The sequence below is a fragment of the uncultured Sphingomonas sp. genome (assembly GCF_964244235.1).
Taxonomy (GTDB): Bacteria; Pseudomonadota; Alphaproteobacteria; order Sphingomonadales; family Sphingomonadaceae; genus Sphingomonas.
In genome coordinates, this window is record NZ_CAXTII010000002.1 from 1 (window position 1) to 54,667 (window position 54,667).

Annotated in this window: 57 protein-coding genes and 1 tRNA gene (1 of these 58 cut by a window edge); 22 read left to right on the forward strand and 36 right to left on the reverse strand. The window is 66.1% G+C overall.

Translation table 11 applies throughout. The features are described 5' to 3' along the window. Positions 1 to 234: 234 nt before the first annotated feature. On the reverse strand, positions 235 to 966 hold the full coding sequence (locus tag ACFE7D_RS00495; RefSeq protein WP_375393470.1) for a LysR family transcriptional regulator: 732 nt from the start codon (positions 964 to 966) through the stop codon (positions 235 to 237). Positions 967 to 1,054: 88 nt separating this feature from the next. On the opposite strand from ACFE7D_RS00495, the gene ACFE7D_RS00500 reads away from it, so the two are divergent. Then, positions 1,055 to 1,816 (forward strand): SDR family NAD(P)-dependent oxidoreductase, encoded by a 762-nt coding sequence (locus ACFE7D_RS00500; RefSeq protein WP_375393471.1) that lies wholly within the window; start codon positions 1,055 to 1,057, stop codon positions 1,814 to 1,816. Between the two features lie 307 nt (positions 1,817 to 2,123). Here ACFE7D_RS00500 and ACFE7D_RS00505 read toward each other — a convergent pair whose 3' ends face one another. The 3 genes from ACFE7D_RS00505 to ACFE7D_RS00515 form a co-directional block, all read right to left on the reverse strand. Further along, complete coding sequence (locus tag ACFE7D_RS00505) at positions 2,124 to 3,710, reverse strand: cisplatin damage response ATP-dependent DNA ligase (RefSeq protein WP_375393472.1); 1,587 nt, start codon at positions 3,708 to 3,710, stop codon at positions 2,124 to 2,126. 74 nt (positions 3,711 to 3,784) lie between these two features. Continuing rightward, positions 3,785 to 4,351 (reverse strand): TMEM165/GDT1 family protein, encoded by a 567-nt coding sequence (locus ACFE7D_RS00510; RefSeq protein WP_375393473.1) that lies wholly within the window; start codon positions 4,349 to 4,351, stop codon positions 3,785 to 3,787. 7 nt (positions 4,352 to 4,358) lie between these two features. Continuing rightward, positions 4,359 to 4,691, reverse strand: coding sequence for a hypothetical protein (locus tag ACFE7D_RS00515; RefSeq protein ID WP_375393474.1), 333 nt, complete (start codon positions 4,689 to 4,691; stop codon positions 4,359 to 4,361). Between the two features lie 171 nt (positions 4,692 to 4,862). Between ACFE7D_RS00515 and rpmG the strand changes: the two genes are divergently transcribed. Next, entirely contained in the window at positions 4,863 to 5,030 is a 168-nt protein-coding gene (rpmG, locus tag ACFE7D_RS00520; RefSeq protein WP_017977469.1) for a 50S ribosomal protein L33, read from the forward strand. A gap of 109 nt (positions 5,031 to 5,139) precedes the next feature. On the opposite strand, the gene ACFE7D_RS00525 is transcribed toward rpmG, so the two are convergent. Further along, positions 5,140 to 5,502, reverse strand: a complete 363-nt coding sequence (locus tag ACFE7D_RS00525) for a response regulator (protein WP_375393475.1) — start codon at positions 5,500 to 5,502, stop codon at positions 5,140 to 5,142. A 45-nt stretch (positions 5,503 to 5,547) separates the two neighbouring features. On the opposite strand from ACFE7D_RS00525, the gene ACFE7D_RS00530 reads away from it, so the two are divergent. The 4 genes from ACFE7D_RS00530 to ACFE7D_RS00545 are packed head-to-tail and all read left to right on the forward strand — an operon-like array spanning position 5,548 to position 8,140. After that, the gene (locus ACFE7D_RS00530; protein ID WP_375393476.1) at positions 5,548 to 5,835 is read left to right on the forward strand and encodes a DUF3572 family protein; all 288 of its coding nucleotides are present in this window, start codon (positions 5,548 to 5,550) and stop codon (positions 5,833 to 5,835) included. Beyond that, positions 5,832 to 6,461: an HAD family hydrolase gene (locus tag ACFE7D_RS00535; protein WP_375393477.1), complete on the forward strand. Its 630-nt coding sequence runs from the start codon at positions 5,832 to 5,834 to the stop codon at positions 6,459 to 6,461. The genes ACFE7D_RS00530 and ACFE7D_RS00535 overlap by 4 nt, the downstream gene beginning before the upstream one ends. A 32-nt stretch (positions 6,462 to 6,493) precedes the next feature. Beyond that, on the forward strand, positions 6,494 to 6,970 hold the full coding sequence (locus ACFE7D_RS00540; protein WP_375393478.1) for a RidA family protein: 477 nt from the start codon (positions 6,494 to 6,496) through the stop codon (positions 6,968 to 6,970). A gap of 33 nt (positions 6,971 to 7,003) precedes the next feature. Continuing rightward, positions 7,004 to 8,140, forward strand: a complete 1,137-nt coding sequence (locus tag ACFE7D_RS00545; RefSeq protein ID WP_375393479.1) for a GNAT family N-acetyltransferase — start codon at positions 7,004 to 7,006, stop codon at positions 8,138 to 8,140. Here the strand turns inward: ACFE7D_RS00545 and ACFE7D_RS00550 are convergent. The 6 genes from ACFE7D_RS00550 to ACFE7D_RS00575 all read right to left on the reverse strand — a co-directional run bounded on the left by ACFE7D_RS00550 (position 8,101) and on the right by ACFE7D_RS00575 (position 17,838). Beyond that, on the reverse strand, positions 8,101 to 9,690 hold the full coding sequence (locus ACFE7D_RS00550) for a hypothetical protein (RefSeq protein WP_375393480.1): 1,590 nt from the start codon (positions 9,688 to 9,690) through the stop codon (positions 8,101 to 8,103). The two genes, ACFE7D_RS00545 and ACFE7D_RS00550, sit on opposite strands and share 40 nt — an antisense overlap. Positions 9,691 to 9,758: 68 nt before the next feature. Then, a complete protein-coding gene (locus ACFE7D_RS00555; protein WP_375393481.1) occupies positions 9,759 to 11,384 on the reverse strand; it encodes a hypothetical protein in 1,626 nt (541 codons plus the stop codon). Between the two features lie 272 nt (positions 11,385 to 11,656). Further along, positions 11,657 to 13,609 carry a hypothetical protein gene (locus tag ACFE7D_RS00560; RefSeq protein ID WP_375393482.1) on the reverse strand — a complete coding sequence of 651 codons (1,953 nt, stop codon included), beginning with the start codon at positions 13,607 to 13,609 and terminating at the stop codon, positions 11,657 to 11,659. After that, positions 13,602 to 14,660: an AAA family ATPase gene (locus ACFE7D_RS00565; protein WP_375393483.1), complete on the reverse strand. Its 1,059-nt coding sequence runs from the start codon at positions 14,658 to 14,660 to the stop codon at positions 13,602 to 13,604. Before ACFE7D_RS00565 ends, ACFE7D_RS00560 begins: the two co-directional genes overlap by 8 nt. After that, entirely contained in the window at positions 14,657 to 16,945 is a 2,289-nt protein-coding gene (locus ACFE7D_RS00570) for a hypothetical protein (RefSeq protein WP_375393484.1), read from the reverse strand. The genes ACFE7D_RS00565 and ACFE7D_RS00570 overlap by 4 nt, the downstream gene beginning before the upstream one ends. Continuing rightward, entirely contained in the window at positions 16,942 to 17,838 is an 897-nt protein-coding gene (locus tag ACFE7D_RS00575; RefSeq protein WP_375393485.1) for a hypothetical protein, read from the reverse strand. The genes ACFE7D_RS00570 and ACFE7D_RS00575 overlap by 4 nt, the downstream gene beginning before the upstream one ends. 418 nt (positions 17,839 to 18,256) lie before the next feature. On the opposite strand from ACFE7D_RS00575, the gene ACFE7D_RS00580 reads away from it, so the two are divergent. Next, positions 18,257 to 19,339, forward strand: coding sequence for a hypothetical protein (locus ACFE7D_RS00580; protein ID WP_375393486.1), 1,083 nt, complete (start codon positions 18,257 to 18,259; stop codon positions 19,337 to 19,339). On the opposite strand, the gene ACFE7D_RS00585 is transcribed toward ACFE7D_RS00580, so the two are convergent. Further along, positions 19,327 to 20,391 (reverse strand): hypothetical protein, encoded by a 1,065-nt coding sequence (locus tag ACFE7D_RS00585; protein WP_375393487.1) that lies wholly within the window; start codon positions 20,389 to 20,391, stop codon positions 19,327 to 19,329. The genes ACFE7D_RS00580 and ACFE7D_RS00585 overlap by 13 nt on opposite strands. A 225-nt stretch (positions 20,392 to 20,616) precedes the next feature. Here ACFE7D_RS00585 and ACFE7D_RS00590 point away from each other — a divergent pair, with 225 nt between their 5' ends. Continuing rightward, on the forward strand, positions 20,617 to 21,261 hold the full coding sequence (locus ACFE7D_RS00590) for a hypothetical protein (protein ID WP_375393488.1): 645 nt from the start codon (positions 20,617 to 20,619) through the stop codon (positions 21,259 to 21,261). Between the two features lie 31 nt (positions 21,262 to 21,292). Here ACFE7D_RS00590 and ACFE7D_RS00595 read toward each other — a convergent pair whose 3' ends face one another. The 9 genes from ACFE7D_RS00595 to ACFE7D_RS00635 all read right to left on the reverse strand — a co-directional run bounded on the left by ACFE7D_RS00595 (position 21,293) and on the right by ACFE7D_RS00635 (position 31,705). Beyond that, positions 21,293 to 22,747 (reverse strand): hypothetical protein, encoded by a 1,455-nt coding sequence (locus ACFE7D_RS00595; RefSeq protein WP_375393558.1) that lies wholly within the window; start codon positions 22,745 to 22,747, stop codon positions 21,293 to 21,295. Between the two features lie 2 nt (positions 22,748 to 22,749). Continuing rightward, entirely contained in the window at positions 22,750 to 24,084 is a 1,335-nt protein-coding gene (locus tag ACFE7D_RS00600; protein ID WP_375393489.1) for a DUF4365 domain-containing protein, read from the reverse strand. Between the two features lie 82 nt (positions 24,085 to 24,166). Continuing rightward, complete coding sequence (locus tag ACFE7D_RS00605; RefSeq protein WP_375393490.1) at positions 24,167 to 24,892, reverse strand: hypothetical protein; 726 nt, start codon at positions 24,890 to 24,892, stop codon at positions 24,167 to 24,169. Further along, entirely contained in the window at positions 24,889 to 26,268 is a 1,380-nt protein-coding gene (locus ACFE7D_RS00610; protein ID WP_375393491.1) for a hypothetical protein, read from the reverse strand. The genes ACFE7D_RS00605 and ACFE7D_RS00610 overlap by 4 nt, the downstream gene beginning before the upstream one ends. A 52-nt stretch (positions 26,269 to 26,320) precedes the next feature. Then, the gene (locus ACFE7D_RS00615; RefSeq protein WP_375393492.1) at positions 26,321 to 27,631 is read right to left on the reverse strand and encodes an LlaJI family restriction endonuclease; all 1,311 of its coding nucleotides are present in this window, start codon (positions 27,629 to 27,631) and stop codon (positions 26,321 to 26,323) included. Positions 27,632 to 27,638: 7 nt separating this feature from the next. Further along, on the reverse strand, positions 27,639 to 29,249 hold the full coding sequence (locus tag ACFE7D_RS00620) for an AAA family ATPase (protein WP_375393493.1): 1,611 nt from the start codon (positions 29,247 to 29,249) through the stop codon (positions 27,639 to 27,641). Positions 29,250 to 29,258: 9 nt separating this feature from the next. Beyond that, positions 29,259 to 30,275, reverse strand: a complete 1,017-nt coding sequence (locus tag ACFE7D_RS00625) for a DNA cytosine methyltransferase (RefSeq protein ID WP_375393494.1) — start codon at positions 30,273 to 30,275, stop codon at positions 29,259 to 29,261. A 258-nt stretch (positions 30,276 to 30,533) separates the two neighbouring features. Then, entirely contained in the window at positions 30,534 to 31,391 is an 858-nt protein-coding gene (locus ACFE7D_RS00630) for an ImmA/IrrE family metallo-endopeptidase (protein ID WP_375393495.1), read from the reverse strand. After that, positions 31,391 to 31,705 (reverse strand): helix-turn-helix domain-containing protein, encoded by a 315-nt coding sequence (locus ACFE7D_RS00635; RefSeq protein ID WP_375393496.1) that lies wholly within the window; start codon positions 31,703 to 31,705, stop codon positions 31,391 to 31,393. Before ACFE7D_RS00635 ends, ACFE7D_RS00630 begins: the two co-directional genes overlap by 1 nt. Positions 31,706 to 31,822: 117 nt before the next feature. On the opposite strand from ACFE7D_RS00635, the gene ACFE7D_RS00640 reads away from it, so the two are divergent. From ACFE7D_RS00640 to ACFE7D_RS00660, 5 genes are all read left to right on the forward strand, one after another. Next, positions 31,823 to 32,854: a CBASS cGAMP-activated phospholipase gene (locus ACFE7D_RS00640; RefSeq protein WP_375393497.1), complete on the forward strand. Its 1,032-nt coding sequence runs from the start codon at positions 31,823 to 31,825 to the stop codon at positions 32,852 to 32,854. Between the two features lies 1 nt (position 32,855). Next, on the forward strand, positions 32,856 to 34,007 hold the full coding sequence (locus ACFE7D_RS00645) for a nucleotidyltransferase (RefSeq protein WP_375393498.1): 1,152 nt from the start codon (positions 32,856 to 32,858) through the stop codon (positions 34,005 to 34,007). Further along, positions 34,004 to 34,642: a hypothetical protein gene (locus ACFE7D_RS00650; protein WP_375393499.1), complete on the forward strand. Its 639-nt coding sequence runs from the start codon at positions 34,004 to 34,006 to the stop codon at positions 34,640 to 34,642. The genes ACFE7D_RS00645 and ACFE7D_RS00650 overlap by 4 nt, the downstream gene beginning before the upstream one ends. Before the next feature lie 235 nt (positions 34,643 to 34,877). Continuing rightward, the gene (locus ACFE7D_RS00655) at positions 34,878 to 35,180 is read left to right on the forward strand and encodes a type II toxin-antitoxin system RelB/DinJ family antitoxin (protein ID WP_375393500.1); all 303 of its coding nucleotides are present in this window, start codon (positions 34,878 to 34,880) and stop codon (positions 35,178 to 35,180) included. Positions 35,181 to 35,213: 33 nt separating this feature from the next. After that, entirely contained in the window at positions 35,214 to 35,633 is a 420-nt protein-coding gene (locus tag ACFE7D_RS00660) for a hypothetical protein (protein WP_375393501.1), read from the forward strand. A gap of 123 nt (positions 35,634 to 35,756) precedes the next feature. Here the strand turns inward: ACFE7D_RS00660 and ACFE7D_RS00665 are convergent, their stop codons facing one another. Beyond that, entirely contained in the window at positions 35,757 to 36,047 is a 291-nt protein-coding gene (locus ACFE7D_RS00665) for an ArsR/SmtB family transcription factor (protein WP_375393502.1), read from the reverse strand. 229 nt (positions 36,048 to 36,276) lie between these two features. On the opposite strand from ACFE7D_RS00665, the gene ACFE7D_RS00670 reads away from it, so the two are divergent. The 6 genes from ACFE7D_RS00670 to ACFE7D_RS00695 all read left to right on the forward strand — a co-directional run bounded on the left by ACFE7D_RS00670 (position 36,277) and on the right by ACFE7D_RS00695 (position 40,252). Further along, positions 36,277 to 37,038: a hypothetical protein gene (locus tag ACFE7D_RS00670; protein ID WP_375393503.1), complete on the forward strand. Its 762-nt coding sequence runs from the start codon at positions 36,277 to 36,279 to the stop codon at positions 37,036 to 37,038. 86 nt (positions 37,039 to 37,124) lie between these two features. After that, positions 37,125 to 38,042, forward strand: a complete 918-nt coding sequence (locus tag ACFE7D_RS00675) for a 3'-5' exonuclease (protein WP_375393504.1) — start codon at positions 37,125 to 37,127, stop codon at positions 38,040 to 38,042. A 23-nt stretch (positions 38,043 to 38,065) separates the two neighbouring features. Beyond that, positions 38,066 to 38,758 (forward strand): hypothetical protein, encoded by a 693-nt coding sequence (locus ACFE7D_RS00680; RefSeq protein WP_375393505.1) that lies wholly within the window; start codon positions 38,066 to 38,068, stop codon positions 38,756 to 38,758. Continuing rightward, positions 38,755 to 39,066 (forward strand): hypothetical protein, encoded by a 312-nt coding sequence (locus ACFE7D_RS00685; protein WP_375393506.1) that lies wholly within the window; start codon positions 38,755 to 38,757, stop codon positions 39,064 to 39,066. Before ACFE7D_RS00680 ends, ACFE7D_RS00685 begins: the two co-directional genes overlap by 4 nt. Positions 39,067 to 39,161: 95 nt before the next feature. Next, positions 39,162 to 39,569 (forward strand): hypothetical protein, encoded by a 408-nt coding sequence (locus ACFE7D_RS00690; protein WP_375393507.1) that lies wholly within the window; start codon positions 39,162 to 39,164, stop codon positions 39,567 to 39,569. 62 nt (positions 39,570 to 39,631) lie between these two features. Further along, positions 39,632 to 40,252: a hypothetical protein gene (locus tag ACFE7D_RS00695; RefSeq protein WP_375393508.1), complete on the forward strand. Its 621-nt coding sequence runs from the start codon at positions 39,632 to 39,634 to the stop codon at positions 40,250 to 40,252. 241 nt (positions 40,253 to 40,493) lie between these two features. Here the strand turns inward: ACFE7D_RS00695 and ACFE7D_RS00700 are convergent. Further along, positions 40,494 to 40,569 (reverse strand) — tRNA-Lys (locus ACFE7D_RS00700). A gap of 19 nt (positions 40,570 to 40,588) precedes the next feature. Further along, complete coding sequence (folK, locus tag ACFE7D_RS00705) at positions 40,589 to 41,089, reverse strand: 2-amino-4-hydroxy-6-hydroxymethyldihydropteridine diphosphokinase (RefSeq protein WP_375393509.1); 501 nt, start codon at positions 41,087 to 41,089, stop codon at positions 40,589 to 40,591. On the opposite strand from folK, the gene ACFE7D_RS00710 reads away from it, so the two are divergent. Next, a complete protein-coding gene (locus ACFE7D_RS00710) occupies positions 41,088 to 41,759 on the forward strand; it encodes a uracil-DNA glycosylase (RefSeq protein ID WP_375393510.1) in 672 nt (223 codons plus the stop codon). The genes folK and ACFE7D_RS00710 overlap by 2 nt on opposite strands. A gap of 40 nt (positions 41,760 to 41,799) precedes the next feature. On the opposite strand, the gene ACFE7D_RS00715 is transcribed toward ACFE7D_RS00710, so the two are convergent. Next, the gene (locus ACFE7D_RS00715; RefSeq protein WP_375393511.1) at positions 41,800 to 43,761 is read right to left on the reverse strand and encodes a potassium transporter Kup; all 1,962 of its coding nucleotides are present in this window, start codon (positions 43,759 to 43,761) and stop codon (positions 41,800 to 41,802) included. Positions 43,762 to 43,864: 103 nt separating this feature from the next. On the opposite strand from ACFE7D_RS00715, the gene pdeM reads away from it, so the two are divergent. Next, positions 43,865 to 44,554 (forward strand): ligase-associated DNA damage response endonuclease PdeM, encoded by a 690-nt coding sequence (gene pdeM, locus ACFE7D_RS00720; RefSeq protein ID WP_375393512.1) that lies wholly within the window; start codon positions 43,865 to 43,867, stop codon positions 44,552 to 44,554. Here pdeM and msrA read toward each other — a convergent pair. Beyond that, on the reverse strand, positions 44,524 to 45,195 hold the full coding sequence (msrA, locus tag ACFE7D_RS00725; RefSeq protein WP_375393513.1) for a peptide-methionine (S)-S-oxide reductase MsrA: 672 nt from the start codon (positions 45,193 to 45,195) through the stop codon (positions 44,524 to 44,526). The two genes, pdeM and msrA, sit on opposite strands and share 31 nt — an antisense overlap. A 249-nt stretch (positions 45,196 to 45,444) precedes the next feature. On the opposite strand from msrA, the gene ACFE7D_RS00730 reads away from it, so the two are divergent. Next, entirely contained in the window at positions 45,445 to 45,936 is a 492-nt protein-coding gene (locus ACFE7D_RS00730) for a MucR family transcriptional regulator (RefSeq protein WP_375393559.1), read from the forward strand. 56 nt (positions 45,937 to 45,992) lie between these two features. Here ACFE7D_RS00730 and ACFE7D_RS00735 read toward each other — a convergent pair whose 3' ends face one another. The 10 genes from ACFE7D_RS00735 to ACFE7D_RS00780 form a co-directional block, all read right to left on the reverse strand. Next, positions 45,993 to 46,898, reverse strand: coding sequence for a flagellar motor protein MotB (locus tag ACFE7D_RS00735; RefSeq protein ID WP_375393514.1), 906 nt, complete (start codon positions 46,896 to 46,898; stop codon positions 45,993 to 45,995). Positions 46,899 to 46,901: 3 nt separating this feature from the next. Next, complete coding sequence (gene motA, locus ACFE7D_RS00740) at positions 46,902 to 47,765, reverse strand: flagellar motor stator protein MotA (RefSeq protein WP_375393515.1); 864 nt, start codon at positions 47,763 to 47,765, stop codon at positions 46,902 to 46,904. A gap of 119 nt (positions 47,766 to 47,884) precedes the next feature. After that, positions 47,885 to 48,781, reverse strand: a complete 897-nt coding sequence (locus tag ACFE7D_RS00745) for a flagellin (protein ID WP_375393516.1) — start codon at positions 48,779 to 48,781, stop codon at positions 47,885 to 47,887. After that, the gene (gene flgK / locus ACFE7D_RS00750; RefSeq protein ID WP_375393517.1) at positions 48,781 to 50,136 is read right to left on the reverse strand and encodes a flagellar hook-associated protein FlgK; all 1,356 of its coding nucleotides are present in this window, start codon (positions 50,134 to 50,136) and stop codon (positions 48,781 to 48,783) included. The genes ACFE7D_RS00745 and flgK overlap by 1 nt, the downstream gene beginning before the upstream one ends. Continuing rightward, complete coding sequence (locus ACFE7D_RS00755) at positions 50,133 to 50,483, reverse strand: rod-binding protein (RefSeq protein ID WP_375393518.1); 351 nt, start codon at positions 50,481 to 50,483, stop codon at positions 50,133 to 50,135. The genes flgK and ACFE7D_RS00755 overlap by 4 nt, the downstream gene beginning before the upstream one ends. Next, entirely contained in the window at positions 50,480 to 51,607 is a 1,128-nt protein-coding gene (locus ACFE7D_RS00760; protein WP_375393519.1) for a flagellar basal body P-ring protein FlgI, read from the reverse strand. Before ACFE7D_RS00760 ends, ACFE7D_RS00755 begins: the two co-directional genes overlap by 4 nt. A 65-nt stretch (positions 51,608 to 51,672) precedes the next feature. Further along, positions 51,673 to 52,401 (reverse strand): flagellar basal body L-ring protein FlgH, encoded by a 729-nt coding sequence (locus tag ACFE7D_RS00765; RefSeq protein ID WP_375393520.1) that lies wholly within the window; start codon positions 52,399 to 52,401, stop codon positions 51,673 to 51,675. 1 nt (position 52,402) lies between these two features. Beyond that, the gene (gene flgG / locus ACFE7D_RS00770) at positions 52,403 to 53,191 is read right to left on the reverse strand and encodes a flagellar basal-body rod protein FlgG (RefSeq protein ID WP_375393521.1); all 789 of its coding nucleotides are present in this window, start codon (positions 53,189 to 53,191) and stop codon (positions 52,403 to 52,405) included. A gap of 11 nt (positions 53,192 to 53,202) precedes the next feature. Then, positions 53,203 to 53,955 carry a flagellar basal body rod protein FlgF gene (locus ACFE7D_RS00775; RefSeq protein WP_375393522.1) on the reverse strand — a complete coding sequence of 251 codons (753 nt, stop codon included), beginning with the start codon at positions 53,953 to 53,955 and terminating at the stop codon, positions 53,203 to 53,205. Positions 53,956 to 53,983: 28 nt separating this feature from the next. Continuing rightward, positions 53,984 to 54,667, reverse strand: the 3' portion of a protein-coding gene (locus ACFE7D_RS00780) for a flagellar hook protein FlgE (RefSeq protein WP_375393523.1). The gene runs 573 nt beyond the window's last position; only the last 684 of its 1,257 coding nucleotides appear in the window; its start codon lies off the right edge, out of view; the stop codon is at positions 53,984 to 53,986.

A 54,667-nucleotide genomic window follows, 5' to 3' on the forward strand; every position in this document is an offset into this window, starting at 1 on the left:
TCAAGTCGTGGGCATCAGCCAACGGCTAGTTTCCGCACAGTCTGGACCGAGTTTTAGGAATGCCGCTTACCACCGGTGCCTCTGCACGTAGCCGATGAATGCTTTCAGCGGCGCAGGCACATGATCTCGCCCATGGTAATAAAGGAACGGCCCGCTGAAGCTCTGCCACCATGGCTCCAGCATCGGTTCCAGCGTTCCGTCATCGAGCGCCGGCCTCAACCAATCCTCGAATAGCTACACGACGCCGCATCCGTCGACCGCGGCCGAGACGGCAAGGTCGATCGCGTTCACGTCAACCATCAGGGGTCCCGTCGGCTCGATCCTTACAATTTCGCCGTCACGCTCGAACTCCCATCTGGCAACCGCTCTGCCGCCAAACCGGCTCGGTAAGCAGGCGTGATCAAGCAGATCATTAGGATGCCTGGGCCGTTCGTGTCGCGCCAGGTAGGCTGGCGAGGCGGCGGTCGCAAAGCGCTGTCTGGCAGGCCCGATCGGCACCGCGACCATGTTTTTGGTCAGCCGCTCGTCGTAGCGAATGCCGGCATCGCAGCCTGCCGCAAGGATGTCCACGAAAGCGTGTTCGGCGACAACTTCGACACGAATGCCGGGAAAGGCCTTTACGAAGCCGGGCAGAATCCGCGGCAACACGAGGCGCGCCGCGTTGACCGGCACATTAAGGCGGATCGTTCCGCTGGGTGTCTCGCGATAGTCGCTTGCACGGTCGAGAGCAGCCTCCACGCCCGCCATCGCCGCCTGCAATCGCTCCAGCACATGGCCGCCCGCCTCGGTCGTGACGACGCTACGGGTCGTTCGGTTAAGCAGGCGGACACCCAATTGGCTCTCGAGCCGCTTCACGGCACCGCTGAGGCTCGAAGCGCTGATGCCGGTCGCGTCTGCGGCGCCGCGAAATCCGCCGGCGGTTGCCACTGCGACGAAGGCGCGGGCAGCGGACAGGTCAGCAACCATTGTTCATAAATCCGTACAGCATGTAATTTGATTGCTATATTATCCGAGCTGAACGAGCTCCTATGTCTCCTTGAGAAGGAGATCAATCATGGCAGATACGAAGCGCATCGCGATCATCACCGGTGGTAGCAGAGGCATGGGCCGTGACACCGCCATGCGCCTGGCCGAGCGGGGCGTATCGTCCATCATCACCTACAACGCCCGGCACGACGAGGCAGACAAGGTCGTCACAGCCGTTCGGGAGGCTGGCGCCGCTGCGATGGCACTGCATCTCGACGTAGGCAAAGCGGCTACCTTCGACGGGTTCGTAAGTCGGGTTCGCGATGCGCTCGTCACACTTGGTACTGAGCGGTTCGACTATCTCGTCAACAACGCCGGCACCTCCTCGACGGCGACGGTGGCAGACGGCACGGAAGCGGAATTGGATGCGCAGTTCGCAGTCCACTTCAAGGGGCCGTTCCTGCTGACGCAGAAACTCCTGCCGCTGATGAACGACGGCGGGCGGATCGTGAACATCTCTTCCGGGCTCGCGCGGTTCTCCTATCCAGGGCGAGCGATCTACGGACCCATGAAGGCGGCTGTCGAGGCACTGACCCGCTACATGGCGCTGGAGCTGGGGCCGCGCCGCATTGCCGTGAACGTCGTCGCCCCGGGTGCCATCGCCACCGACTTCAGCGGCGGGATCGTGCGCGACAACCCGGAGGTTGCTAAAACGCTGGCCTCGCATACGGCGCTTGGCCGTGTCGGGGGTCCAGAGGATGTCGGCCCGGTTATCGCCGGCCTGCTCTCCGACGACTTCGGTTGGGTCAACGCCCAGCGGATCGAGGTCGCCGGCGGCATCCAGATTTGATTGTCTCCCGGCGCGTCGGGTCGGGCTTACTGCCAAGCCGGGCCAGCGATGGCGGGCGGAAGGGTTCGCCTTACCGAACAGGAAGGTGCAGCGGAACGCGCTCTCGAAAACGCGCTTTGCCAGCTGCCGGACCATGCTTTCCCGAAACCCGTTCCCGATCGCGTTTCCTGAAACGGCCTGTCGGACATGGGGAAACGGGAATGCAGCACGCGGTCTGAATGACCGGATTCGGGGCGACAACCATGCGCACGCGCCACCGGCCCGGAGCCTGTTGCCGCTCGACCGTCCGGTCCGACAGGGGACGCGCTCACGTCGCCATCTGCCGCAATGTACCGATCAGGTCCGCCTCGACCGCAGGCTTGTCCGTCCGGATGCGTGCGATGCGGGGGAAGCGCATCGCGACGCCGGATTTGTGCCGCTTCGACGCATGGATCGAATCGAACGCGATCTCCAGCACGAGCGTCTTCTCGACCTCGCGCACCGGGCCGAACCGCGCGGTCGTGTGGTTGCGGACGAACGAATCGAGCATCTTCAGCTCCTCGTCGGTGATGCCGGAATAGGCCTTGCCGACCGGCAGCAGCTCGCCGCCTTCCTCCGGCGGCGCGGTCCAGCAGCCGAAGCTGTAATCGCTGTACCAGCTCGACCGGCGGCCGTTGCCGCGCTGCGCGTACATCATGACGCAGTCCGCGGTCAGCGGGTCGCGTTTCCATTTGTACCACAGCCCGGCGCGCCGCCCGGCGACGTAGGGCGAATCGCGACGCTTGAGCATTACCCCCTCGATCGCGGCGTCGCGCGCGCCGCCGCGGATCGCCTCCAGCGCGGTGAAGTCCGATGCCTCGATCACCTGGCTGAGGTCGAACCGGTCGGGGTCGAGCGCGTCGGCGAACGTCTCCAGCCGCCCGCGCCGCTCGGTCCAGGGGAGCGCGCGGCAATCCTCCTGCCCGTCGAACAGGATGTCGTAGAGGCGAACGAAGGCGGGATAATCGGTAAGCATCTTCGCGGAGACGGTCTTGCGCCCCAGCCGCTGCTGCAGTGCGTTGAAGCTCGCGGCCGCCCCGCCCTGGAATTCGCCCTTCACCAGCAATTCGCCGTCGACGACCCCCGGGGTCGCAAACGCCGCGGCGACGTCGGGGAAGCTGCCCGTCACATCGTCGCCGGTCCGGCTGTAAAGCCGGGTGACGTCGGCGACATGGACGATCTGGACCCTGATGCCGTCCCATTTCCATTCGGCGGCATAGTCGGCGAGATCGACGCGGTTGTCCTCCAGCGGATGCGCGAGCATGAAGGGGCGGAACACGGGCACGTCGGCCGCGGCCGGCTGCACGCTACGCCCCTCCGCCCAGGCGAAGAGCGAGGTATAGGGCGGGATCAGCCCGTGCCAGACCTCCTCGACCGCATCGACCGCGATCCCGAACGCGGTCGCGAGCGCGGTCTTGGCGAGGCGCGCGGAGACGCCGATCCGCAAGCCGCCGGTCGCCATCTTCAGCAGCGCATACCGCTCCTCCGCGTCGCAGCGATCGAGCATCGCCGCGAGCGCGCCGGGCGCGTCGGATCGCGACAGCGTCATCAGCCGGTCGACGACCGCCGCGACCGACAGGGGTTCGGGATCGAGCGGCACCGGCGGCATCGGCCATAGCAGCGCGACCGTCTCCGCGGTGTCGCCGACATAGTCACGGCTCATGCGGAACAGCACCGGATCGGTCCGCGCTTCGATCAGTGCGCGGATCGCGGCCGGCTTGACGCCGGGCAGGTCGAGATCGCCGGTCAGCGCCGCCATCGCCCAGCCGCGATCCGGATCGGGCGTCGCGATCAGGTAATCGCCGATCAGCTTCAGCTTCGCGTTGCGCGACCGCGTGTAGACCAGCGAATCGATCAGCGCGGCAAAGGCATGCATTGCCGTATGGCTCCCCCCGACGAAGATATGGCCCGGCGGGAACGTACAAGCGGACGATCCGCTCCGCCAGAGCGCTAGAGCAGCCCCACCGCCGTCAGGCCGATCGCCGCGCCGGCCAGCAGGAACAGCGCACCCGCGCCCACGCGCACCCATCGCCAAGGCACGCGCGCCCAAGCCGCCTCGCCGAGGATCGCCGCCGGCACGACGACCGCAAGCGATCCCGTCGTGGCACCGATGGCGGCGAGCACGGGAAACGGGGTCCGTGCAGCAAGCGTCACGACGGTGAACTGCACGCCGTCGCCGAACGCGAGGATGAAGAGCCCGGCGAGCGTCGTCAGCACCGCCCCCAGCCGCCACCCCGCCAGCCGCCCGGGCATTTTCACCGGAAAGAATGCGCCGCCGCCTTGCAGCACCAGCGCCATCCCGAGAAACAATTGCTTCGCCTCCGGCGTGATCCGCGGCGCGATGAATGCCCCGCCCGCCGCCGCGATGCCGCTCGCCGCGAGGAGCGCGACCGCCGCGGCGGCGATGACGCGACCGGGGGCGCGGTAGCGATCGGCGAGGATCGCGACGAGCCACGCGGTCTTGTCGCCGAGTTGCCCGAGCGCCGCGGCAACGATTGCCGCCATCAGCGCGTCCATGCGCCCGTCAGCCGGCGAGCCGGACCGAGCAGGCGGCGGCGAAGATATTGCACGCCGTCAGATCCTGCCGGTCGCTGCGTACCGCGTCGCTCGGCATCGACAGCCAGCCATGCACCAGTGCGCCATGCTCACCGCGCGACAGCGCCGAATCGAGCAAATGCGTGACGGTGACCGCGGGGTGCAGGCCGTTGCGATGTGCGATGATCCGGATCGCATCGACATCGGGTGCCAGTTCGCACGCGCGCGCATAGGGCGCGCGGACATCGATCGCGGCGATCCGCGCGGCGAGTTCGGCCTTGATCGCGGCGATGTCGATGCCGGACCCCATCATCGACGCCATGTTCCGCGCTCCCCCTTCACCATCGCTCGCACGCTGCGCTTGCAGCGGTAAAGATCGCGTGAACCCATCGCTGCAGTTGACTTGGGGAGCGTCATGCGTCATGCGCCGCGGATGATCGGGCGGCGGCCGTCGTCGCGTGCCCTTAGCTTTTACCCGCAGGATTTTGGGCTCATGGCCAAGCCGACCACCGTCAAGATCAAGCTCGTCTCGACCGCCGATACCGGTTTCTTCTACGTTACCAAGAAGAACCCGCGGACGAAGACCGAGAAGCTGTCGTTCAGCAAATATGACCCCGTCGTGCGCAAGCATGTCGAGTTCAAGGAAGCCAAGATCAAGTGAGCGCACGGGTGGCGTAAGCTGCAATTAGGCCATCCCGGCAATCCAGGGTCGCAGGCGCAGACGTTTGCGGCCCTTTCGCGTTATTCCTCTCGGCCTTGGCAGGGATGAATTAGAGCAATGCCCCGACAGCGTCCATGAACCGCACCAGGCTGATCGGCTTCGATACATACGCATCCGCCCCCGCCGCGCGGATCCGGTCCTCGTCGTCGCGGCCGGCATAGGCGGTCACCGCCATGACCGGGATGGTCGCCAGCGCTTCGTCGGCCTTCATCTCCAGGATCAGGTCGTAGCCGGTCACATGCGGCATCTGGATATCCATGATGACGAGATCGGGCAGGAAGTCGCGCGCACGCGCCACCGCCTCGCGACCGTCGCGGACCGGCTCCACCGCGAACTCGTGCGCGCGCAGGAGATCGCAGAACAGCTTCAGGTTCAGTTCGTTGTCCTCGACAACGAGCACCCTTTTTGCCACGCGCAACGCATCCCTCGATCCCGACCGGAGGCCCGACGATAGGCAATGGACGCGCACGACACAAATGAAGAGCGATCGGGCGAAGAGGACGCACAGGCTCTCGGCCTGCGTGCGCTGGTCTGGACGTTGGTCGTCCCCGATCGTGCGATGCGGCTGCTGGCGGTGACGGGGCTGGAACCCCATGACCTGCGTGCGCGTGCCGGCGACCCCGCGGTCATCGCGGCCGCGCTCGGCTTCCTGGAGGCGCACGAGCCCGACCTCATCGAATGCGCCGCCGAACTTGGCGTGAAACCCGCCGCGCTGGTGGCGGCACGCGCGAGGCTGGAGGCATGAGCCGGCCGTTGCTCATCACCGATTGCGACGAGGTGCTGCTTCACATGGTCCGCCATTTCGGCAACTGGCTGGGCGAGGCGAAGGACATCGATTTCGCGGTGGCGAACGGCGATTTCGCGAACGCGATGACCAGGCGCGACGGCGGGCTGCGGCCGACCCAGGCGGAGATGTGGGCGATGCTCGGCGAGTTCTTCCCGGCCGAGATGAGCCGCCAGACGCTGGTGCCGCATGCGCGCGAGGCGCTCGGCCGCCTCGCCGAGATCGCCGACATCGTCGTTCTCACCAATCTGCAGGACGAATGCCGGCAGCCGCGGATCGAACAGCTCTCCGCGTTCGGGATCGACCACCGGGTCGACTGCAACCAGGGCGGCAAGGGTGGTCCGGTGGCGAGGCTGGTCGCCGAACATGGCGATCCGGTGACCGTGTTCGTCGACGATCTGGCGGTGCATCACGCATCGGTCGCGAAGGCCGCGCCGGGGGTGCACCGGCTTCACATGATCGCCGAACCGGCGCTTGCCGCTACGATGCCCCCCGCCCCCGCGGCGCATGCGCGGATCGACGACTGGGCGGATGCCGAGCACTGGATCGCGGCACGCTTCGCCGCGGGCGTGCCCGCCGACGCTTGACCGCGGGAACGCGAACTGTTGAGGACAGCCGTATGACCAACCGCATCGACCGCAAGCTCGCCGAACTGGGCCTCTCGCTTCCCGAGGCGGCAGCGCCCGTCGCCTCCTATGTCCCCGTGGTCGAGGCGGGCGGGTTGCTCCATCTGTCGGGGCAACTGCCGTTCGTCGACGGTACGCTCGTCACCGGCCGGCTTGGCGACGGCGTATCGCTGGAGGATGGACAGGCGGCGGCGCGCGCGTGCGGGCTGATGATCGTCGCGCAGCTGAAGAAATATCTCGGCGACCTGGCACGCGTCGAACGGATCGTGAAGCTTGGCGTGTTCGTGAACGCCGCCGCCGACTTCACCGATCAGCCAAGGGTCGCGAACGGCGCGTCGGACCTGATGGTCGCGTTGTTCGGCGATGCCGGCAAACATGCGCGCTCCGCGGTCGGCGTGCCGACCTTGCCGCTGGGTGCCGCGGTGGAAATCGATGCGATCGTGCAGGTTTCCGCTTCGGCTCTGGGTTGAGCCTGCGCCCGTCCGGGCCCATCTAGGCGGCGCATGACCGACGCCGTAACCGCCCGCCTCGCCGACGGCGTATCGCAGCTTTCGGCGGCGGACTGGGATGCGTGCGTCGGTTCCGGCAACCCGTTCGTCGGCCACGCCTTCCTCACCGCGCTGGAGGAATCGGGTAGCGTCGGCGGTCGGTCGGGCTGGCAGCCGCTGCCGATCGTCATCGACGATGCGGACGGCACGCCGGCCGCAATCGCCCCGGCCTATGCCAAGAGCCACAGCCAGGGCGAATATGTCTTCGATCACGCCTGGGCGGATGCGTGGGAACGCGCAGGGGGGCGCTATTACCCGAAGCTGCAGATCGCCGCGCCCTTTTCCCCCGTCCCTGGCCCCCGCCTGCTGCTGCGCGACGGGCATCTCGCGCCCGCGCTGATCGGCGCGATCGAGGCGGTGACGGATCGCAGCGAATTGTCCTCCGCGCACGCGACCTTCGTCGCGCCGGATCAGGTGCCGTTGTTCGAGGCGGCGGGCTGGCTGATCCGGCAGGGCACGCAGTTCCATTGGCAGAACCAGCGCTATGCCGGGTTCGACGATTTCCTGGCCGTGCTGTCCAGCCGCAAGCGCAAGGCGATCCGCAAGGAACGCGCCGCCGCTGTCGAGGGGCTGACGATCCGCCACGTCACCGGACCTGCGATCACTGCGGCGGACTGGGCGGCGTTCTGGACCTTCTACCAGGATACCGGCGCGCGCAAATGGGGACAGCCCTATCTCACCCGCCCCTTCTTCCTGCGGATCGGCGAGACGATGGCGGACCGGGTTCTGCTGATCCTGGCGGAGCGCGACGGCCGGCCGATCGCGGGCGCGCTGAACGTCATCGGCGACGATACGCTGTACGGCCGCTATTGGGGTGCGACCGAGGAAGTGCCGTTCCTCCATTTCGAACTATGCTATTACCAGGCGATCGACGCCGCCATCGCGCGCGGGCTGACGACCGTCGAGGCGGGCGCGCAGGGCGAGCACAAGCTGGCGCGCGGCTATGCGCCGGTGCCGACCTGGTCGGCGCATTATATCCCGGACAAGGGCTTCCGCCGGGCAATTTCGGATTTCCTGGTCCGCGAGCGCGAGGCGGTGGCGGCGGACCGGGATTATCTTGAGGGGCTGACCCCGTTCAAGCGCGGCGGCTGAACCCCGTGGTCGATGCGGTAGAGGATGCTTTCTCCATTGGCCCAGACCGGCACCATGCCCCGGGCCAGACGCGGATCGAACCGCGGCGGCTCGATCATCCAGACATAGTCGAATGCCGGGCGCGGAAAAAGGGTCAGCGCCTTGTCGACCGGCCGCCACCATTCGCCGTGACATTTGCGGTCGGTCACCACCTGCGACGGATCATGCGCGAAACGGCCGGCGGCGGCGTAGCGCGTCGTCAGCAATTGCGCGCCGGGCATCGACCATTGATCGTTGGTGAACGCCAGCCGCCGCTCCAGCGCGATCGCCGGGACATGCTCGAGCCGGGTATAGGCCCAGTCGTCGCGGCACCGCCGCCCGACGAACGACACGAGCCGGGCCCCCCGGGGCACATGATCGAGCGCGGCGAGCGTCCGGTCGTAACTGCGCGAATAGATCATATAGCTGATGGTGGTGCCGCCCAGCCGCACGAGGAAGAACGCCAGTCCGACCACCGCCAGTATCTTCGCGCCGCGGATCGACACGCCCGGCCGCGGCCGAAGCGCCACGATCGCGATACCGATCGCGAACGGGGCAAGCCGCATATCGGCATAAGCGGAACCGAACACGACGCGCGGCAGCAGGAAGAACACCGCGAACAGGCAGAGCGCCGACAGCGCCAGATTGCGTGAATATTCGATCGTCCGGTCGCGAAGCCCGCGCACGAGGATGAGGTACAGGATCATCGCCGAGGCGAAATCGAACGCCAGCCAGCGGTCGCGCAAAACCATCGCGAGCCAGCCGAATTTCAGACGCCAGTCGAACCAGTCCCCCGTGACCCCGGCGACATGATCGCCCGAGCGCCAGAAGATCATGAGTGCCAGCGGCAGTACGAGCGGGATGCACCCGAAGCCGGCGCGGCCCCATGCCGTGATCCAGTGCCGCACCCCGCGCCCGGGCATCCGGTCGTGCTGCCGGATCATCTCCGCCGAGAAGGCCAGGATGCCGAGCACACCCCAGCCGAACGTGTGGCACAGCCATAACAGACACGACAACGGCACGAACAGCCCGGCACGAAACCCCGTGCGCCCAAGTCGTCCGAGCCGAAGCCACAGCGCGAACAGGTTGAGCGCCAGCCCCGTCGCCAGTGCGAAATTCACGAAACCGAACTGGACCGGGTAGCAATATGCGATCGGCAGCGCGAACAACGCGGTCGCCGGGATGCGGCCATGCACCTCGCGCGCGATCCACAGGAACCCGGTCACGATCAACACGGGGATCGCGATCACGATCAGCTTGACCGCGAATTCGAGCCCGAAGACGCCGGCGAGCGGAATGACGAGCAGGTCGATCCCCAGATTGCCGATCAGCGACCAGTGGAAATCATACCAGGTCGCGATCCAGGGATATTGCGTGCCGTCCAGCTGCACGCGGTAACGGCCGATATGCCCAGGCAGATCGACCAGCGGCGGGATCGTCGGCCACAGCAGCGGGATCGTCGAGGCAAGCGCCGCCAGCGCGACGAATTGGCGCGTCTGCCACCATCTCGGGCTGGAAGGGGTCGGCGGCATCGCCTTTGCCTAGCGCGCGCGGGCCGGGCCGGGCAAGCGGCACGTCGCACGCGGTGCTCGGTTCGTCGCTAACGCACGCGCAGCAGACGCGCGCCATCGGGCAAGGCAGCGATGGTCGCGAAGCCGGGGACCGGCCCGTGGACGATCGCGGATGCCATCGCACCGGCGGGCATATCCGCGCAGGCGACGACATAGTCGACATGCCAATGGCGGGCGATCGCCATCGCCTGCACCGCGCCGCCGCCGTAGAAGGCGAACATCGCCAGATCGCCCGGACCGTTCCGGTGATAGGGTGCGGCGATCAGCCGGTGCCGCGTCGCGCCGATCGCATAGGCACCCGCGTCGATCGGTGCCATCACGGTACCGGGCGGAAGCGCGGCGAGCCGCGACAGCAACGCCGCGCTCGCGCAATCGCCACGTGGTGCGGCGGGCGGCGCGGCGGCGCGGCGGACCGGAAGGGCCTGCGCGGCGATCGGGTAGAGCATCCCCGCCGAAACCAGCCACGCCGCCGCCAGCCGCAATCCGCCCGCGCGGCGCGCCGCCGCGATCGTCGCCGCCAGCGAGGGCGCGGCCAGCATCGCGCCGGCATAGGCACCGCGCAATTGAACCGTCGTAATCGCGAACGCGGCGATCTGGACGACCAGCAGCGCGGCCCATCCCGGTCCCTTCGTCCGCACCTGCCACAGCGTCGCGGCGATCCCCGTCACCGACAGCCCGGCATAGCCGATCGCGACCCCCGGATCGGCGGCGAACAGCGACTGCGCCTCCGCGACATGCGCGAGCCAGATCCGTGCGAGCGCCGGATCGACCGCGCCATAAGGCGACAGGCATCGCGGCACGACGACGATCGCCGCAAGCACGGTCGCGCCGCCGACGAGACCGGCTGCGACCAATCGCGTCGGAATCGCGGCGCGTGGCAGGCCCGCCAGGACCAGCAGCCCGGCGCTGCCGATCATGCCCGCGCGCCAGGCATCGAGCGTGAAGCCGTCGCAGGCCGGATAGGCGAACGCGTCGCTGGCGAACACGCCGCGCGCCGCGCACAGCCCGGCACCGGCACCGATCGCCAGCCCGATCAGCCGGTCACGCATCCCGGGCGCGTCGGCGATCCACGCCGCCACCACGACCCCGCCGATCGCGAGGAACAGCGGCGCGGTCTCCAGCCCGACCGCCATGCTCGCCGCCGCCGACAGCCCGATCGCCGCGCCCCGCGCGCGCGTCGGGCTGCCGAGCAGCGCCAGCACCGCGCCCAGCAGGAACACGACCTGCAACCCATGGTGATCGATCCGCCCCGGCAGGAAGACCGTCGTTGCGGGATAGGCGATTGCCGCGACCAGTGTCGCAGTGGTCGCCGGTGCCGCCAGCGCGCGGGCGATGCGGGCGACGAGCAGCAACGCGACGGCGAACAGCAGGAGCGGCCAGACGATCACCGTCGCCAGTTCCGCCGCATGCCGGCCGAACAACGGGGTCAGTCCGGCGATCCCCGCCGCCGGCACCAGATCGGCAAGCCGCGACCAGTGCATCGCCAGGCCCGTGCCGAGCCGGTGCTGCGCGACATCGGGAAACGCCTGTCCGTCGATCCAGTCACGCACTTGCTGCAACCGCATGACGTCGTCGGTATCGGGCAGGTGCAACACGGACAGCGCCGGCCACCCCCGCAGCGTCCAGACCGCGCCCAACACGAGAGCCAGGAGCATGGCGACACCTGCGTCATGCCACCCGGTCGATCGTGCATCTTCACCCATCCTGCTGCATTAGCCAGGCCGCGGTTAAGGTTGGGTGTGGAGGATAATGAACCTCCACGCCACCCCGGCGAAGGCCGGGGCCCCGGTACGAGCTTCAGGCGACGGCGCAGTGCCCTGCGTTACATCGACCACGGCAACCGGGCCCGGCCTTCGCCGGGGAAGGGAGGTCGTCCTGCACGATCGCAACGATGCACTGTCACAAGCTAGCATTGTCACAAGACGCGTCACGCACCGGGGAGGATCCCGAGGTGCATTAGCTGGCGGCGGTCCCAGCCCACGCTGACCTTTTTGATCGAACCGTTGCGCATCGCCGTATTCGCCTTCCGCGAGGATAGGCCCATATGATGGCCGATCTCAGCCGACGAAGCCATACGCTGCGCAGCCGTGATCGCGCCGACCTTGTCGGTGCACTCGGCGCGGCCGACCTCGGCGAACTGCAGGTCGAGATCCGCCGTGAGCGCGACGAGGTATTTCGGTGCCACGTTGAGGAGTTCGCCGAGGTCATCCTGCGTGATGAGATTAGAAAATGGGAACGCCGATCCTGTTGCCGCGAATACGACGGTGTCGAACTGAGCCAAGTCGCATGGACGCACGAGAATTTTCCTGGCGTTGAACGGCCCTCCGTCACCCCAGACCCGCAACCTGCCGGTCAGGATCGCGGCGATGATCGCCGACCACGGCTTTTCGCGTCCGCCGATCCGGCGCGACGCCGCGCGCAGCGACACGGCGTCCTTCGGCGGGGTGCCGGTCCGCACCGACTTGTCCAGCCGTTCGAGCAGCAGGTCGAGCGAGCGGCGCTGGACGCAGACCCATTCCCGGATAGCCAGCACGGCGGGATGGCGCTCCCATCGCAGGAGGCGGGCGTCGATTAGCTGCTCGACGCCGTAGAGCGGTAGACCTAGGCTGCCGGGAAGCGAATGGATAGCGGGCGTCGATCGCAGCAACCTTCCGATCGCCTCGACCTGCACCGCGTCGAACTGCATTCGGCGACGAGTGATGCCGGGAAGGTGTGTCACGCGTACGGCGCGCGCGTCGACCGCCTTGAGCACCTGGTCGTGATCGACCCCCCAGCATCGCGCCGTCTCGTTGGGAAGGTAGTAGCGGTCTCCGCCCGCGAAGCTGCGTTCGAAGCTGCCCTTGAGATCGGGCAGAACTTCGAGAACGAGCGCGCTCTGCTCCTCGCCCTCGCTTTTCACTGTCGAGATGCGCCGCAGTAGTGTCCGCCAGAGGAGGAAGCCTTCGCGGTTGTCGCGCAGGGCATCGGCGCGGGCGTGCACGAATCGCTCGAAGGACGTCGGCCAGTCGGCAAGCATCGCCGCGCCCGTCGCCACGACCGAGGCCAGGGTCATTGGATCCAGAGCGTCGATCTCGTGTTGGGTGCACCGGGTGATCGGCTTGTCGCGGCAGATGAGGCCAACACGGCAGGCGAGGCGTATCAGGGTGGCGTAACCCACACTTCTCAACCGCTCGGGGAGCGATGCGCGTGCGGCCGCGCGTACTGCCTCGACTGGGGAGGCGAGCGCGGCGAACAAGCGGTAATGCGTAGCCATTCCGGCTGGGAGGGGCGCTTCCGTCGATGCCGGGACGGTCCTCTCGCACCATTCGCAGACGCCGACACCCCAGGTCCACAGCCATCCCAGGGTCTCGGAGCAAAGGCCGCAGATGTCGACCAGCCGTTCCAGCGACACCGGACAGTATGGCAGCAGGCCGTTAAGCCACGCGACGCGGTGGTGAGCGGACGATCGCAACGACACCGGGCCAATCCGCCGCCGGTAGAGTTCCAGGTGGCCCCGGATCAGCGTGAGGTCGCCGAACCTGGCGCGCTGGTGAGTGGCGCCGAAGTTGGTCGAGTGGATGCGTTCGCCGGCGTTGGCTGCCAGTCGATCGGGATCGGCGCGCACGACCAGCGCGATCCGGTCGAGGTCCGCGCGCGGCAGGAGCTGCGCGTGGCCCGGGTACACGCAGTCGACACCGGCGGCGTCGTAGATCAGTGCGACGCGGTGGAGGACGTGTTCGGTCGCCGCCCTGACCATCATACCCGGGATGCTCTCGTCGTCAGCGAAATCGACGGCGAACCTGACGCGCGGGATCGCTCCGGCGCTGGCGACGGCTGCGGTGTCGGAGGGCGGGCCGGACGCGGCGCGCCGCCGCCGGATCCCCGGATCCGCCTCAGCCATTGTGCGAGAAGGGATCGTGGTCGATCCATCCGGTGCCGATCGCGTAGCCGCGGACCGCGTTGCTGAGGTCGATGGCCTCGATGGTGGCGGCTCCCCGTTCTACCGCCAGCGGTAGCGCCTCCTCGATTAGTCGGACGACGCGCCCGACGTGTCCGCTGGAGACGGCGAGCAGCGCATCGAGGGTGGCATGGTTCGTGAGCCTTGGCGACAGCTTGACGGCTCCGGTCGCGACCAGCTTCGCGTTCAGATCCTTGCAGAACGCCTTGAACAGCCCCGCGTCCTCCTTCCCGGCCTCGGTCTCGTCGTTGGGCAGGAGCTGCTTGAGCACCAGCGGATTGCCGAGGCGCGCGCAGAGGTCCCCGTTCTTCTCGAAGAACGCGTGCGACTTCCCGTTGCCGATCAGCAGCAGCGGCACGACGCCACGGTCGAGGAACGTCTGGATCCGCTCCGTGACGTGGCTGGCGTCGGTGGCGACCCGGTCGAGGCGTTGAGCCTCGTCGGCGACGATGAGGTCGACGCCGAGCCGGACCGACCACTTGGCGATCCGCGTCTCGAGGGTCTTGTAGCTGCGCCTGTCCTCCTTCTCGGTCTCGGTCTCGGTCTCGCCCTTCCTGCGCTTGCGTTCGGTGGCCTCGGGATCCGGATCGATATCGTCCTCGCCGAGCTGCTTGAGAATCTCCTGCAGGAAGGCCTTCAGCGTCATGTGCTTCTCGATGGTTATGATGACGACCTGGTATTCGTTGGGTGCCAGGCCGGCCGCCGCCCGCTCGGCCGCCAGTTCGGCCTTGAGGCGCCAGACGAGCGCGCTCTTGCCCGCCTGCGTCTCCTGGCTCAGGCGGCGGCCGGGGATCGGCACGCCTCGCCTGCTCTGCGTCTGGCGGATGTAGCGGCGCAGCTGGTTGATCACGGCCGTCTGCGGTGCATGGTCGACCCAGATTGTCGCGAACGCCGTGTTGGCCGCGTCGACGCGGGCGTCGAGGAGTGGATCGCCGTAGTCGGGAGCCGCGTTGCCGGTCACGTGTCGCGGCTGCCTGCCGAGCGGATCCCTCATGCGCCGTCTCCTTCGTCATCGTCGCCCCAGATGCTGCCGGGTCTGCCTGCCGCACCATCCGCGTCGAGGCCGGAATCCTCGTTGCCCTCGGGCGCGTCCTCCTCACGCTGGTCACCGCCCGTCTTGCCGCGCGTCATCCCGGCGGTGCTTGAGAACCCGTAGTCACCGTCGCGCTTCGGCGCCTTGGGCTCTTCCTTAGGCTTGCGCGGGTTCTTCTGCGGCGGGGGCACCGGCGTATCCAGGCGCCCCTCGCCGCCCAGTTCCGTCACGAGGCCGATCTCGGGCAGCTGGGCGAACAGCGGGTCATTGGCACGCGCGCCGGATTTGCGGCGGATGTCCTCGCGCTCCATCAGCGCGGCCATGTTCTCGCGGGCGGTGAAGTCGGCCTTCGGCATCTCCGTGTCGAAGGCGACGATCATCGCGCCCTTCCGGGCGACCCATTCGCGGTCGCTGGTGGCGCCGCCCTTGCCGGCCCGCACCATCGCGCAGTACTGGTGGTGCTCCCAGCGGCTGAGGCCACCGGTGTAGCGCGGGTTGGTCGACCACATCTGGTGGTATTTGCCGGTCTCTTCGTCGAGCACCTCGATCATGTCGATGTCGCCGTCGTAGACGCGGATCGTGACGGGCACCTTTCCTGTGCCGTCGATACGCTTGCCGAAGGGCGTGTTGCGGTGGTTGTTGTCGAGCATCTCGCTGATGCCCTGCCGGTTCCACCGGTAGTGAACTTTGTCGTAGGTCAGCCCGTCGCTGGTCAGCACCTGACGCTCAGACGGCGTGCTGGCGAAGTGACGGCGGATGCGGCCTGGATCGGTCAGGCGGTTCCCGCCGGCGAGGTAGTGCTCGATCATCAGGTCGCGGGGCGACTTGTTCCCGAAGCGCTTGCGCGGCTTCTCGTTCCAGTAGCGCCGCGCGTCGTCGACCATCTGCGCATAGACCGCGCGAGTGACCTCTGCCTCCTTGATCGGATCATGGCGGGGATCTGCCATGCGGCTGGGTCCGCGGATTCGGCCCTTGACGCCGCGCAGCTTGCGCTTGAGGTATCTGTTGAAGATCTCGAGCGGCGACTTCGCATCGTGGAGGTAGGCGGGGGCAAGCTCGGTTGACGAGGTGACCGTCACCGACGCGGGCACGAGTGCCGGCGGGAGCTGCGCCTTGTCGTTGTCGTACATCAGGTCGGAGGGGAGGCCGACGAGCAGTCCCGCATACGGATCCGCCGCCACCTCCTCGGCGCTGACCATCGGCGCGACCATGATGTTGAGCGCCGCTTGGATGCCCATCTCGGCGCGGTAGGGTCCGGTGAACACCGTACCCCGGAACACGTACTGCGTGTGGGCGGCCATCGCAAAGACCCCCTTCATTTTGTTCGAGGCGATCGGCCAGTCGTCCGAATAGTTGCAGGCGTGCTCGAACTCGGTGCCGTCGATGTAGACGCGCTCGAAGGCGTGCTCGGTCGCCGGTGGCTCGCCGCTGCCGTCGAAGCGCTTTCTTGCGGCGTGCCTGCCCTCCCGCATCTCCTCGGCCGCACGGCCGTCGAGCGAGCGGATGCGCAGGCGCACCGCCTCCATCGTCGGCGGCTCGATTCCGATGTCCGCGACCCCGGCCGCCTCGACCTGATGCCACATGCGGGCGCACAGCCTCGCCGCATCCTCGACTGATGACAGGCGCGGCGTGGCGATGTAGGTCAGGGCGACCCGGTGGATCAGGCGGTCGAGGACCGGCGAGAGCTGGCCCTCGCCCTTCATGCGGCCCGACGTGTTGACGAAGGTCCAGATGTCTGCGTCGCCGGTCTCGAGCTTGCCGAGCCAGCGGATGAGAGCGCGGGGCTTGGGGCGCGTCCTCTTCAGGAGCTTCACCCGCTCCGTGTCGTCCGGGTGGTGCGGGATCGGCGCGGTCGCGATCCATTCCTCCAGTACGTCGGCCGACTTCGGCAGATCCGCCTTCTTCGCTGTCAATGCCCAATCGTGGCGGTATGCAGAATTGGGGTCCCTCGCCATGCAGGCAGCGCGGTCGAGGCCGAGGTAACGACCCGCACGGACGTCTTCGTCCGACGAGTTGCCAACGTCGGTGAGGCGCCCGGCCGCGAACTCGGTAAGAACCCAGGGCACGGTCGGCATGATCCACTCGTCGGAACCCGGCAACCGAATCCGGACCGGTCCTGCCTCGGGATCTGTGTCGGGTACGAGGTGCAGCACCCAGTCGCCGAGGTGCTCGACGTATCTGAGCCGCCCGAGTTCGACGTGCTCGAGGATCGTGCCGGCGACGGCGAAGAAGGGGACGCCGTTCACGGCTGCACCGAGAATCGGCGGAGGAACGCGCGCAGCACGTCGGGATCGGTGGGCGGGGCCGGGATCGTCACCGGGGTGTCGCCCATCGGCGGGACCGAGAGGTCAATGGCGACTTTGCGGGAGACCATCATCGCATGGAGCTTGGCGTGGGCCTCCCGCGTAGGACCGCCGACGGCGTTGAGCACCGCGCCGAGCGGCGCGGTGCCTCCCTCGCGCAGCACAGCCGCCGTGGCTCGCTCGGCGTCGGCGTCGACATACGCCGTGCGACGGTCGTCGAACGCGTCCTTGACGGTGCGCCAGTACGTCGGCTCGGCGATCCGGCGGCTCGTGCGGCGGATGAAGCGCGCGCCTGCCTTTTCGATCCGCGCCTCGAACAGCGCCAGCAGGTCGCGGGTGTCCGAACGGTCGAAGTAGGCCTGAGTCGCCTTGACCTCCTCCACCAGGATCTTGCCGTCCTCCGTCGCGTAGATCGCGTCGGTGGTGTAATGGACGGTGCGGCCGTCCGACGTTTCCCACACCATCTGGATCGGCTGGAACTGGTAATCGACGACGGTAGTCGTCATCTCCAGCACCCGCCAAAGCGCGGTCTCGTATGGGCCCTCGAAGTATTGCGCCCGGCGCGGCTTCTCGCCGTAGCCCGCCGCGGTGGTGAAGTAGTTGCGGTAGTTGAAGTTGATCCGCATCTGCCCGAGGTCGGCGCCGGAGACGATGCGCGGCGAGTGCCACCCCTCCAGCGCATGGCGGGGCAGCGGCGGCCTGCCGGCGTCGCGGCGGTCGCGGCGCGGCTCCCATGCGGGCGTCCGCGCCGGGCGACGCGGCAAGCACTCGCGCGGATGCGGGATGCGGATCGGCGCCGTCTGCATCAGTTGCTGGATGTCTACGTCCTCACCCATGGATGCATCGGCTTCGCTAGCGCGCCGCGCATCGTCTTGCAGGAGCCTCAGACCCACTGGTCAGTTTCCTCAGTGCGCTGCCGCCGCGCCGGGGGGCGGCGCCACGTCGCCGCACGCGCTGCGGCTTCCGGCGTCAATGGCAGGATCGCCGTAGCGTCGCTTCCATGCGCGCTCCCACGCGCCGTCTCGTCGAAAAACTCCTGCACCGATCACCTCCGCTTTTGTTAGCGAATCGCCTTGGTAGGCGAACTGCACTAGACATGACGTTAGGTAGGCTTGGAAGTAAGTTCGGTCAAGTAGGTGGATTGGACTAGACAGTCATGATGTATTTGGTTAATTTTATTGTATGGATAAGGCGGGTCAGACAGTCACGTCGCGGGGACAGGAGGAACTGGTTGCACTTGTGTGGCCGGACGGCATGCCGAGCCGCGACCGCGTGGTGCTCGATGCCGTTCCCGCCGCAGGCCGCCGACAGCTGCTCGACCGGCTGGAGGCCGTCTGGCGTGCCGAGCAAGGTGAGCCGCTCGGACCACTCGCCGATCTGGCGGGCCTGAAGCGCGCCGCGTTCTATAACCTCCGCGTCGCCTGGCGCGCTCATTCGCTCGCAGGTCTTGTACCGCACGACACCCGCAGCGGCCGGCGCGTCGATGTCGGCGACGACAGTCCGCTGAGGAAGGAGGCCGAGACCCTGCTGCGGGCGAACCCGCTCTCGCGCAACGTGGACGTGGCTAGGGCCATGATCGACGCGAATCCGGAACTCGTCCCCGACGACGCTGGACCGAACCACGGGCTCACCGTTCTACAACGCTTGCAGCGGCTGGTCGGGGATGAGCGTCGACGGCTGACCGCGGATGCCGCCTTCGTCCGCGCCGCCTATGGCGGCGAACTTGTGCTCGACCTGACGGCTGTCCAGATCGTGCTCGACGGTGCCGAGCGCTCCCTGGCCGTCGCCGCCATTCTTATGGAGACCGCCAGTGGCATAGTCCTAGGATCGGCGCTTGGGATGAAGGACGATGGCCGGTCGCTCCAGCGCGACGCGCTCATAGCCGGTCTGTCCTTCCTCAGCCTTAACAGCGCTGACCTGCCGCCTCTTCGCGATGTGACGCCGGGACTGGGCTGGATGCTGCCCCCGGACATCGAGCCCGATTCATTGGTCGGGCTGGTGGAACCGCACGTCGGCGAGCTGATGGCCGGGCGCGCCGGAGGCTTCTCCTTCGGGCAGCAGGTCCTGCAAATAGTCGGTCCCCGTATCGGCAGGACACCTCTGAACCCCCGGCGCACGCTCACGGCAGACATGGAGATCGATGAGTACCTGAAGCGTCGCGTCGCTCCCGTTGTGACGCTCAAGGAGGCGAGGGCGATCTGGGCGCGCGAGGTGGAGCGCCACAATGCCGATCGCGTCAGTGCCCTGACCAAGGCGGGCATCGTCAGTGCCGGTGTACCCGATGGTCGCCTCGCAGCGGTCATCCGCGCGGTACTGACGGCGCTTCAGCCGGCCTGAGCTATCTCGGCCAGACCCGTGGTCAGGCGGCATCGCCCGATGTTGTCCAGCATCCCGAACACCGTGGTTGACTGTCTACCAAGCAGGCGCCCACGGATGAGCGCCAAGGCGTCGGCGGGCGTCAGGGGCGCGATGCCTGCAGGCGTCGTCGCAAGCCGCCTGTTGCCATCGTGCCACACGAACCTCTGCTTGAGCAGCAGCCCAGCAGGCTCGCGGCCCAGCAGGGATTCCGCGAAGAGGCCGCCGCTATGAGCGCCGGTCATGATGAGGTCCGCTTCGATATAGGCATCCTTCAAAAGGTCGATCACCGATGCCGCCTCGATCTGGGACATCGCGACTATCCCCACGCGTGGCTTGGTGTCGCGACCGTGGGCGTGGCGGGTGCCACCGCGTAGCGCGTCCAGCACCGCGGCGGCGGTCGTCGCCGGGCCGGGCGTCGCCGTCGAGATGGTCAAGGCGACGGGGGCCTCGGTGCCGACGTCGATGACGATCGTAACGAGCGGGCGGCGGGCGCGGCCGTCGCCGAAGTCGACGGGCAGGTCGACGACGGTATGATCGACGATCAGGTCGAAACCGCTTCTCTGTTCGTCCGTCAAGAGCGACGGTCGCTTGCGCCGGACATATCGGGCAACCGTGCTCGGATCGGGAAGAGCAATACCGCGATCCCGGGCCAGCGACCCGACCCTGTCGATTGCGTCCACCGCCGCTGCCCGCTGATCGGCGACAATCACTTCCTCGATCAGATCCAGCACCGACCGATCGATCCTCGGCCGCATGTCGCGCGATGCGTGGCGTCCCATCATGGCTTCGGGTTGGCGCTTCGCCTGCCACGCACGGACGAGGTTGTAGAACTGGGCGACGCTCAAGCCCAGCCTGATGGCGACCGCCTCGGCGGCCCGCCGCCCCGGCGTGGCGATGAAGCTCTCTACCGCCGCGATCCTGCGGCGCACCTCACCGCGCCGCTCGGGCGCCACGAACGTAAGGTCGTGGGACATGGCTTTTTCCTCTGATGTTGAAAGACGCGGCTCCGATGGCTTGGGCCGGACGAACATCGCTGGCGCGGGCACGCTCGTGCGCGCTTCAGCGTTTCTGCCTTCTTGGGTCTTCGGTGCCGCCCGCTAAGGTCGGCGGGCGGGACAGCTTCGTAGCTGCCGGCGGGTCTTGGCGTGTCGGCCAGTCGGCTCGCAGTTCTCGGGCACGCGGCTGTCGGCGGCCTTCAGCCGTGCGTATCAGGGACTCACTTGCCGTGGGCGGGTTGTCACGCCAGCGTCGGCGGGATGAACCTCAGACGCATCACCGGGAACCTCAGCACGCGCGAAGGTCGATTCTGCCGGCGTTGGCTGGAGGCTGCGAGCGAGATGCGCGACCATCTGTTCGCCGATGGCGAAGGCTTCGATCCATTTCGCTACAACGAGACGGCGACTGTCGGTTTTCTGGTCGCCGCCGCCGGTCGCGCCGGGCTTCTGGCCCTACCTGAGTTTACCGAGGACCATCGGAAACTGCCCGAAGGACGCGTTCGTGCCGGGCGTTGCGACCTGTGGCTGGCCAGCGAAGACCTGTCGATCAACTGGCTGCTCGAGTTCAAGCTGGGGTGGTACGGGCCGCGGGCGCGCGACGGCCTCGTCACGCCCATGAACAAGGCCATCGACTGCGCCTTCGCCCGCGATCGTGACGAAGCGGACGAGCGCTGGGCCTGTGTCGTCTACGCCCCTGGCCGGCGCTGGGTGGACGAGACACCTGCGGAACGGGCCCGTTGGAAGAGCCACGCGACAGTCGACAGGCTTGCGACCTTCGTGGATCTCGCCTTCGAGATCGGCGGCCCTGCCGGACCGGCGCACGTGTTGCTCCGGCGGATACCGCGCGGCGCCCGCGTTCCTGAACGCTACAAGCTGGACACAGACATTCTAACTTCTGGCGGTTAACCTCGGATCCCAGGCTGCACGGGAGCCAGGATCAGATGTATCTCCTGTAGTCCGCGCTCTCGACCTGCCCGTCTTTCATGTACTTGAGCACCTCGCCGACCTTCCTCGCCGCCCGGATCGGGATCGGTAGGCGCTGGTTCATCTGGGTCGAGTTCCAGTTGATCTTGGTCAGGGAGAATACCTCTTCAGCGAGTTGCGCGACGGTGCTGTCGCAGCTGGCGTGGGGGCAGAGCAGCAGCGGCCGCGGATCATACTGGCCGGGATAGGTCCCGTAGTAAGGCATGCTGCCGTTCGTGTAGAGCAGGCCGTTCCCACCGAGATCGACGAAAGTGCCGCGAAGGACCGGGTAGTTGCCGTCGCGCATCAGCTTCACGGAGTATGATTCCTGCACCCATACGAGATCGCGCATCTCGGTGCCGGCCGCCGCCAGTGCCTCCAGGATGCCTTCGGCCTCCTCGTCCTTGAACCGCGACGTCTTCAGCACGATCACCCGCGCCGGCAGCGTCTTATGGTGCGTCTTGTAGGCGGCCAGCACGTTCTCGACGATCTCGCGCGCGTCTTCGCGCGTCATGTAGGGGTGGCGGCCGCGGCTCTCCGTATGGGCGCGTTTTCCCTTCAGCACGAACCCACGCCCACGCTCGTCGAACATCTGGGCAGCGCTGGTGAAAAGCTGCTGCCCGCCTGCTTCGCGATAGAAGCTGATCCCGATATAGCAGGCGGTGTACTCACCTTCCCTTGGCAAGCGGCGCCAAGGGATGCGACCGCTACCCTTGTAGTAGAGCGTGGTCATCAGGTTCCAGCTCCGCCCCGCGACGTCCTGGATCTTGCGCGCGCTGCTTTCCTTGATCTTCTGCGGTATGGATACCTTATCGTCGACCACGTCTTCCCAGACGATCTGGATCGGGAAGGCGATGTGCATCGCCCGGGCCTTGAGCATGCCGCGGAAGTTCGGCGCGTCGGATCCGCTGCTGTCGTCCTTCTCGGTCGTGCCGCTGGCATCGACCTTCGCGCTCCAGACGCGTTCGAGCAGTCGGACGGGCAAGGCTACGATCGTTACATCGGGCCGGCTGCCGCCGTCCGCGAGCGCTTCGAGTTCGGCGACGATCTCGTCCACCGCCATCTCCACCGCCTTCTGGTGGTCGGGCTCCTTCGCGATCCTGTCGAGTTTCGCCTGCGACAGAATGGCTGTGGCGCCGTCCTCGATCTCGAACCGGCAGCGGTATGGGCTCTGGTTTCCAAGTCCCGGAAATGCCGGATGCATGTTCGGATGCTTCTCCGACTTGCCTTCCACGCCGGCGGCTGCGGTTTCGAGAAACTTCCGCGTGTCCTCGACGGTCTTGGCGTTGCCGATGACGCCGATCTTGATGACGTCGCCGACGAACGTCTGCAGGGGACCGGCTTCGAACAACCCAAGGCGCGGGTCCGGATGGTGATGATGGTCGCCGAACTCCAACTCGGGTTCCGGGAATATGCGGGTATCGAACATGCTCACGCGAATAGTCCTCCGTCCTGCTCGGAGGGATCGGCCTTCTTCTTGCCGCCGCCCCAGCCATCCTCGGGCACCCTAGTCTCGAGCGACACGGATGGCGGTTCGCCGAAGCGTAGACGGGGTTCCTGGATCGCCTCGACGCCGAATAGACCGGTTGCGTCGTGCGCGGCTTCCCTGTCGGCCTGCGTAAGGAAACGGTGCCACATGATCGTCTGGCCACGCAGCGCCGCGCTCTTGTCGAGCCGCTTCTTGCCCGCGAGCAGCGCACCGGGATGCGTGTGCGGTGTGAAGCCGTTCGTCGTGAAGAAGTAGGTGGGCGAGACGATGAGATACCATCGGTCGCCGAGCCGCTCGAACCTTGGCGAGAAGGCATGGTGCCGGACGAACGAGACCCGTCCATCATCCTTGTCGCTCATCGCTACCATCACGACGTCAGCGTCGGTCTTCTTCTTAGCCGACTCGTATGCGAAGTTCCGGGTCGTGTCGGCGTGGAGCGCGCGGAAGTAGAGGATCTTGCGATCCTTGCTCCAATAAAGGTCCTCGCGCGTCTGGTGGCGAAGCGCCTGGCGAAGCAGGTGGACGAAGCGGTTCTGCTCCTCGACGTCGTCGTGGAAGGCGAGATCGGCGGTATCGATGGCGTCAACCTGGTCGGGGTGGACGATGTTCGCGCAGGCCGACGTTCGCGGATCATGGAAGGACCAGAACGTGCCGCCGGATATGGACCAATCGAAGCGGGCCGGCTCCTCGCCATCGAGCAGGATAGCACTGGCACGCCGTCCGTCGTACGGGGTCGCGGCGACATAGATTTCCGTTGGAAGCGTGATCGGCAGGATGTTGACGAGCGCTTCCTCACCCCCGCCCAGGGCCGGAACGTAGTAGCCGAAGCCGGCCTTCGGCACGGTGAGCGCGGCCAGCCGGTTGGCCGTGCCGTTGTCGAGCACGTCCTCGTTCTTGTCGATCTGGAGACGGCGCTCAGCCTGTTCGCTGTCCCGGGCGACTTCCTTCCAATAGTAGCTGTTGTCCGCGTGCCGGTAGAACACGACGATCACGGGAAGGTTGGAACCCCGCCAGTATTCGAGGTCCTGCGGACGGAGCAGGTATGTGAAGCCGGTGTCGGTTTCCGAGACGTATCGGCCAGACTCGGTCGACTTGATCTGTACAGCTATCATGCGGGCCATCGGCTGACCCTTTTCCATGACCTCGGCGATGCCGTCGATGCCGGCCTCCAGTCTGGAACGGCCGTCAAACTGATATCCCATGGCGAGGAAGCGACCGCGGACCGCGTTCTCGCCTATCTCTCCGATGATCTGGTTCGGGGTTAGGTGTTTCGGCATGGTGACAGGCTAGAACATTCGATGAACTAACCCAACGGGATTCCTGGCGTGGGGTGCGAGATGCAGCTCCCGATACGCTCGGTCAGAGTTCCATGTTCCAATAGGCCATGACGGATTGGACTTGCTCACGCGGATAGTGCGGCCCGGCATGATCAAGGTCGCGGCGGATCGTGGCGATACGGTTCCGTGCATCGGTCTCGATGGCGGGGGTCAGCATCGTCGTGCCCATCGGCGCGGTATCGCCGAGTTTCCTCGGCCAGCTCTCCGGGTACGCGTCGTCGAGCAACGAACTGTCGATATCGAAGCCGGCGACGGCGTCATGTTCGCATCGCCATCCATAGGTGTGAAACGCACACGCGCGCAGCATCGCCTTCACCTCGGGCATGACGTCGGTGAACGCCTTCAGCGGCGACGGGAGCAGCACCATGTTCGCGACGCAGGAATAGTAGCGCGGATCCTGCACGATGACGTTTGTCGAGGCGTAGGTCCCGTCGTCCACGCCCCAGATGTGGCAGCAGGACCAGTTGGGCCGGTTTCGCCCACGCAGGCCAAGGGCCTGCGTCAGCGCCTTAGCCGCATAGTTATTGCCTTCGGACTTGTGGATCTCGACGCCGGTCTGCCGGTTGCGGTTCGTCTGTGGCGCCGACCAGTCGGCCTTGTAGAACAGCCCCCGGCGGCTGTGTTCGGGATACCAGGCTGGCAACAGTTGGAAGGTGGCGGGATCGACCCAGCGCGCTGTACGCTCGATGAGCCGCATGACCTCGGCCAAGCTCAATTCGGCACGAAGCGCGTCGAGGCCGTCGATCATATGGCCGCAAAGGCTCCAGAGAAATCGTATGACCTGACGACCTTGCCCGAGTTCAGCTTCTCCTTCGCGAAGTCCGCTCGACGCTTCCAGATCGATGCCGCGGCGTCCAGGTTCTGCTCGCACGAGAGCATCAGCCGCTTAGAGATGGGGAAGCGGTCGATCAGGTCGGTTGTCACGTGGAAGCCATCACCGAAGCTGCGCCAATATTTGTAGAAGATGTCCGAGGAAAGCACCTGAAGCAGTATGAACGTCGAGTCTTGCTCGTTGGTCCTGACCGGCGTCACGCCGGTGGTTGGTGCGTCATAGTCCCTGATGCCGATGAAGTTCCGCGCCACGCCGCCGACCGCGAACGCCCCCTTGCCGATGCGGGACATCAATTCCCTGACGGTGCGGCTGCCGTCCGCCTCGTGCAGATATTCCGACAGCGATGCGTCGCTTGGGCGGGGTATCTGCCGTTCGATGTCGAAACCGGCACAGTCGTGAAATTTCGGCGTCGAGGACAGGAAGTCGGCCCGATTGCTGGAGGACCAGCGCAGTAGCGCGGAGGATTCCACAACGCCGGTCCGAGGACCTCCGACGTTCAGGATGGTGCAGCGCTGGCTGTTCGCCTTGTTCGTGTTCCCGCTTTCAGGCTTGCCTGCCTTAAACAGATAGTCTGGCATGTTGTCGTAGCTGGAGGCGCTCAACGGCGCGCTCCGTTGCTTTAACAATTGGCGCAACCGGACGTAATCCCGGCTGAAGCATACGGATACCGGCAGGATGAGGCTGACGCTCGACTGTGCGCTCGTGGTGAGCATCGCTTCGACGAAGTCCGCATATAGGTTCTTCCAACGGCTACCCTTGGCATTGCCGACGAATGGTGGATTTCCGACGAAGGTGACAGACGCGCCCACGCCGTCCGCTGCCCAATCGAGGAAGTCTCGATGCTCGAGCGAGATACGGCTGAAGCAGACCGAAAAGCCCGCCTCGAGGGAGGCCAGTTCTTCCCGCACGTGGGACAGCGCGGCACCGTTGATATCCACGGCGACAAGTCTGACCGATGCAGCCTGACTCGGTCCAACTTTGAAATCCGCCAGGCTCCGCAGCATGCTGAAGATGAACATGCCGGACCCCGCCGACGGCTCGACGAATGTGTTTTCGTTCAGGAATTCCGTTGCGGCGGCGCCGTTGTCGACGCCGTGATGACGCCAGAACAATCGCCAGAAATGTCCGGCCACGTCAGCGGGCGTGTAGTAGGATCCGCTGTTGCGGCGCCCGGCACCCATCTGTGCGAGGCTCATCTCGACCTGCTCGAGCCTTGCGAGGATGGCATCCAGCGCTTCCCGCCACCCAGCGAGCAATGTGTTCGGCACCGGCTTTTCCTTGATGCCTGTCATCGTTTTCCCCTTTGTCCGTCTAACCGATTCTATCCCATGTTCCCGCATTGTTCTAGTCGTGTTGACGCTGCCCACGTTTCGAATCGATGAGCGCCATCATGCCTCTCCGGCCCTCGTTGACGATCTTCTCCGACCGATCGGCGTAGGCGCGCAGTGCCTGCAGGAAGTCGAGCGTGAACACGTCGATGCGTTGCTCGCCATCGGGGAAGTCAACCGTTCCCCAACGCTGGACCAGCGGCCCTTCGGTTCCTGGGAACAGGAACACATTTTCGATGCCCGAGAAGCCCCTGAGCGTCGCCGTGTCTCCGAGGTAGCGCTTATACCAGACCTGCTTAGCGACATCGTTTACTCCTGGAATTCCCGAAAGCCGCGGAGGCGGGCTGGCGCGATAGTATTTGGCGTCGGCGATCAGCAGAGGGCCCGTCCGGTCGGTCAATGGCGCGACGATGTCCGGCCTGAATGTCTCGGCGTTTTGGGCTTCGCCGTTGGCGCTTCTCCAGACAGGCGCGGGCAGCATTCCCGTCCAGTCCTGCACCTCGTTCCCGCAGACGGCGCCGCAAGCGGCCTCCCATACGTGATGGAAGCTGCCGGTACCGTAGAGCGTGAGTTCCCTGCCGCGCTCGACTTCGCGTGCCCGGACGATCGCGGCGAGCATGTTAAGCAGCTGCATTGAGCGATCGGAGAAGGCGATGCGCATCTCGTCGCCGAGCCGCCGCTCGCATTCGTCGGCGGAAGGAAGAACGTCGAGGCGCTCGACGGGTTCGAGGTCGAGCGAGATCGGCTCGTAGTCCAGCAGGGCGCCGAATTCGCGTGACAGCGTCTCGACAACGTGGAGATGCAGCATCGTCGCGAAGTTGGAGGCGTCCGCAGTCGATCGTCGCGTCGCGGAGGCGACGTAGATAGGTCGACCCTGGCTGAAGATTGGTTGATGTCGGGAGATCGTCCGTCGCCAGTCGACGCGACCGGTGCCGTTCACCTGCAGTTCCGTTATCGTCCGCCGATACAGCCCGTGCGACAGGAAGTCGCCAATGAGCCAGTCCGTCATGGCGACCCCGCTGACCTCGCCCCGGTCGGGATCGGCGTTGAGATGCGGGGATGGCTCGTGAAACGGTGGCACCCAGGTCGCATATGCGCGAAGCGCCCTCAAGGTTACCCGCTGCACCTCGTCCGACGGCGACGCCAAGGCTATCTTCGGAAGCATGACGAGCGTGACGGCACCCGCCACGGCGACGCCGACGAAGCGTATGACTAGCCGCCCATCGGACGCGGGCCGCAGGACGCCCTTCTCTAGCAGCAGGTCCGTCAGCGAGTGATGATGGTCTACGGCGTCGGACGATAGATGATCGCCCTCGCGCAGGAACACGGGCTGGCTAGGCGTCTCCATCCAGTCCGACCTCGGGGACGAATATGGACTTTCCGGAACGGTAGGCCTCGACCAGCGCGCCGTAGCTGAGCGATGGGGCCTTGAAGAGCCTTCCGGGGCTCGAGCGCATGACGTCGTCACGGAGATACTGGAGGATCTTGTCCTCGAATACCTTCGGACTGGCCAGATCCCTGGGCGTGACGAAGAACGGACCGAGCAGTCGATCCTCCGCGATCGACTGCTTTTCCAGATGTGCGTTCACCTTCCGCCTGAACTCGTTCCATTTGATGGGAGCTGCGCGGAAGCGCAGCGCCAAGTCCCAGTCGGCGACCGCCGCTTCGCCTTCGTTGATGCCCACATATTCCAGGGACCATCGCCGACGAAACGCGGCGTCCATCGGCAGCACCCCCTGATCGGCACTGTTCATGGTAGCCCATATGTAGAGGTTCTTGGGAATGCGGACGGCGCCCCTGATGCCACGCTCGGCCAGGTAGTTTCGTGCCTCTGCGGACAACGTGACGCTGAACTTTCCCGTCCCGTCGGCGTCCCGATCCAGCATCTGGAACACGTCGCCGAAGACGGCGCTCGCGTGCGCCCGGTTGATCTCTTCGATGATCAGCGCGAACGAGCGGTCTGGATGCGCGATGGCACGCGCGAGCATCCGCAGGAACGGTCCCACCACGAACGCATAGTCGATAAGCGGCTCGAGTCTGCCGCCGTTGCTCGACCGGTCGGCCGCAACGAGTTCGTCATCCGTGCGCCGGTAGACCGGTGTTGGCTTGTATTCTCCGAGGAAAATGCCGTTGGTCGTATCCGGGTAGAAAGTCGTGCGCTCGTAGAGGCCTGCATTCGGGAACAATGCAGCGAGATCGGCATCCACGCGATGGCTCTTGCCCGTCCCCGGCGCGCCGTAGACGATGCGGTTCAGCGGCCACTGGTCCGGGACGACGTTGGGTTCCGCCGGCAGGTCGAGCGGCAGGTCCATCTCGCCGAGCGATGGCTCGTCCTTGTCGGGGACGATGGGGTTGATGTCAGCCTTCGCCTCCTCGTGCAGCCGCCTCATGTTCTCGAGGTAGTAGGGGAGCATGTCGGGCGGGAAGCAGCAGACAAGCCGCTTACTCTGATCGAAGCCTTGTCCGAAGCCGCTGCGCTCGGCATCGCTCAATGCTTCCGCGCGCACGTAGACGCTGCGGTTCGTGCCGTGGTTCACGTAAGCCTCGGCGTCCCAAGCGGCGAAAAGCGTGACCGGCCCGCGTTGGTAGATGCCCATGAGAGCGCACCGGGGATTGCCATCCTTGGGAAGGGCGAAGTCCGCGTCGTGCTCCGAATGGTTTCGGGTCAGCTGGATGCGCTTCTCGTCTTCAGCGCGTGGCTTGCTGTAGGCGAGGTTGGGAAAGATGTAGAGGATCGCATCGAATGAGGTGCCGCCTTTAGACAAGGTCACCTTGTGGTATTTCTTCTCCTCGTTGCTGGTGACGAATACGACGTTCCATGCTCTCGCAGCCGCGCCCTGCTCGATGATGGCCCGCTGCTGCTTGAACAGCACAAGCGCGGGCTCGCCAGCCTTGACGATGGAGCCGTCCGGCTGGATTTGATCGACGATGTCACCTTGGGCCATGCGCTTGTCCTACAGATGCGCGACGAGGTGTCGCACCATCGCTTCACCCAGTAAACATGGAACGGCGTTGCCGATCTGCTTCTGCACCGAGCGTCTCGTTCCGTGAAAGAGGTAGTCCTTCGGGAATGTTTGGATGGCCGCAGCCTCCGATGCGCGCAGCCGCCGATTATTCCAATGGAACGGGCCGACCCACGGACCCGGCTGCGCCGCTATAGTTATGGACGGCTCGTCGGGATGGAGCTTGAATAGGAAGTTCCAGAAGCGCCCGCCCTTCCTGAACGTGCGGCCGGCGTAGCCATCGAGATCGCCGAGGGCCATGTAGTTGCGGCCCGGTGGCACGCTCATCAGTTCCTTCTCGTAGGTACCCCCGTCCACCATCTCCTGACGCTCGAAATACCTCGCTGCCCCGAATGGCTTGATGACGCGACCGACGCCGACGTGTGGCTTCAGCTTGTCGGCGGGATCGGCGGAATGGGTGCGCTTCGGATCCGGGATCGCCGAGGAGCCGGGAACGCCGAAGATGAATACTCTCTTGCGCTTCTGTGGCACGCCGAAGTCGGCCGCGTTGGCCAGAAAGACGGTGCAGCGGTATCCCATCTCTTCAGCGGTCGCAACGAACCCCTCCAGTGCGTGACGGTTCGTCGGGTGCCGCAGGCTCTCGACGTTCTCGAACAGAAAGCCGCTGGGCTGCGCCTCGTCGACCGCGCGCAGGAACTGTGAGAGCATGTTGCGCGGATCGCGCTCAATCAGGCGATTGACGTTCTTGACCCAATAGCCGTTCTTAGAGAACGGCTGGCACGGGGGGCCACCGATAAGGATCGTGTCGTCGGGCGTGTCCCGGTGCATCGTGAAATCGAGATCGCAGATGTCCGCGCAGTCGATCTGGATGTCGTCGTGCGCGTTGATCCGAAGCGTATGGGCGGCGTCCCTGTCGAACTCGACGGCCCTGATCACGCGGGCACCCGCCCTTGTGGCACCCACATCGAGCCCCCCGGCTCCAGAAAACAAGCTGATGCACTGAACCACGTCATTACCTTCGTCGGCCGGCTCCCTGTCGGCCGGTCCAGTGTTTTAGGATCGCATGATGGATGCGCAAAGCGGATGTTCCCTGCGCGGGCTTACTTCGATCCCGCGTTAGGCTGAGCAGGCTGCCTGGTCCAGAAAAAGGGGCTTTCTAGTGATCATCAGGGCCGATGTTTGGTCGCGGTTCTCATAAGAATCCGGAGTGGAACGGATCACAGCTAACGGCACTCACCAGCTTCGAATTTCATTCGGTGAACCGTTTCATCTAAACCTCGGCTTGTAGCTCTCGACGAGGTCATCTTCCTCTTCGTCGTCATCCTGCTGCGCAGTATCGATGTGCAGAAGCGCAGTCTGGAAGCCATTGACCTGATCCAGGATCTGCAGCCGTATGAATGGCTGCCGCGGCCTCGGATCAGGCCTTAGCCAGTCTGCCGCCGTGGCGACGTCAGTTCGTGCCGCGCCGGTTGCGGAGTGAGCGCAGTCCGAAGGCGCCGCGTCACCTGGCCGAATACCGAGCGCGGGGAAGGTACGCGAAGGCCTTGCGTATCGTACCCGCCCATTCCGCAGGAAGACGAACGCGCACGCCTCGGGCGTAAGTTCGGCATAGCGGTTTCCCGCTGCCTCGAGACTGACGCCGTACGTGTCCGCCAGTGACCGGAGATGCTCGATCCTGGGCGGGCCGAGGCCATCGGTCTGCGCTACGAACCACGGCTTCGGCATGAGCAGGCCGGATGCGAACCGGTTGGCCTGAGCCTCTTCCTTCTGATGCAGCGTCTCGCGACGCATCTCCATCAGATCCTTCGATGTGCACTGCTTGTCGCCGCGGTGTGCCGCGATAAGGAAATGACCAAGTTCATGCGCGACGGTGAACCGCCTGCGCGGTGTCGGCATACCTGCTGCCGATAGGATGATGCCCTTGGTCTTCTCCAGGTCGGTCATGAGGGCGCCCACGAAACCATCGACCTCCAGGTCGCGGAATTCGAGAATGCCGACGCTACGAGCGAACGTCTCGATGTCGACAGGGGGCTGCCATTCGCGATGATGGTCGAGGATGACGCCGAGTAGGCGTTCCGGTGACCCGCAGTCGGCGAGGTCCATCAGCAGCGCCTCGTCGACCATCAGCGATCCTTCAGCCTTTCCGCCACCGTCCGCAGGGTTTCCCAATCCCGGGTGGAAAGGTCGCCGCCGAATTCACGAAAGAACTGCAATGCCGCCGGATCGTCGGTCGCCTCAGCCGGATCGCCGGTGAGGAACGCTATGGTCACCGAGAAGTGGTCGGCGAGCTTTCGCACCAGTTCGATGCCGGGGTTCCGGCTCTTTCCGGTCTCCAACTCCCAGATGTGTGCTTTCGACACGCCGACACCGTCGGCGACCTGCTGGAGCGACTGGCGATTGCGGGTCCGCAGTTCCTTCAGCTTCAGGGCGAGTGACAATACAATTCCTCCCGCGACGCCAAGAGACGTCGTCAGTTTGATCTTACGGCACGGTCGCCGCGGTTTACAAGGCGATTGTCGTTCACTATATCTTACGAGATGTAGGAAGGACTGATCGTGGCACCCGAGTCGCTAACTTCAACTGGTGAAGCCGACGCGATGCCGCGGCGGATCCTGACGATCGATGGTGGCGGCCTGAAGGGTGCGCTTCCAGCGGCTTTCCTGGCCGAGATCGAGCGGCTTACCGGGAAGCGCGTGGTGGACCAGTTCGATCTTATCGCAGGCACCTCTACAGGCGGCATCATCGCAATCGGTCTTGGCTTGGGCATCAGCGCGGCCGAGATTTGCCGATTCTACGTCGAGCGCGGTCCTGTGATCTTCGATCAGGCGCCGCTGTCGGGCAAGCTGGGCGGTCTCCGCTCGAGGTTGCGTGGCCTGCGCCGCATGGTGAGGCACGTCGGGACTGCCAAGTACGAGGCCAACGAGCTGAAGTTCGCCCTTGAGGACGTATTCGGTGCTCGTCTGATCGGGGACAGCGCGACCAGGCTGGTGATCCCCGCTTACGATTCGGCGCACGGCGGCCCCTACGTGTTCAAGACCGCCCATCACGAGCGGTTCCGCGTCGACCACTCCCGGCTCGCGGTGGACGCGGCGCTCGCGACCGCCGCAGCGCCATCGTTTCTTCCCGCGCACAGCTTCGAAGGCGCTTCCCATCTGCTCGATGGCGGCATCTGGGCGAACAACCCGATGGGGTCTGCCGCCATCGAGGCTGCTGCCACCCTCGGGTGGCCGATGGGTCACGTGCGGATGCTTTCGCTTGGCTGCACGGACACGGTGCACCCGGTGAAGGACGTCGTCGGGTTGAAGGACGTGAAGTGGCTGCTGGAACTCATGTTCCAGGGGCAGGACAGGTTCAGTCAGGCGACGGCCAAGCTGCTGCTTGGCCACCCGCATTCCAATCCGCACCTGCATCGCATCAATCCAATGGTCGAGCCGGGGTTCGTCGCCCTCGACGACGCGTCGAAGGTGGAGACGTTGGTTCGCATGGGACGGGCGAGCGCGAGGGCGCAGCTGCCGATTCTTGAACAGTGCTTTTTCATCGGCAATCGGGAGCCGTTCGTCCCGTTCCATAGCAACGAGGTGAACTGACATGCTGCATTCCACGCCTGTTGACCGCTACTACGACGACCTGCTCGCCGATGTCGCGCATCGCATCCAGTTGACGCCGACGGCGTACAAGGAGGCGGTCGCCCACTTCGACGCCGTCAGCCAATACCTTGACGCGCACGAGAGTGGTTTTCCCGAACTCAGCCCCGTCATCTATCCACAGGGGTCGTTCCGCATGGGGTCGACGATCTCCGCCTATGACGACCGTGAGGATTACGACATCGACCTCATCCTCGAACTGGCCATCGATCGGTTTAACGATCCCGATGTCGTTCTCCATCGCGTGGCGCGGGCGCTGAGCGACGGCAAGGGAAGGCTGAAGTTCACGACGTGCGAGATCAAGAAGCGCTGCGTCACGCTCGGCTATGCGAATATGCACCTCGACGTCACGCCGGCTGTCCTGATGCCCGGTCGTGATCCTCGCGTGATCTCCATCTTCGACAGGCATCCCGAACGGCCCGACCATGCGCTGGCCAACCCCGAGGGCTTCGCGCGGTGGTTCGACGCCCGGGTTCGTCCGCGAGCCGTGATCGCCAAGCGCGAGGTGCGCGCGGCCGTGGTGCCGGTTCCCGAACAGACGCCTGCGGATCACAAGCCCGATCGCCTGCTAGCCATCCAGTTGCTGAAGCGCTTCCGCGACATCCGCTGCGACCGCGGTGGGTACGACCGGTGTCCGTCAGTCCTCCTCTCGCGGATCGCCGCAGACGCGCCCCAGGGATCAGGCTTGGTCACCGATCTCCGCTCCGCTGCAAGCTACCTGGCCCGGGCGGTGTCCGTCCAGGATCTGTATGTGGAGAACCCCGCGTGTCCCGAGGACGTGCTGTCGGACCGGTGGCCGAAGGCGGTGGGCTCCAACCTTCGCTTCGCCCAGGATCTCGGCGTACTGGTCCTAAGGCTGGACGAACTCGTTCGTGCCGACGGTACCCAGGTTCGCAAGCTAGACATCCTGAAGGATCTGTTCGGCGAGAACGCAGCCAGGGATGGCTTTCGGCAGACCGTGGATCGCGCGTCCGCGCAAAGCCGCAACGGCCAGTTCTCGGCATCTAAGACGGGTGCGGTCGGCTTCGCCGGATCTGTTCCCGCCGGCAGCGTCGCCGCCCCGGCGCATCGCTTCTATGGTGGCCCGGTACGGTGAACGATAAGGCGGGCGCCAGCTGGTCGGAACCGCTCTATCAGATCGGTTCACGCAACTGGCGCCCGCGATACGCGTCGGCGCTTGGCCGGATGCAGAGGGAGGCCATGGCGCTGCGCTTCCCGGGATTGACGATGACAGTCGAGCTGCCGTGGATCTCGGTGTGGGAAGGCGAATTGCGCCCCTTGTCGCAGTCACACCGGGTTCGCATCACGGACCACCGTGGTTCGGACGACGGGCGGATCGTCTTCGTCGGCCGCTGGCCCAGCGTCCGGGTTCTGACCCAAGTAACCCTGCGCGCGGAAACCCCCGATGAGCCGGTGCCGCACATCTATGGCCGTCACGACGATCCCCGCGGCACAGACCTCTGCCTTTTTCACCCGGCCAGCCGCGACTGGACAGACGATATGCTGCTGGCGGAATCGATCGTTCCTTGGGCGGCGGAATGGCTGTTCTACTATGAGATGTGGCACGTGACGGGCATGTGGGGTGGCGAGGAGGCGCCCCATTCGGATGGGCCTGTCGTGCGCGACCCCATTCGGCGCGGAGGATGCCCGCGACAGCCCCGCCGGATCAAGGCACCGCTGATGCGCAACATGCTCTATCGCAACGCCACCGATCCGACCTCGCGAAACTGAGAACCGCTTGGGTAGCTGCCTGCCGACCCTTTTCGCACGATGCCCGACAGGACTGCCGTACCGATATTCACGACTCTTGTTCTTATTATGTTCACGTCGTCGTACAACGCTCTTAAAGCCAGCGTGTGGATGCGTGCAGATGCCAGAACCGACCCTTCCCTTCTGAACTGCGCGTGACGGCGTCTGCTCGTCTGACAGATCGCGCAACGACGATCGGGGCGCTATGCCCTGCAGCATGATCTCTATTCCGGTCGATGCCGCGCTGGAGGCGCAGGCCGCGCTGGTGCTGAACCGTATCGGCGTCACTGCCGAGACAGCGGTGCGCCTGCTGTTCGTGCATCTTGCCGAGCAGGGGGCGCTGCCGGACTCGCTGATTGTGCCGAACGTCGCCACGCAGAAGGCGTTGGCAGATGCCGATGAGATGATGGCACAGCGGCGTCGTGCCACATCGCCGATGTCGGCAAGCGAAGTCGGCATGAGCAATGTCCACGATAAAGGTGATGAGAACGACGACGCCGACAATGGTGGGCACAAGTGATCGTGGCGGTCTGCTGCGCCCGGTGGATTGACGATGAGTGATGATCCCGATGAACGCGACCCCTGGGGCGCCCATCTATCCCGGTTCAGCCTTGCTAACGCGCAGGTGACCGCGATCCCCGTGGAGCCCCCGGACGGCGACCTGACGGTGCTGAGCAACCTCCGCCTTGTCGTCGAGGAGGGGCGCTACGAGCATCTCCGGGAGGACGCAGCGGGCGCACCGGCACCGTCGGCGCTTCTGTATGGCTGTTATGTCCGGGAAGTGGGCTTGCCTCCGCCTTCTTCGTGGGCTGGGAGCGATGCTCAGATCGTGATCACCGGCATGCATGAGAACGGCTGGGACGTGACGATCGCCGGCCCCGGAGCGATCGGCCGGGACGAAAACGGGGCGCTGGAGATCAGCTTCGAGCGCCCGCCGCGTATCGCGGTTATCGGCCCCGAAGGATTGCGTTAGCCTGCTTCGAGGCGCGTCGCGACGGGGTGGAGCGCGTCGCTCGTTCCGATCGCACGGACCTGGCGGCCCGGTAATCGGGCACGCCAATCGGCAAGTGCCCCCTTGGTTCACGTAAAGCGCGATTTACCCTCGGCCCTCACGGCCTTTCTCGATCGCGCGCGCTAGGAACTCGCCGAGCCCCTCGACCGGCTTCGTCTCCGCGCGGTAGGTCACTGTGCGGCCGCTCTTCTCCGACGACAGCAGACCGGCCGCGGACAAGATCGCGAAGTGCGGGCTCATGCCGTTGCGCGACATTCCGACGGCTTCGGCGATGTCGCTTGCGGTCATGCCGCCTGGCAGTTCGTCGACGAGCCGCCGGTACACCGCCCACCGCGTGGGCTGCGCCAGCGCCGACATGATCTGCATCGCCTTCATCTTTTCCACTCCCTACAGCTACGCGAGGTAGCGCCCGCCTTCAAATAGGCGATCAGGAGATAGCAACGAACTGCTAACTATACAGTTATTCAGGAACTATTGAACTATCTTGTCTGCGCTCCATATTGGCGGCGTCGGTCGGATGTCGCCTCCTGCCGCCGCTCGAACCTGGCGACGATGGAGTGAGACGATGAACGCGACAGTTGCCTGCGTCGCCGACGCCACCGTGATGCCGCTGGCGGCGCCATTCACCGCGGCCTTCCCGGATCCGCTGGACCACGACCTTCCCTCGGACGATGTGGTCGTCACCACGCGTCGCGGGATGGTGCGTATGGCGCTGGTCGCCACCGAGGTCGCCAGCCGCTTCCAGCGCGAAGGTGTGGAGCATGATGCGATGGCGTGGATGCTTTCGCCGCGCGCGCTGTTCGACGGCGCCGCCGCCATCGACGCCTGCACCAATCGCGACGCCTGCCTCCGTGGCACGCTGCTGCATGGCCTTTCGCTCGGCCTCGACGCGGAACCCGCAGAGATCGACGCGCTGGTCGACGACGACGGCGACGCAGACGGAGAGGCAATCGATCCGCGTTGCGATGGTGGTGGTGACCTGGACACGCATCGACTGGTTGCGGAGGGTCACCGCACCGGGGGCGGTCCGCGCCACGACAACGTCCTGCCGCTCCGGCCGAAGGCGGAACCGGCGCCGCGGTTGTTCACCGCCACCGTCGTGGCGGATGACGGCTTCGAGACCGTCCACGCGTTCCACGCCTCGTTCGCGATGGACGAGGCCGAGATCGCGGGCCGCCTCTATATGCGCATGGGCGCGGCGGCGGCGGATGCCGCCATCGTCCGGGGCTTCGACCACACCTCGCCGATCGTCGAGGCGCTGGTCTCGCAGGCCATCTGCGACACGCTGATGATGATCGACGCGGAACCGTCCTCGCCGCTCGCGGCCGGGCTCGACCTGAACATCGAGCAGCGCTTCTACGCGTAACGCGGCTCAACCCAGCCGACCCATGGTGCCTGCGGGGCCGAGGTCGGCTGGATCGGGCTCCCAACTACCACCCATCGGAGACGACCATGTGCGACGGGATTCCCGCGCCGGCCGCGCTGTTCGCGGTGAACGGCGAAGACGACGTGCGCCTGCTCCGCCGGCTCGACGTCCGCGAGGGCGAGACCGGCGTTGGCGGTCGCATCGACACGACCATCGGCGTCGTGGTCGACGTCGAGACGACCGGTATCGGCGACGATGACGTCGTCATCGAGCTGGCGTTGCGCCGCTTCCGCGCGGACCGGGATGGGGTGATCGTCAAGATCGACCGGCCGTATAGCTGGCTGGAGGATCCGGGCCGTGAACTGCCCGCCGACATCGTCCGCCTGACTGGGCTGACCGATGAGGCCGTTGCCGGGCAGGTGATCGACGATGACGCGGCCGTGCGCCTGCTGAAGTCGGCGGAATTCATCTGCGCGCACAACGTGAAGTTCGACCGTCGGCACGTCGAGCGTCGTTTGCCGGAGGCGGCCGGGCTCGCCTGGGCCTGCTCCTGCTCGGACATCGACTGGCGGGCAGGCGGGCTGGACGGCCGCTCGCTCGGCTGGCTGCTGGCGCAGGTCGGCTTCTTTCACGGTGCCCACCGCGCCGGCGACGACGTCGATGCGGTGATCGCGCTCCTACAGCACCGCTTCCCCGACGGGGGCACCGCGTTGGCGGCGATGCTGGCGACAGCGCGGGCGCCGAGCTGGAGGTTCAGCGCGGTCGGTGCCGCTTTCGAACTCAAGGATCAGCTGCGCCTGCGCGGATACCGCTGGGATTCCGAGGGCGATCCTAAGTGCTGGTGGCGCGAGGTACCCGACACGCGCCGTACCGAGGAGGAATGGTGGCTCGCCGGCCATGTCTACTCGGTCGAGGCGCGCCCGAAGTCGCTCGGCCCCGTCGTCGAGCGGGTCACTTGGCACGAGCGGTACGCGCCCGCCACCCGCAGCGGTGACCGTTTCTAAACCTGACCTGAAGGAGAAGTTTGATGGCCAAGAATCCCAAGCCCACCAAGGCGCTCGTCCCGGTCGCCACCGCGGTGCAGTACCGCCCGCTGGCGGGCACAGACACCATGCCGGTCGAGGTGTACCGGGTGCCGGACCGGCACCCGTCGGGTGAAGGTCCCTGGAAGGCCGAGCCCGACAAGCTCACGTGGATCGATCCCGACACCGGGTTGCCGTGCATCATGCGCCGCGGAAATGATGGCGCGTTGTGCGGGTACGTCGGTGTGGGGCCCGACCACCCGCTCGCTGGGGTCGGCAGGGAGGCGCTCCCCCAAGACCCCCCGATCGTCGTGCACGGCGGCATCGACTATGCCTCGGCGTGCGAGGAGTACGAGCCGCAGCACATCTCCGTCTGCCACGTCAGGGTGACCCGCGCGGTCAATCCGCCGTTCGATTCGAGCACCATGGTCGCGCTGGCCAAGTTGCCCGACGATCTCTGGTGGTTCGGTTTCTCGTGCGACAAGCCCTACGACCTCGTCCCGCGGGATCGCCACCACATCCGCCCGCTCGGCCTTGAGAACGGCCGCGTCTACAGGGACGAGCGCTACGTCGTGCGCGAGACCACCAACCTGGCCGCGCAGCTGCACGCGGTCGCCGAGGGGCTGCCGATGCCCGAGCTCAAGGGGGAGCGGCCGGCGGTCGGGCTCGCGTCCTTCGAACCGGGCGCCCGTCGGTGAGATACGAGGACATCCGCAACCCGGCGCTGCCGTGGGGCTACTGGCTCCACGCGTCCGGGGGGCCCCATGGCCCTCCGCTGGTCGACGAGCAGGGTCATCGCTGGGACACCGTGCGCGAGGCGTTCTGGGTCGGGCGGCTTGGTATGCCGGCATCCATCACGATGGAGGAGAACCTCGAGCGGCTGATGGCTTACCTCGCCGCCACCAGCCGGCGGGTCGTCCACGTCGATGAGAGCGCACACGATATCTTCGGCGGCGAACAGGACTTCGATCGTTTCTACCGGACCTGGGTGTTTGCCCAGGACTGACCGGCGGTCAGCCGCCGTTCGGGACCGGTATCAGCGCGGAAGGTCACGCGGCACTCGTCATGCTGGCCTCGACGCGTCCGTCGCAGGTCCGCGCCATGCCCGTTGGAGCCGATGCTATCGCGGCACTCGCTCCGCCGAAGGGCTCCGATGCCGAAATCGAGGCTTGGCTCGACCGGCTCGAGGTGCTGGCGGCGAAGCTGCCGTTCCGGTTCGAGCGGCGCGAGCTGTGGCGCAAGCCGACCGTGGCGCTGGTGGGTGACGGGCTCGGCGAGGTCGTGCCGTTGCGCCGTACGCTGTGGATGCAGTCGTTCACGGACATCCGGTCCAGGGATCGTTTCCACGTCTGGCTCGCGCACCGCCTCGACCGCTGGGAGGCGTGGGGCAGGATGGCGTTCGAGCGCGGCGGGCCGGTCCTGACCCAGTACTTCCTGGCGATGGTGAATATTGTACCCGACGATCCCGAGGGGGACGTCGCGCCCGGACGGGCGCGGCCGCTGCTGTGATTGGGCATGGCCGGACCGACCCGCCGACCCCGGCCGACCGGAACCGGCTGCGGAGGGCGCGCGTGCGGGCGCATGCCCGGGTGCACGCGATCGACGAGGCGCGGTCAGTCGCGCTGCGGGCGGCGTTTCGAGAAGAGATCGGGGACGTCGTTCGCTCAGCGTCGCCGTTCCTGATCTCGCTGCTCGCGATCGAGGAATTGTCCCTCGACGACGCGGCCATGTTCCTCGAGGCGCAGGCGGGCTGGCCGCGCCGTCCGCGCCTGGCGGGCAGAGGTTCACCGCGCCTTAAGTCGCACACGCTTGTCCTGCGCCACTATTTCGCAGGTCTGCTTGCGAGCGGGTCTTCGCTACCCCCGCTCCATTGCTACCGAATTGATTGCGCCGATCGCGGGTGGATGCGGATCGAGGTGGCTGACCACTCGCTCGAGGTCAGCGGAACGATCGGTTCGGTGCGTTTCCAGACGCGCTTCGGCGAACTCCGGCTCGAGCTGATCGACGAGATGCCGCTGACCTTGTTCATCGCTTGCGAGGGCCGTCCCGTCGAGGACGTGGTTGATCATGTCGCGCTGCGTGGGCGGGGCTGGCGGATCGACGAGGTTGTGGACGCCAATCTGCCCTTCATAGGACAGGTGCTGGTCGTAGTGACCGGATCAGTGGCGTACCGTCTTCCGTGGGCACGCTGAGCGAGTCGTCTGTGTCATTCGGCTATGCGAACCGTCAGCCGGTTTGCGCCTGATGGGTGTCGGCTTGTGGCTCACGTACGATCGCGGACCACGAAGACGGAACTCAGCGATCATGCATTTCGGCCGGCGCGCGTACCTATGCGATAGGAATTCGCCTTCTATCTCTCATAAATTGAACCGCCCTGTGACAACCCAGATGCCAAAATGACAATGCTAGGTTGTGACAGTGCGATGCAGTGCCTGGTGGGCCCATCGGGACTCGAACCCGAGACCTACAGATTAAAAGTCCGTTGCTCTACCAACTGAGCTATGGGCCCACTCCAGACCGCGCTTCGCCTAGGTCCGTGGCTTGCGGCGGTCAACCATATGCGCGAGCTGGCGCATCGTCCGGCCGGTCAGCGGATCGCGCCAGTCGGGCGCGATCTGCGCCAACGGGTGCAGTACGAAGCCCCGGGTGCGGAACGCGACGTGCGGAATGCCCAATCCGGGGCCGGACCAAATGCCGCCCGACCAACATATGATATCCAGATCGATCGGCCGCGCGCCCCAGCGCCGTCCGCGCCGCCGTCCGAACGCGCGCTCTATGGTCTTCAGCCGCGCCAATAGCGCCGGCGGCGTCTCGTGCGTCTCGACGATCGCGACCGCATTGGCGAAACGCCGGATCGACGGCCCGACCGGGGCGCTGTGCAGGACGGGCGAGACCGCAATGACGTCACCGATCCGGACAAGCGCCGCCGCGATCGCCGCTTCGGGGCTGCCCGCCCGGCTGTGCCGGTTCGCACCGAGCGCGATCGCATAGGTTGTCGTCGCCACGTCGTCCGCGTAGCGCAAGACCATGCACTTCGCACCATCCCCCATTCCCGCCAGCGAACCCCCGCGCGATTGCCCGCGCTGTCCGCGCCTAGTAGCATTCCGCGAGGCACTGCGCGTCGAATATCCCGACTGGTGGAACGCGCCCGTCAACGCGTTCGGCGACCCGCAGGCATGGCTCGCGATCGTCGGCCTTGCGCCCGGCAAGCACGGCGCGAACCGCACCGGGCGGCCGTTCACCGGCGATTATGCGGGGCAATTGCTGTTCGATACCCTCGGCACGTTCGGCCTGGCGCACGGCACCTATGCCGCGACGCCCGAGGACGATCTGGTGCTGGACGGCGCGATCATCATCAACGCGGTCAAATGCCTGCCGCCGCAGAACAAGCCGAGCCCTGAGGAAATCCGCGCCTGCCGCCCGTTTCTGGAAGGCCAGGCCGCGGTGCTGCCCAATGCCCGCGTGTTCGTGGCGCTCGGCCAGATCGCGCACCAGTCGGCGGTGAAAATATTGGGCGGGCGGCTGCCCAAGGCGAAGTTCGGGCATCTGGCGGAGCACCGGATGCCCGGCGGTCATGTGCTGATCGACAGCTATCACTGCTCGCGGTACAACACCAATACCGGCCGCCTGACCGCGGCGATGTTCGAGGCGGTCTTCGCGCGTGCGCTGGAAGTGCGGGCCGAATTGTTAGCACCGTAGCGACCCGTTTCATTCCTCCCCGCTAACAGAGGACTTTGGGCTACACCGTGACCTGTTCGCCCAGTTCCAGCACCTTGCCCGGCGGGATCTTCAGGAAGTCGGTCGGGTCGCTCGCGTTGCGCTGCAGGAACATGAAGATCCGGTCCTGCCACAGCGGCATGCCCTTGTCCGCGCCCGCCTTCAGCGTGTTGCGGCCGATGAAGAAGCTGGTCTTCATCGGATCGAGTTCGCGGTTGGCGCGCTTCGCGCCCAGCCCCAGGTCGCGGGGCACGTCGGGCGTCTCCATGAAGCCGTAGGTCAGCACGATCCGCGCGAAATTATCGTCGATCCGCTCGCCCTTCGACCGCTTTTCCGGATCGACGAAGGGCCGGTCGGCGGTGCGGATGCTGACGATCAGGTTGCGCTCGTGCAGTACCTTGTTGTGCTTCAGGTTGTGGAGCAGCGCGCCCGGCGCGGCTTCGGGATTGCCGGTCAGGAACACCGCCACGCCCTCCACCCGCTCGGGCGGCCGCTTGGCGAGCGCGGCGGCGAGATCGATCAGCGGGATGCTCTGCTGCCGCTCGAACGCGCCGACGATCGCCTTGCCGCGCACCCAGGTGTAGATCACCAGCCCGATCGCGGCGGCGACGACCAGCGGGACCCAGCCGCCCTCCACCACGCGCAGGATGTTCGCGCCGAAGAAGATGAGGTCGAGCGTGAGGAACGGCAGGATCACCGCGATCGCGAGGGGCCGTCCCCAGCTCCACCGGTGGCGCACGACGACATAGGCGAGGCACGTCGTCACCACCATCGTCCCCGTCACCGCGATCCCGTACGCCGCCGCCATCGCCGACGAGGTGCGGAACTCGACGACCAGCACCAGCACGCCGATCAGCAGCAGCCAGTTGATCGCGGGCAGGTAGATCTGCCCCGAACTCGCCGCGGAGGTGTTGCGGATGCGCAGGCGGGGCAGCAGGCCGAGCTGGATCGCCTGCTGCGTCAGCGAATACGCGCCGGTGATGACCGCCTGGCTGGCGATGATCGTCGCGAAGCCCGCCAGCACGATCAGGAACCCGCGCACGCTTTCGGGGGCCATCAGGAAGAACCAGCTCTGGTTGACGAACGCGACATGCGCGGCCGCGGCGCGTTCCAGCGCGGCGAGCGCGAAGGCGCCCTGGCCCAGATAGTTCAGTACCAGGCACGGCGCGACGAGGAAGAACCAGCCGATCCGGATCGGCTTGATCCCGAAATGCCCCATGTCCGCGGTCAGCGCCTCCGCGCCCGTCACGGTCAGGAACACCGCGCCCAGAACGAACAGCCCGGTGACGCCGTGCGTCAGCAACAGGTCGATGCCGTAGGTCGGGACGAGGACGCGGAAGATCGAGGGCTCGTCCGCGATGTGCCACAGCCCCAGCGCGCCGATCGTCAGGAACCACAGGATGCAGACCGGCCCGAACATCCGCGAGATGTCCGCGGTCCCGCGCGACTGGATCGCGAACAGCCCGACCAGGATGACGATCGTCACCGTCAGCACCGTGTTCTGATCGAAGAACGCCGCGGTCGACGGGATCGTCTGCATCCCCTCCACCGCGGACAGCACCGACAGCGCGGGGGTGATGATCGCATCGCCGTAGAACAGCGCCGCCCCCGCCGCGCCCAGCAGCAGCGCGGTGCGCGACCGCCAGCCGAGCGCCCGCCTGGCGAGCGCGGTCAGCGCCAGCACGCCGCCCTCCCCCTGATTGTCCGCGCGCATCAGGAACAGGACGTATTTGACGGTGACGACGAGGAACAGCGCCCACAAGGCGAGGCTCAGCACGCCCAGGATTTCCGACGGATCGATCCCGTCCCCCGCCGCCGGGGTCAGTGCGTCGCGGAACGCATAGAGCGGGCTGGTCCCGATATCGCCGAACACCACGCCGATCGCACCGATCGTGAGCGCCGCCATCGCCGGACGCGGATGGCCGTGGCCGTCGTCGGCGGGCGATGCCGGATCGGCGGCGTCGATGGCGCTGGCGGGCTGCATGTGCGTGACGGGGACCCAGTAGGAGACGGCGCGCTGTACGCGGATCGTCTGGCCAAGGCTAGCAGGGCTTGCGCCGGGAGTCCGCGGGCGGCATGGCGCGGATATGGTTCCCTTTTCGTTCGGCGGTCATTCGTTGCTGGCGCTGCCGCAGGGCGCCGTATTCTGGCCCGCGCGGCGCGCGATGCTCGTCGCCGACCTGCATTTCGAGAAGGCGAGCTGGTTCGCGCGCGGCGGCCAGATGCTGCCGCCCTACGACTCGATCGCGACGCTCGCCGACCTGACCGCGCTGGCCGCCGCATCGGGTGCACAAGAGGTCTGGTGCCTGGGCGACAGTTTCCACGACGTCGACGGGTGCGACCGGTTGCCGGTACGCGCGCGCGACATGCTGCTGGCGCTGACGGCGGGGACGCGCTGGACGTGGATCACCGGCAACCACGATCCCCACATGATCGACCGCTGCGGCGGCGCGGTGGCGGACGAGGCGGTAGTGGACGGGCTGGTGCTGCGCCACGAGGCCCGACCGGCGGAAACCCGCTGCGAGCTATCGGGGCATTATCATCCCAAGCTGCGCGTGCGGGTGCGCGGCAAGCAGGTCGCGCGGCGATGCTTCGTCGCGACCGATACCAAGCTGATCCTGCCCGCGTTCGGGGCGCTGGCCGGCGGGCTGGACATCGACCACCCCGAGATCGTCCGCGCGGTCGGGCGCCGGGCGGAGGCGCTGATCCCGGTGGCCGACCGGATGCTGCGCTTCCCGATCGCGGCTCAGGGCGTCGGCAGCGCCAGGGCCGGATAGGCCGCCTTGAATGCCGCGACCTTCGGCTTGTCCCACATCACGATGTACGGATAGGTCGGATTCTTGTCGTAGAAATGCTGGTGATATGCCTCGGCGGGATAGAATTTGCCGGTTTCGATCGCGGTCACGATCGGCCGGGGAAAGACATGGGCCGCACCGAGCTGCGCGATATAGACCCGGGTCACCTGCGCCTGGGCCGGGGTTTGCGCAAAGACCACGGAGCGGTAACTGCTGCCGCTGTCGGGACCCTGGCGATTGAGTTCGGTCGGATCCTGCGCGATGGAAAAATTGACGCGCAACAGCGTCGCGAAACTGACGACCCGCGGATCGTAGACGATCCGGATCGCCTCGGCATGGCGCGTCGTCTCGGTCGACACCTGGTCGTACGTCGCGGTGCCCGCCGCACCACCGGCATAACCGGCGGTGATCGACTTCACGCCCTTCACATGTTCGAACACCGCCTCCATTCCCCAGAAACATCCGCCGGCAAAGACGGCGATCTGCGATCCCGTTCCCGCGGGAACGTCGATCGTGGATTTCGGCAAGGGAACCGCATGCTCCGCCGCCTGTGTACCGGCGGAAAAGACAGCCACGCCAATAAGCGCAGCGGCGGCGAGGGCGGGGAGAGCAATTTTCATCATGCGCTCCAAATGGCGATGCCACCGATTGAATTCCAGTAATCTCTTGTGCGCCCGCGAAAACTTTACCGGTCGACTGGGGCAAGTCGTTACGATCGCGCATGCCGCCGGGACGCCCTATCGATACCGTGGCTGCGAGCGCACTCTACGAGCCGCCGGACGAAGGATTTGATATTTATTCATCAATTCGGATCTTTCGTTATTGACCAGCGGCAATCTGTTGCTAGATCGCGTCCAGCTCAAATGGAGACGATGATGAACGAAGATATGGCCGACACCAACGCGGTCGAACTGGCGACGGAGTTGACGATCGCGTGGCTCGGCAATCCCAATACCCGTATTTCGGCAGACGAAGTTCCTGCCTTTCTCGGCAAGATGCACGATACCGTGTCCGCGCTTCTTGGCGCGAGCGGTGTTGCTCCGGTTGCCGAACCCGCGGCCGAGTACACGCCCGCGGTTTCCGCGCGCAAGTCATTGGCATCAAAGGATCACATAATTTCGATGATCGATGGCAAGCCATACAAGACACTGCGCCGACACTTGTCGACGCATGGCATGACCCCGGGCGAATATCGCGAACGCTATGGCCTGAAGGCAGATTATCCGATGGTGGCCGAAACCTATTCGGAAAGCCGTCGCGCGATGGCGAAGAAGATCGGCCTTGGCCGCAAGCCTGGCCAGCGCAAGGGCGAGACCGCGCCCGCCGCCGCGAAGCGCAAGGCCAAGGCGGAAGAAAACGCCTGAACGATCGGTCCGCGGACGATGTCATGGCATCGTCCGCGGTTCACCGTCGCGGCGGATTACTGCCCAAATACACCCGGCCGATAGAGCAGCGTGATCGCCACGCGCCGGTTGCGCGGATCGGATGGGTCCTTCTCGACCATCGGCTCGCGATCCGCGACGCCCTCGATCCGTTCGAACCGCGTTTCGGGGATCCCGCCAAGCGCCAGTTGCCGCCGCGTCGCCTCGGCCCGGGCGGACGACAGCATCCAGTTGTTCATCGCCCGGGGATCGCCATACGGTACGCTGTCGGTGTGACCGCGGATCATGATCGGGTTCGCCATGCCCCGGATCGATCCGGCGATCAGCGAGATCAGCGACCCGGCCTTTGCGTCCAGCGCGGTCGTCCCCAACGGAAACATCGAATAATCGGCATCGTCGATCAGATCGATCCGCATGCCGTCGCGCGTCTGGACGAAATGGACGTGGTTCGCGAGCTTCGACAGGGTCGCGGAGCCGCTGATCTGTTCGAGGACGTGGCGGCGCATCGCCTCGAAATTCTTGCGGTCCTCCGCCGCCATCGCTTCGCGGCCCTTGCCTTTGTCCGCGGCGCGGTTGCCCGTTTCCGTGCCGCCGCTATTGGCGACGGGCGCGGCGATGGTCTGGAAGGATGATTTGGACGTGTGCGGCCCGACCTTGCTCTGCGACAGCAGCGAATCGCCGCCCGACGGACCGGCACCGCCGATACCGAGCGTGCGCGTATCGATCAGCGTCGGCGCGAAATAATCGGCGATACCCTTGCGCTGCTTCTCGGTCGTCGCGCCGAGAATCCACAGCAACAGGAAGAACGCCATCATCGCGGTCACGAAATCGGCATAGGCGACCTTCCACGCACCGCCATGATGGCCGCCATGGCCTTCGATATAGATTTTCTTGACGATGATCTTGGGCGGCTGGTTCGTCCCATGCGGTGCGCGCGCGGCCATGCCCTACCTGCCCCGCAAGCCGTCGAACACTTCGGCGAAGCCCGGCTGGTTCTTGTGCGCGATCCCCGCACGGGCGGCCTCGATCACCAGCGGTTGCGGATGGCCGTGGAGCGAGGCGATGATGATCTGCTTCACCACGCCGTAGATCGCGGCGTCGGCATCCAGTACCTGGCGCAACCGGTTCGCGAGCGGCGCGACCATGCCGTACGCCAGCAGCACGCCCATGAACGTACCGACCAGCGCCGAGCCGATCATCGCGCCGAGGATCGTGGGCGGCTTGTCGATCGATCCCATCGTCTTCACGACGCCGAGCACGGCCGCGACGATGCCGAGCGCCGGCAGCGCGTCGGCCAGGCTCGTCAGCGTGCCGTGCGGACTTTCCTGCTCGTGATGATGCGTCTTGATCGAATGATCCATGACCTCCTCGACCGCGTGCACGTCGAGCGTGCCCGACGACACGACGACGAGTCGCAGCGTGTCCGCGATCAGATTGACCAGCGCATGGTCCTTCAGGAGCTTGGGATATTCTGCGAAGACGGCGGAGGAGGACGGGTCCTCGACATGCGGTTCCAGCGCGATCGGGCCGTCGGTGCGCAGCATCTTCATCAGTTTCGACACCAGGAAGATGACGTCGAGAAAATCCTGCTTCTTGTATTTCGGGCCCTTGAACACCTTGCCGAGCCCGCCGCCCAGGCCTTTGAGTTCCTTGCCCGAGTTGCCGATGATGAGCGCGCCCGCAGCAGCGCCACCGATGATGAGCATCTCGTGCGGGATCGCTTCGAGGACGGGGCCGAGCGCACCGCCGGTGAAGGCGAAGCCGCCGAACACCATACCGAGCAGGACGACGATGCCGATGATCGGAAACATGGGTGTCGTTTATCCCCGGATAGACCGGACGATCCGGCGTTCGCGCCATCGTTAACCGGATTTGGTAGCCAAGCAGTTACCGAGACGGGCGGTCACTGCGGTTATTCGGAGCGTCGCCGCTACTTGAGATAATCGAACAGCGACAGCGACGAGAGCTTGGTGAAGCTCGCCTGGGTCGCGGACAGGATCGTCATCGTCTTCGACAATTCCGCAAGCGCCGCGGTGGTGTCGGTATCCTCCAGCCCGGAACGCAACGTCTCGCGGTCGTTGGCGGTCGTCGTCAGCGTCGATTGCAGTATATCCACGCGGGCACCGCGCGCGCCGACCGATGCCTGCACGTCGGATACCTGCGTGCCCGCACTGGTCAGGTCGGTGATCGCCTGACCCATCTCGCCGTCGGTCGCGGTGCCCGCCTGGAGCGAGGCGGCGAGCGTCGACAGGACGCCGAGCGTATCCTTGCCGCCGAAGGTCAGAACGCGCGCGGCGGTGTCGCCGGTCTGCACGGTCTGGCCTTCGCCGACGGGAATCGGCGAACCGGTCGTCGTCGCATAGGTATAGCTGCCGTCCGCGTTCTTCGTGATCGCGGCACCGCCGTTCGCATCGCCGAAGATCGGCTGGCCGCGCGCATCCTTGCCGTTGGCGAGCGCGGCGATGCTGTCGGCGATCCCCGCCAGCTGCTGGCCGATGATCTTGCGACTGTCCGCGGTCTGCGTGCCGTTGCGCGCCTGCAGGACCAGCGAAGACGCCTGCTGCAGCTGCGTGTTGATCGCGCCGAGCGTCGTGTCCGTCTGCGTCAGCAGCGAACCGGCGAGCGTCAGATTGCCTTTGTACGCGGTGTCGTTCGCGGTGTCGGTCGCGATCCCGCGCAGCGTCTGATACGCCACCGCATCGTCCGACGCGGACGTCAGCTTCTTGCCGGTCGCGACTTGGGTGTTGAGCGTGTCCGCGTGCGATTGCAACGCCTGCATCGCGGCGGCGTTGCGATCGTAGAAGAGGCTTGTCGCGACCTGCATCATCAGTTGATCGCGATGATCGACTGGAAGGTATCGCGCGCGACCTGGATCACCCGGCTGGCCGCGGAATAGGCCTGCTGGAACCGGAGCAGATCGACCGCTTCGGTATCGAGATCGACGCTGGATACCGCGTCGCGTGCGGATACCGCGCCGTCGTGGATCGCCGTCTGCGCGGTCGCGACGCTCTGGCGCTGCGCCAATGCGGCGGCGTTGCCGGCGACGAGCGTGGTGGTCCGGGTCTCGACCGCGCTGCTCGTGCGTACGGCCTGCAATGCGTCGAGGTTCGATCCGTCGCGCGTCCCGCCGCCGACGCTGGCGGCGGCGATGCCGTTCGGGTCGTTCAGCGCGACGGTGACGTCGGCCGGCGTGGTACCGGTCGCGAAGATCGCGGCACCGGGCTGGCCGTTCAGATCGCGACCCTGCGCCTGGACGGTGTTGACCTGGGTGGTGAAATCGGTCGCGATGCCGTTCAGGCCGATCGTCGCATCCGCCACTTTCTGCGCGCCGTCGACGATCCCCGCCAGCGCGCCGCCGTTTGGCGACAAGGTGCTGACCGAGCCGTTCATGTCGACGTTGAAGCCGACCGCCCCCCCGGCATTACGCGAATAGGCGACGCTCGCCGAATCCGATCCGGACACCAGGACCGGGCCGCCGGTGCCGCCGGTGCCGCCGACATTGACCGTCGCGCGACCCGCCTGGTCGGTGGTGACGGATATGTCGGTGATCGCGCTCATCTGGTCCAGCACCGAGTCGCGCTGGTCCGACAGCCCGGCAGCCGCGGTCGTGTTCGGCGCGGTACGGCTCAGACCGTCGTTGATCTTGGCAAGGGTCTGGCCGAGATTGGTCAGCGTCGACACCGCACCCTGCGCGGTCGAATCCAGGTCGTCGCCGACCGATTGCAGCGCCCCGCCCGTCGCGGTCAGCGATGCCGCGGCGGTGGTCGCCCTGCCGAGCATCGTGGAGCGCGAGGCGCTGGAGGTCGGATCGGCGGCAAGCGTCGTCGCGGATGCGTAGAAGGCGGTCAGCTGGTCGCCGAGCGAGTTGCCCGTCAGCGCGGTCTGGATACGGTCGAGCCAGGTCGCACCGGTCTGCGTCTTCGCCAGATCGGCGGCCGAACTGCGCACCGCCTGCGTCTTGTAGACGTCGCCTGCGCGGGCGATGCCCGTTGCGACGACGCCCTGTCCGGCGGTCGTGTTGCGCGACGCGATACCGCCGCCCGTGGTCAGGACCTCGGCCAGCGTCGTCGAACGGCGCGAATAGCCGGCCACGCCGGTATTGGCGATGTTCTCCGATACCGTCGCCATCGCGTTCTGATACGCGTAGACGCCGCTCGCGCCGATCGAAAGCATATCGCTCATGGCGATGCTTTTGCCGCAGGCGGGTTAAGATCGGATTGCGATCTGGCCATGAAGTCGGTCATCGCCTTGCCGATGCCGATCGGCGCGTGTTCCGCCATCGTCTGCGCCAGCCGTGCGTCCTGCATCTCGCTGAAGGTATCGATCGCCTTCGAATCGAACAGCGGATCGGCGAGCTTCGCCTGACGCATCGATTTCAGCATCATGCCGTCGAACACCGCCTCGAACTTCTGTCCCGCCTTCTTCAGGTTTTCGGGCGACGTCAGGCGGCTGCCGTCCGTCGAGATGCCGCCCGTCACGGGCGTCGTCGGCGCGGCGAGACCGGTCAAGGGGGCGGTGAGCGCGGTCACAGGACGATCAGCTCGGCCTTCAGCGCGCCAGCTTCCTTCAACGCCTCCAGGATCGCGACGAGATCCGCCGGCGAGGCACCGATCGCGTTCACCGCTTTCACGATGTCGGCAAGCTTGGGGCCGGGGGCCAGCAGGAACATCGGGCGCTTCTCCTCGTCGACCGCGATCCCCGATTTCTGGGTGACCGTGGTCTGTCCGCTGCTGAACGCGCCCGGCTGGCTGACGCGCTGGTTCTCGTCGATGCGAACGGTCAGCTTGCCGTGCGTCACCGCGGCAGGACCGACCCTGACCGCAGAATTTATAACGACCGTACCCGTGCGGGCATTTACGATTACTTTTGCCGGCGGTTCGGCGGAGACGACATCCAGGTTCTCGATCTGGCTCATCAACGTCGCGCGGGTGTCCGCACCGACCGGCGCACGAACCGCGATCGAGACCGCATCCAGCGCCTCGGCCGAGCCCATTCCCATCCGCTTGTTGATCGCCCCCGCGACGTTCTGTGCGGTCGTGAAGTCGGCGCGCGCCAGGTTGAAGGTCAGTGTCGGCGCGGTGTCGAACCCGGTCGCGACCGCGCGTTCCACGGTTGCGCCTTCCGGGATGCGACCTGTCGACGGTACGTTGATGACGATCTTCGACCCGTCCGCGCCCTCGACGCCGAGACCGCCGACCGCGAGATTGCCTTGCGCCATCGCATAGATCTGGCCGTCCGCGCCGAGCATCGGCATCAGGATCAGGCTGCCGCCGCGAAGCGACTTGGCCTTGCCCATCGACGCGACGGTGATGTCGAGCCGCTGGCCGGGCTTCGCGAATGGCGGCAGGTCGGCGGTCACCAGCACGACAGCCGCGTTCTTCATCCCCGGATTGACCGTGGAGGGCAGCTGCAACCCGAAACGCGACGCGACCGCCTTCAGCGATTGGACGGTATATTCCAGATTGTCGTCACCCGTGCCCGCGAGCCCGACGACGATGCCGTATCCGGTCAACTGGTTCGATCGGATGCCCTGGAACCCGCCCAGATCCTTGATCCGGTCGGCGGAGGCGGGATTGGCCACGGCGACCAGCGCGAGGAATGCGGCGGTCTCCCACCCCGTTCGCTTCGAGCGAAGGCGAGAAGCCGCAACCATTATCCCGAGAAGGTTTCTCGACCGCGCTCGAAACGAACGGAAAATAAGAGGCATGGGGCGTCCCATCAGAACGGCGAAAGGATCGAGAAGAAGTGGCTGAGCCAGCCCTGTCGCGAGGCGCGGGCGACGTCGCCCTTGCCGGTATAGGCGATCTGCGCATCGGCGACGCGCGTCGACAGCACGCGGTTGTCCGCATCGATATCGGCGGAGCGGACGATGCCTTTGATCTGGACGAACTCGTCGCCACGGTTGAGCGTCACGCGCTTCTGCCCGCGCACCAGCATCGTGCCGTTCGCATAGACCTCGGCGACGGTCACCGAAACCTGGCCGGTCAGCGAATTCGCCTGGTCCGCGGTCCCCGTACCCTTGAAGTTGCGCCCGCCGCTCGCCGCGGCGTCGGTACCCTTGAACAGCGACAGCGCGCCGGTGGTCGGTGGCGTCAGGCTGATGCCGCCCGTCGAGTCCACGCTGGAGTCGGAGGATTTGGACGCCGCCGTCGCCTCCACCAGCACGATCGTCAGCGGATCGCCGACGCGCTTGGCGCGCGATCCCTCGTACAGCGCGGCATAGCCGCCGGCGACCTGGAAGATCGCGCCGTTCGGTGCGACCGGCGCAGCGACGACGGCCGGCGCCCTGGCGACGGAGAAATCCTCCGCCGGTTTCTTCTTGAAGACCTTGGCCTCGGCATGGCCGGGCACGAGCGCGGCCGCGACCAGCGCCGCGGTCGCGAGGCCGAGCGCGATTTCGATCCAGTGACCGCCGAAGCGGAACGGGGTGGGAGCACGCGATGCCATGTCAGAGGTTCTGGTTGACATATTTGAGCATGTCGTCGGCGGCGGTGATCATCTTCGAATTTACCTCGTAGGCGCGTTGCGTTTCGATCATGTCGACGAGTTCCTCGACGACGTTGACGTTGGAAGCCTCGAGCGAGCCCTGGCGGATGTTGCCGCGGCCGTCCTGGCCGGCGATGCCCAGGTTCGCCGTACCGCTCGCCGCGGTCTCGGTCAGGTAATTGTCGCCGGTGTTCTGCAGGCCCGCGGCGTTGGGGAAGCTCGCGACCTGGATCTGGCCGAGCGTAGTCGTGTCGGTCTGGCCGGCGAGCAGCGCGGTCACGGTGCCGTCGGTGCCGATGGTGATCGACGTGGCGGTCGGCGGGACGGTGATGCCGGGCTGGACCTGATAGCCCTCGCTCGTCACCAGCAGGCCTTCCGCCGATCGCGAGAAATTGCCCGCGCGAGTATAGCCGAGCTGGCCGCCGGGCAGCTGCACCTGGAAATAGCCATTGCCGTCGAGCGCGAGGTCGAGACTGTTGCCGGTCTGCTGGAACGTCCCCTGCGTGTCGATCCGCGCGGTGCCCTGGATCTTGACGCCGGTGCCCAGGTTGAGGCCGGTCGCGTATTTGCTGTCCGACGAGCTCTGCGCGCCCGGCGACGTCACGACCTGATAGGCCAGCGTCTCGAAATTGGCGCGATCCGACTTGAACGCCGTGGTGTTCACGTTCGCGAGATTGTTCGAAATCACCCGCATGCGCATGTCCTGGGCATCGAGCCCGGTGCGCGCGATGTGCATGGCTGCACTGCTCATCTAATCTCTCCTCAGGAAGGGAGGCGCATCAGCGATGCACCGCCCTCGTCCATGTCCTTGGCGTTCTTCATCATGTTCGCTTCGACTTCGTAGGCGCGCTGGTTCTCGATCATGTCGACGAGCGCCTGCGTCATGTTGACGTTCGATCCCTCGACCGCGCCGCCCTGCACCTTGGCGTCCCGATCATCGGGCAGGACGCCGCCGCCGCGCACGCGCAGCAGATTGTCCAGGCCCTTGACCGTTTCCGACCCCTTGGTGCTGGCCAACTTGATCTTGTCGACGACCTGCGGGTTCTTCGCGTCGCCGCCGACGGGAATGATCGAGATCGACCCGTCCGGGGCGATGGTGAGCGACTGATAGGGCGGCAGCGTGATCGGGCCCGACGATCCCATCACCGGGAAGCCGTCGCCGGTCTGGAGCACGCCCGAGGCCGCGACCTCGAGATCGCCGCGCCGCGTATAGGCTTCGCTGCCGTCCGCCGCCTGCACCGCCATCCAGGTGTCGTTGCCGTTCATCGCGACGTCGAGCGGACGTCCGGTCGACTGGATCGCGCCGGGCGAACGGTCGGCGTCGGTCACCTCTTCGGATGTCGGCGACCGCGCCTCGATCGTGGTGCCGCCGCCCTTCAGCTGGATCTGGTCGAACACGACGCGGTCCGCCCGGAACCCCGTGGTCGACACGTTCGCCATGTTGTTCGCGATCGCAGCCTGCGCGGCCATCCGCGCTTTCAGCCCCGTCGCCGCCGTGTAGACCAGCTTGTCCATCTAAACCCCTTCCCGCGCCTCCGTTCGATTACTGGATGTTGAAGATCGTCTCGGAAATCTTGCTCTGCGTATCGAGCGCCTTGGCATTCGCCTGGAAATTGCGCTGGGCGGAGATCAGGCTGACGAGTTCCTCGGTGATATCGACGTTCGATCCTTCGAGCGAGCCCGACATCAGATTGCCGAAGCCGGCCGCGTTCGACTGACCGAGTTCCGCCGCGCCCGAGACGCCGGTCGACGTCCAGTAGCTGTCGCCGATCTGGCGAAGACCCGTCGGATCGACGAAATTCGCGAGCGCCACGACACCCAGCTTCTTGGTATCGCCGTTCGAGAAGCTGGCGGTGACCAGTCCGTTATTGTCGATCGTCACGCCCGACAGCTGTCCTGCCGCCTTGCCGTCCTGCGCGCGCGATGCGACCGCGAAGGCGGAAGACAGCGACGTCGAGCCGGTCAGGTCGAACGACAGATTTTGCGTCGTCGCACTGCCCTGCGGCACGAACGCATCGAACTGTGTCGGCGCGGTCGGGGCGACCAGGCCACCGGACGTGTTGAAATTCAGCTGGACCGGCGCGGTGCCGCCGCCGACGCTAAGCTGCTGGTCGCCGACATAGCTGTAGACCGACCAATTGCTCGACCCGTCCGCCGAATCCGCGCCACGGGCATAATAGTTGGTCATCGTCTCGGCATTGCCGCCTGCGTCGTAGATCGTCGTGGC

Excerpts from the sequence above, each read along its gene's own strand:
- ACFE7D_RS00530 (WP_375393476.1), top strand. The coding sequence starts at position 5,548 with ATGGACGCGCACGACACAAATGAAGAGCGATCGGGCGAAGAGGACGCA.
- ACFE7D_RS00560 (WP_375393482.1), bottom strand. The coding sequence starts at position 13,609 with ATGGCTGAGGCGGATCCGGGGATCCGGCGGCGGCGCGCCGCGTCCGGC.
- flgG (WP_375393521.1), bottom strand. The coding sequence starts at position 53,191 with ATGAGCAGTGCAGCCATGCACATCGCGCGCACCGGGCTCGATGCCCAG.
- ACFE7D_RS00600 (WP_375393489.1), bottom strand. The coding sequence starts at position 24,084 with ATGCCGAAACACCTAACCCCGAACCAGATCATCGGAGAGATAGGCGAG.
- motA (WP_375393515.1), bottom strand. The coding sequence starts at position 47,765 with ATGTTTCCGATCATCGGCATCGTCGTCCTGCTCGGTATGGTGTTCGGC.
- flgK (WP_375393517.1), bottom strand. The coding sequence starts at position 50,136 with ATGAGCGATATGCTTTCGATCGGCGCGAGCGGCGTCTACGCGTATCAG.
- ACFE7D_RS00710 (WP_375393510.1), top strand. The coding sequence starts at position 41,088 with ATGCACTTCGCACCATCCCCCATTCCCGCCAGCGAACCCCCGCGCGAT.
- ACFE7D_RS00505 (WP_375393472.1), bottom strand. The coding sequence starts at position 3,710 with ATGCATGCCTTTGCCGCGCTGATCGATTCGCTGGTCTACACGCGGTCG.
- ACFE7D_RS00565 (WP_375393483.1), bottom strand. The coding sequence starts at position 14,660 with ATGAGGGATCCGCTCGGCAGGCAGCCGCGACACGTGACCGGCAACGCG.
- ACFE7D_RS00590 (WP_375393488.1), top strand. The coding sequence starts at position 20,617 with ATGAACCTCAGACGCATCACCGGGAACCTCAGCACGCGCGAAGGTCGA.
- ACFE7D_RS00610 (WP_375393491.1), bottom strand. The coding sequence starts at position 26,268 with ATGACAGGCATCAAGGAAAAGCCGGTGCCGAACACATTGCTCGCTGGG.
- ACFE7D_RS00690 (WP_375393507.1), top strand. The coding sequence starts at position 39,162 with ATGCCCGTTGGAGCCGATGCTATCGCGGCACTCGCTCCGCCGAAGGGC.
- ACFE7D_RS00575 (WP_375393485.1), bottom strand. The coding sequence starts at position 17,838 with ATGGGTGAGGACGTAGACATCCAGCAACTGATGCAGACGGCGCCGATC.
- ACFE7D_RS00495 (WP_375393470.1), bottom strand. The coding sequence starts at position 966 with ATGGTTGCTGACCTGTCCGCTGCCCGCGCCTTCGTCGCAGTGGCAACC.
- ACFE7D_RS00510 (WP_375393473.1), bottom strand. The coding sequence starts at position 4,351 with ATGGACGCGCTGATGGCGGCAATCGTTGCCGCGGCGCTCGGGCAACTC.
- ACFE7D_RS00595 (WP_375393558.1), bottom strand. The coding sequence starts at position 22,747 with ATGTTCGATACCCGCATATTCCCGGAACCCGAGTTGGAGTTCGGCGAC.
- ACFE7D_RS00630 (WP_375393495.1), bottom strand. The coding sequence starts at position 31,391 with ATGGTCGACGAGGCGCTGCTGATGGACCTCGCCGACTGCGGGTCACCG.
- ACFE7D_RS00665 (WP_375393502.1), bottom strand. The coding sequence starts at position 36,047 with ATGAAGGCGATGCAGATCATGTCGGCGCTGGCGCAGCCCACGCGGTGG.
- ACFE7D_RS00645 (WP_375393498.1), top strand. The coding sequence starts at position 32,856 with ATGCTGCATTCCACGCCTGTTGACCGCTACTACGACGACCTGCTCGCC.
- ACFE7D_RS00545 (WP_375393479.1), top strand. The coding sequence starts at position 7,004 with ATGACCGACGCCGTAACCGCCCGCCTCGCCGACGGCGTATCGCAGCTT.
- ACFE7D_RS00550 (WP_375393480.1), bottom strand. The coding sequence starts at position 9,690 with ATGCCGCCGACCCCTTCCAGCCCGAGATGGTGGCAGACGCGCCAATTC.
- ACFE7D_RS00605 (WP_375393490.1), bottom strand. The coding sequence starts at position 24,892 with ATGATCGACGGCCTCGACGCGCTTCGTGCCGAATTGAGCTTGGCCGAG.
- ACFE7D_RS00535 (WP_375393477.1), top strand. The coding sequence starts at position 5,832 with ATGAGCCGGCCGTTGCTCATCACCGATTGCGACGAGGTGCTGCTTCAC.
- ACFE7D_RS00680 (WP_375393505.1), top strand. The coding sequence starts at position 38,066 with ATGGCCAAGAATCCCAAGCCCACCAAGGCGCTCGTCCCGGTCGCCACC.
- ACFE7D_RS00775 (WP_375393522.1), bottom strand. The coding sequence starts at position 53,955 with ATGGACAAGCTGGTCTACACGGCGGCGACGGGGCTGAAAGCGCGGATG.
- ACFE7D_RS00745 (WP_375393516.1), bottom strand. The coding sequence starts at position 48,781 with ATGATGCAGGTCGCGACAAGCCTCTTCTACGATCGCAACGCCGCCGCG.
- ACFE7D_RS00585 (WP_375393487.1), bottom strand. The coding sequence starts at position 20,391 with ATGTTCGTCCGGCCCAAGCCATCGGAGCCGCGTCTTTCAACATCAGAG.
- ACFE7D_RS00765 (WP_375393520.1), bottom strand. The coding sequence starts at position 52,401 with ATGGCATCGCGTGCTCCCACCCCGTTCCGCTTCGGCGGTCACTGGATC.
- ACFE7D_RS00580 (WP_375393486.1), top strand. The coding sequence starts at position 18,257 with ATGCCGAGCCGCGACCGCGTGGTGCTCGATGCCGTTCCCGCCGCAGGC.
- folK (WP_375393509.1), bottom strand. The coding sequence starts at position 41,089 with ATGGTCTTGCGCTACGCGGACGACGTGGCGACGACAACCTATGCGATC.
- ACFE7D_RS00660 (WP_375393501.1), top strand. The coding sequence starts at position 35,214 with ATGAGTGATGATCCCGATGAACGCGACCCCTGGGGCGCCCATCTATCC.
- ACFE7D_RS00515 (WP_375393474.1), bottom strand. The coding sequence starts at position 4,691 with ATGGCGTCGATGATGGGGTCCGGCATCGACATCGCCGCGATCAAGGCC.
- pdeM (WP_375393512.1), top strand. The coding sequence starts at position 43,865 with ATGGTTCCCTTTTCGTTCGGCGGTCATTCGTTGCTGGCGCTGCCGCAG.
- rpmG (WP_017977469.1), top strand. The coding sequence starts at position 4,863 with ATGGCCAAGCCGACCACCGTCAAGATCAAGCTCGTCTCGACCGCCGAT.
- ACFE7D_RS00675 (WP_375393504.1), top strand. The coding sequence starts at position 37,125 with ATGTGCGACGGGATTCCCGCGCCGGCCGCGCTGTTCGCGGTGAACGGC.
- ACFE7D_RS00760 (WP_375393519.1), bottom strand. The coding sequence starts at position 51,607 with ATGGTTGCGGCTTCTCGCCTTCGCTCGAAGCGAACGGGGTGGGAGACC.
- msrA (WP_375393513.1), bottom strand. The coding sequence starts at position 45,195 with ATGATGAAAATTGCTCTCCCCGCCCTCGCCGCCGCTGCGCTTATTGGC.
- ACFE7D_RS00735 (WP_375393514.1), bottom strand. The coding sequence starts at position 46,898 with ATGGCCGCGCGCGCACCGCATGGGACGAACCAGCCGCCCAAGATCATC.
- ACFE7D_RS00670 (WP_375393503.1), top strand. The coding sequence starts at position 36,277 with ATGCCGCTGGCGGCGCCATTCACCGCGGCCTTCCCGGATCCGCTGGAC.
- ACFE7D_RS00715 (WP_375393511.1), bottom strand. The coding sequence starts at position 43,761 with ATGCAGCCCGCCAGCGCCATCGACGCCGCCGATCCGGCATCGCCCGCC.
- ACFE7D_RS00555 (WP_375393481.1), bottom strand. The coding sequence starts at position 11,384 with ATGCTCCTGGCTCTCGTGTTGGGCGCGGTCTGGACGCTGCGGGGGTGG.
- ACFE7D_RS00620 (WP_375393493.1), bottom strand. The coding sequence starts at position 29,249 with ATGGCCCAAGGTGACATCGTCGATCAAATCCAGCCGGACGGCTCCATC.
- ACFE7D_RS00730 (WP_375393559.1), top strand. The coding sequence starts at position 45,445 with ATGATGAACGAAGATATGGCCGACACCAACGCGGTCGAACTGGCGACG.
- ACFE7D_RS00655 (WP_375393500.1), top strand. The coding sequence starts at position 34,878 with ATGATCTCTATTCCGGTCGATGCCGCGCTGGAGGCGCAGGCCGCGCTG.
- ACFE7D_RS00540 (WP_375393478.1), top strand. The coding sequence starts at position 6,494 with ATGACCAACCGCATCGACCGCAAGCTCGCCGAACTGGGCCTCTCGCTT.
- ACFE7D_RS00500 (WP_375393471.1), top strand. The coding sequence starts at position 1,055 with ATGGCAGATACGAAGCGCATCGCGATCATCACCGGTGGTAGCAGAGGC.